The organism is Acinetobacter amyesii (assembly GCF_023499985.1).
Lineage (GTDB): Bacteria > Pseudomonadota > Gammaproteobacteria > Pseudomonadales > Moraxellaceae > Acinetobacter > Acinetobacter amyesii.
Genome location: NZ_JAMCOU010000021.1, coordinates 1 through 57671, shown reverse-complemented (window position 1 = coordinate 57671; position 57671 = coordinate 1). Strand labels below are relative to the sequence as shown.

The following is a 57671-nucleotide window of genomic DNA, read 5'->3' as shown; positions in this document are numbered from 1 at the left end:
TAAAAATATTGCAGATCAAACAAACGGTTTTTACATCCCTTGTGTTTCACTTTTTGGCCCCGGCTGTGCTAAAGAAATTGGTGCAAAGGCGCAAAATCTTGGCGCAAAGAAAGCGCTTATCGTGACCGATGCCGGTCTTTACAAATTTGGTGTGGCAGACACCATTGCCTCATATTTAACTGAAGCTGGCGTGGAAAGTCATATCTTCCCGGGCGCAGAACCCAACCCAACTGACATCAACGTGCATAGCGGTGTAGATGCCTACAATGACAATGGCTGTGACTTTATTGTCTCTCTCGGTGGCGGCTCTTCTCATGACTGTGCCAAAGGCATTGGCTTAGTGACTGCGGGCGGTGGCCATATTCGTGACTATGAAGGCATCGATAAAAGTACAGTCCCAATGACTCCACTCATTGCGATTAATACCACCGCAGGTACGGCATCAGAAATGACCCGTTTCTGTATTATTACCAATACCGACACCCACGTTAAAATGGCGATTGTCGATTGGCGTTGTACCCCTCTTATCGCCATTGATGACCCGAAGCTGATGATTGCGAAACCTGCGGCGCTCACTGCAGCAACCGGTATGGATGCGTTAACGCATGCGGTCGAAGCTTATGTTTCTACAGCAGCCAATCCTATTACCGATGCTTGTGCAGAAAAAGCCATCAGCATGATCAGTGAATGGCTCAGCCCTGCCGTAGCCAATGGCGAAAACTTAGAAGCGCGTGATGCGATGAGCTATGCACAGTACTTAGCAGGGATGGCATTTAACAATGCATCTTTAGGTTATGTCCACGCGATGGCGCACCAACTTGGCGGCTTCTACAACTTGCCACATGGCGTATGTAATGCCGTGCTGCTACCACACGTTTGCGAATTTAACCTGATCGCCTGCCCTGACCGCTATGCGCGTATCGCACAGCTCATGGGTGTGCCAACCGACGGTTTAACGGTGACTGAAGCGGCTTATGCAGCGATTGCAGCAATCCGTGAACTCTCTGCTTCGATTGGCATTCCATCGAGCCTTTCTGAACTCGGTGTGAAAGAACAAGACCTCAGCATCATGTCTGAAAATGCACAAAAAGATGCCTGTATGCTCACAAACCCACGTAAAGCGACTCATGCTCAAGTGGTTGATATTTTCAAGGCAGCGCTGAAAGCCAATGCCTCTGTGGTCGACTTCAAAGCGGCCGTTTAAGTTAAGCCCTTAAAGGTCTTCATGTTTAAGTGACCCAAGTGCCTACATTATCCTTTGAGTCTGGTAATGTAGGCTCAACTGAATCCATTTCACCTTTTATTTCAGGGAAGCGACTATAGATTGGTCGCTTTCATACTGAGGTCACTCTTTTTTAGTCGGTAAAACAGCATCGATTATTCATTTGACAAAAGCTCATGACTCATCAAGGATAAAGCATAATGTCCAATAATATTAATGAGTATAATAATGAGCCATTCACCAATTCAGTATCAGCCTGACATTTTGGGCGCAGGCTATGAACAAGCCACGCTGACCTTCCCGGATGATTATGAAGGCCCAGTGGTTGCCACACTGGTTCGCAAAAAAGCCACGGCTCCTACCTCCAAAGCGGTGCTCTATATCCATGGTTTTATCGATTATTTTTTCCAAACCGAAATGGCGGAACGCTTCAATCAGCACGGTTTCGACTTTTATGCCTTAGATTTAAGAAAATATGGTCGCTCAATCCGCCCGCATCAAAAATACTATAATGTGCATGCACTGTCTGAATACGATGCCGAAATAGATCAAGCCCTAACGATCATTGCTGATGAAGGTCATGATGCCTTGCTGCTCTGTGGTCATTCTACCGGTGGCTTAACCACCACTTTGTATGCGGCGCATCATCAAAATCATCCTTTAATTCAAGCCCTTTGGGTTAACAGCCCATTTTATGATTTCAACATGAATCCAGTGAAACGCGCACTGGGTATTCCACAGCTGAGTAAATTGGCAAAGACTTTTCCAAATTTAAAATTCCCAAGTGAACTAAATAAATGGTACACCGCCAGCTTACACCGTGAACTCAAGGGTGAATGGGACTTCAATTTAGACTGGAAAAAGACCCGCTATCCAATGGTGTATTTAAGTTTTGTACGGACAATTTATGAGGCTCAAAAGGAAATTCATCAAGGTGTGACGATTAATGTACCGGTATTAGTGATGCATTCACATCAAACTAAAAATCCCAAAAAATGGGGTAAAGCAGCGCAGACCAGTGATGTGATTTTGGGTGTAAAAGATATCCAAAAATATGCCAAAAAAATTCAAGGCGATGTCACCATTCAAAGCATTCACAATGGCTTGCATGATTTAGTACTTTCGGAAAAAACCGCGCGAGAACAAGTCTATACCCAGCTCTTTCAATGGCTGGCCAATAAAGGTCTTTAATAGCCTGAATTACATTGCAACTTACTGTTTTAATTTCAACAAGGTCTGATGTACGGGATGCGATCTCGGCATCAGCTCAATCAGGCGTTCAACCGCATCGATAGCTTCAGGAAAACGCGCGACATGCTTGAGCAGAACATCTGTTTCCTTGGCATTAAAAATCGCTTGGCTCAATCGTGACTCAAGACAATCACGCCATGCCCCTAAAAATGGGCTTTCAGTTTTAGCCAAGAAAACCCCTGAACACAGTTTTAAGGCCGAATCGATATAACCTGCATCTAAAGCTTGCTCGGCTTGCAAAAAATCGGCTTCGACTTGTGCCAATAAACGATAGGGACGTGAGCCTAGCATGCCGCCCAAAATATCGCGTAGCTGCGACATTTCCGCTTTTAAAGTCCCAACACTCACCTTGCGTTCACCATATAAGGCTTGATGCAAAGTATCTAAGGTCATGCCTTGTGGACATAGCGCCAAGATGGTCAAAATTTCTATTTGCCGCGGGGTCAGCACCATCACTTTGCCATTAAATAACACTTGCGGCACAGCAAAGGCCCGAATATACAAATGCTGTTTTTGAAAATCGAGTAAAGCCGATTGAATAATCGAAGCGCAGCGTTCAGCCGCAAGTAGCCCTAAACTATTGTGGTTTTTCCACACGGTGGATAAATCAACCACGCCCAAAATTTGCTGCGTATGTGGATCGATAATCGGTGCTGCATAGCAGACCCATTCATGTACAGATGGCATGTAATGTTCATTTGAAAACACACAACTCGACTGTTGGGTTCTTAAAGACAACGCTAATGCATTGGTGCCGACCAATTCTTCGCGCCATTGCCCACCCGCAATAAAATGCACGCTTTCCGCAGCACTTTGCATTTGCCGACTCGACGCACTCCAAATAATCGTGCTACCCACATCACCCACGGCAAGTACCATCGACGACTGTTCGGCAATGTGTTTTAAATCTTCGGCACAATGTTGCAACGCGTGATGCAATGCCGACTGCTGTTGACTCTGAGGACTTAAATTCACCAAAGGCGCAGCACTCCGGTTTTCCGGAATTTCCGCCTGCGCCGATCGCTGCCAAGAACTCGCAATGCTCTCATTCAATTGCGAAGTTTGCTGCTTTGACAGACTCATGCCCTGCCTTAACCGTTCGACATTCTGTCGTTTTTCAGATAAATCCTTCTGTATCATCATTCATTATTCTCACAACAATTCATGACTAAAAATCCGTTTCCCGGCTTTTGTTTTTAAGACTGAAAAAAAATATTGTAAACCTTCTTGTCTCCAACCTTTTTCCAACCTTATACAGGCTATGCTAATCAAATAATGTACAAAAGTACCTTATACCAAAGCTGTAGATTGCCACAGATGGGCAGCCCAACAAGATCATAATAAACAAGCAAAGGAAAATTCATATGCGTTATGTCGATCCTAATCAACCCGGTTCAAAAGTTCAGTTTAAAGCTCAGTATGAAAACCTGATTGGTGGCCAATGGGTCGCGCCAGTGAAAGGTGAATACTTTGAAAATATCTCCCCTGTAGACGGTAAAGTTTTTACCAAAGTGCCACGTTCTTCTGCTGAAGATATCGAATTGGCTTTGGATGCAGCGCATAAAGCCAAAGCCCAATGGAACGCCTCTTCCCCAACCACACGCTCAAATATTTTATTAAAAATTGCCGATCGACTTGAAGAAAACCTAGAGCTCCTTGCTGTCGCAGAAACATGGGACAACGGTAAACCGATTCGTGAAACCTTAGCCGCTGATATTCCACTCTGTATCGATCACTTCCGTTATTTTGCCGGCTGTATCCGTGCCCAAGAAGGCGGCATTTCTGAAATTGATGAAAATACCATTGCTTACCATTTCCATGAGCCACTTGGTGTGGTCGGACAAATTATTCCGTGGAATTTCCCAATCTTGATGGCGGCTTGGAAACTTGCTCCAGCATTGGCTGCGGGAAACTGCATCGTGTTGAAACCTGCGGAGCAAACGCCTGTCAGCATCTTGGTCTTGGCTGAACTCATTCAAGACCTACTCCCACCGGGCGTGCTGAATATTGTGAATGGTTATGGTGTTGAAGTCGGTCGTCCATTGGCGACCAATCCACGCATCTCAAAAATCGCCTTCACAGGTTCAACCGCTGTGGGTCAAATGATCATGCAATATGCGACTGAAAATATCATTCCTGTGACTTTAGAACTTGGTGGAAAATCACCAAATATCTTCTTTGAAGACATCATGGACAAAGACGATGAGTTCTTAGATAAAACACTCGAAGGTTTTGCCATGTTTGCGCTCAACCAAGGTGAAATTTGCACATGTCCATCACGTGCATTGGTACAAGAAAGCATTGCAGATCGATTCTTGGAAATGGCAGTAGAACGTGTCAAACGTATTAAGACGGGTCATCCACTCGATACCGACACCATGATTGGTGCACAGGCATCGCAAGAGCAGCAAGACAAAATTTTAGGCTGTATCGCTACAGGTAAAAATGAAGGTGCACAGCTCATTACTGGTGGTGACCCACGAAATGAAGTCGGTACAGGTTTCTATATTGAGCCAACGATTTTTAAAGGCACCAATGACATGAAGATTTTCCAAGAAGAAATCTTTGGCCCAGTTCTGTCTGTTGCAACATTTAAAGACTTTGATGATGCCATTAAAATTGCCAATGACACCATTTATGGTCTAGGTGCAGGTGTTTGGTCACGTTCAGCGCATACTTCTTATCGTGCAGGACGTGCGATTCAGGCGGGCCGTGTTTGGACCAACTGTTACCACATTTACCCTGCCCATGCAGCATTTGGCGGTTATAAAAAATCAGGTATTGGCCGTGAAAACCACAAAATGATGTTGGATCATTATCAACAAACCAAAAACCTCTTGGTGAGCTATGACACCAAGCCAATGGGCTTCTTCTAAGTCTTAGTATCAAAAAACAAAAAGCGAACTTCGGTTCGCTTTTTTATTAGTGCTGCTTTTAAATTGAATGAACGGTCTACCGCGCTGGGTCATTCATTTTGCAGACAAGGCATACTCAACAAAATGTAAATGATCGACACCCCAATACATTTCATCATCGACAAACCAACTTGGCGCCCCAAACACACCCCGTTCAATAGCTTCTTCGGTCACCACTTTCAGCTCAGATTTGACTTTTTCATCATCCAACCACTGTTTCACTTGTTCTGCACCTAGCCCCAGTTCTTGCATGAGTTGCATGAAGGTGGTGAGATCATTTAAATTGCGTGGCTGACCAAACATCGCGTTAAAAATACCCGTCAATACTTTCAGAAACTCTTCAGACTGAAATAACTGGACTGCGGTTATTAAACGCATCAACTGCAAAGTATTGATTGGAAAATACGGATTCATCTGTACGGGTATCTGCCATAGCTTTGCCCAACGTTGAAGATCAATCATGGAATAACGTGCCTTCGCAGGTACCGCCATCGGACTACTGTTGCCAGTAGCTTTAAACACCCCACCCAATAACATCGGTTTCCAGATAATCTCTGCCTGATATTGCTCAGCAATGTGCTGAATACGGTGAAATCCGATGTAGCTATATGGACTGCCGACATCAAAATAAAATTCAATGACTTTCATTTTTTTCGTCCTTTTTTTGCTTGTTTGTCCTAATATTTTTAAATCAGTGCTTACCAGCGTTCCATCCACGGTCGCAGATCTAATTCATGCGTCCATGCATCTCGTGGTTGCTGTGAGAGATGCCAATAATTTTCTGCAATATGTACTGGATTTAAAATACCATCTTGCTCTTTTTTAGCATAAAGATCAGGGAATGTATCTTTGATAAAATCGGTATCAATTGCACCATCAACCACCACATGCGCAACATGAATATTACGTGGACCTAGTTCCCGTGCCATACTTTGTGCCAATGCCCGCAGCGCATGTTTTGCCCCTGCAAATGCTGCAAATCCTGACGCACCACGTGTCCCAGCTGTTGCGCCAGTGAAAATAATCGTGCCTCGTTCACGTTTCACCATGCGTTTTGCCACTTCCCGGCCCGTTAAAAAAGCCGAGAAACATGCCATCTCCCATATTTTGAAATATTTACGTGCGGTTTCTTCCAAAATACTACAAGGGACGTTGGCACCAATATTAAAGACCATGACCTCAATCGGGCCTATGTTTGATTCGATATGCTCGATGAGTTCAATCACTTGCTCTTCTTTTCGAGCATCCGAACCAAAGCCAAAAGCAGTCCCTCCCTGTGTTTGAATTTCAGCAATTAAAGGCTTTAATTTGTCTGCATTTCGTCGTGTCATACAAGCAATATAACCCTCCCGGGCAAAACGTTTGGCAATTTCACCACCAGTTGCATCACCTGCACCAATCACTAAAGCGACTTTTGCTGAAGTCTTGTTGATTTGTTGCATAGTCTCACTCCATTGCTGTTTTATTTTTATTCCACGCTCATTTTATTTACGCGTCGGTTTTAAACCACACTTTATTAAATAACGATCGTTACTATAACGAATACTATGTTATGATTAATTTATCGTCAATCATAATTTTTTAGGGTCATGCACATGCGCTATAAACCCGAATACAAACAACAAAAACGACAAGAATTGCTCAACATTACGGGGCAAATTGCGAAAAAAAATGGCTTTGCTGCAACAGGTGTTGACAGCTTAATGAAAGCTGCAGGTGTAACTAGTGGCGCATTCTATTCACATTTTTCGTCAAAACAGGATTTACTCAAAGCATTGGTTGAATATGAATTGCAGCAAAGCTTTAACATGTGGCAAAGCAACCCGCATCATAATGCAGCCGACTGGATTAATTTTGAATTAGACCGTTACTTAACCCCTTCCCACCTTGAACATCCTGAACAAGGCTGTGTTTTGCCGACACTTGCGACCGAAGTAGCTCGTGCAGATGACACGATTAAACAGGCCTATGAAAAGGAATTACTGCGCGGTCATGCTTTATTTAGCGCACATTTGGCGAGTGAAGAAAAAGCTTGGGCCATAATGTCCCAACTGGTCGGTGCAATTTTAATTGCGCGTGCAGCCGCAGATCCACATTTGCAAAAAACTATTTTAAACGCCAATAAGATGATGATTCGGCAATATTTAGAGAGCCATGTGGCTGCATCAACGTGATTGATTTTTATGTGACAGTTCATGGAGTTAAAGACCGACAGTTTTCCGACAAACTGTTCATCTCTTTCATTTGAATTATTTAAAATCTGTATAAGCTTACCCATTTTTATGCTTTTCAATCGCTTAAAGATTGGACATAAATGGCACAATTCAAATAAAGTCCTCTTTTCAAGGTTCTGAGGACTGTGTATAACAATGAGCCATTAAAGGAAAATGATAAGCATAGGCAAAGAACGCAAAAAAACGTTAGACTATGCAACAATCAATGCAAGTAAATGTCATTCGAGACAAAAAAAGGTGAAGATTGATGCCGCTCAATACTGTTGAAGAGCTCGTAGCTGATATTCGTGCAGGAAAAATGGTCATCCTGATGGATGATGAAGATCGTGAAAATGAAGGCGACCTTGTTATCGCTGCGACCCACGTACGCCCTGAAGATATCAACTTCATGATTACGCATGCGCGTGGTCTTGTGTGCTTAACGCTCAGCAAAGAGCGTTGCCAACAGTTAAATTTACCACTCATGGTTGATGCCAATGGTGCGCAGCACGGTACAAACTTTACCTTGTCTATTGAAGCAGCAAATGGCATTTCAACAGGCATCTCACCTGCTGAACGTGCGCACACCATTCAAACAGCGGTGGCTGCACATGCTAAACCGGCTGATATCGTACAGCCAGGCCATATTTTCCCGCTGATGGCACAGCCTGGTGGTGTCCTTCACCGTGCCGGTCATACTGAAGCAGGCTGTGATTTATCGCGTTTAGCAGGTCTTGAGCCAGCTTCGGTGATTTGTGAAATCATCAATGAAGACGGCACCATGGCACGTCGCCCTGATCTTGAAGTCTTTGCTGAAAAGCATGGCTTAAAAATGGGAACCATTGCAGATCTGATTCACTACCGCATGACCAATGAACAAACGGTTGAACGTCTAGACCAGCAAACACTAGATACAGAATACGGTACATTTGAATTGTTCCGTTACCGTGAAATTGGTAATCCAGACATTCATTTAGCCCTTGTGAAAGGCGAACCAAAGCAAGGCGTGACCACTGTACGTGTACACGGTTTCAGCCCAGTTCGTGACTTATTAAAACTGAATAAACAAGATGGCGCTCCAGCGTGGAATCTCGATAAAGCACTCAAAGAAATCGCATCCAGCGATCGTGGTGTTTTAGTGTGGATTGGTCAGCGTCATTTACAGGACTTAGGCCCTGCTTTAGAAAATTTAACTGCACCGAAAAATGTTAAATCCAATGCAGCACTGTCACAGCAGTACCAAACCATTGGTGTCGGCGCACAAATTTTACGTGATTTAGGCGTGGAAAAAATGAAGCTTCTTAGCTCGCCATTACGCTTTAATGCACTATCAGGTTTTAACTTAGAAGTGGTGGAATACATCACCGCAAATCAAACATCAGAGAAATAATCGAGGTTGCTATGGCAGTTCGCCGTATTGAAGGTATGTTACATCTCGCGAACGAAGACCGTTATGCGATTTTAGTTGGTCGTTTTAATAGCTTTGTTGTTGAACATTTGCTAGAAGGTGCCGTTGATACATTGAAACGTCATGGCGTATCAGAGGATAATATCACTATTGTTCATGCACCGGGTGCTTGGGAACTTCCAGTGGTTGCAAAGAAACTTGCAGCTTCAGATCGTTTCGATGCCATCATCGCGCTTGGCGCAGTGATTCGTGGTAGCACGCCTCACTTCGATTTTGTTGCTGGCGAATGTGCCAAAGGTTTAGGCGTTGTTGGTCTAGACACTGGCTTACCAGTAATTAATGGTGTATTGACTACGGATAGTATTGAACAAGCGATTGAACGCTCAGGTACAAAAGCAGGCAATAAAGGTAGTGAAGCTGCCTTGACTGCTATTGAAATGGTTAACTTGTTAAAGGCTATTTAACGCTATGTCGCAAACACTTCAAGCAACTTATGCAGCAAAACGTAAAGCACGTCGCTTTGCTGTACAAGGAATTTATGAATGGCAAATGAGCCGCAATCCTGTGCATGAGATTGAAGCACGTACGCGTGTGGAAAATGCCATGCACAAGGTCGATCTCGGCTATTACCACGAGTTATTGACCGAGGTTGTTGCCAATCATGAAGCATTGGATGCGCTTTTAATCCCTGTACTCGATCGCGAAGTTGAAGCCTTAGATGGCGTTGAACTTGCAACCCTTCGTTTAGGCTCGTATGAACTCAAAGAACACCTTGAGATTCCTTACCGTGTCGTACTCGATGAAGCGATCGAGTTAGCTAAACATTTTGGCGGTGCAGACAGCCATAAGTACATCAATGGTGTATTGGATCGTTTAGCGACTACATTGCGTGCAGCAGAAAAGCAACAAGCTAATTAATTTATTAAGTAGTACGTTGTATGGCTGAGTTCTCTATCATTGATACCTATTTTAATCGTCACAGCAGTAGTGCTGTCGATTTAGGAGTCGGTGATGACTCAGCCTTGCTCACCCCTCCTCCACAGCAACAATTGGTCATCTGTACCGATACTCTCGTTGCTGGACGTCATTTTCCTCTCGACACCAACCCACATGCTATTGGCTGGAAATCTGTAGCCGTCAACCTTTCTGACATTGCTGCAATGGGCGCCAAACCGCATAGTATTTTACTGGCATTAAGCCTACCCCAAATTGATCATGAATGGCTCAAAGGCTTTAGTCATGGTTTATATGATTGTTGCGATCAATTTGGTGTGAGTTTAATTGGTGGTGATACCACACAAAGTCCTCATCTGACGATTTCAGTCACAGCATTAGGCTGGGTCGATATAGGCAAAGCAGTAACCCGATCAGGCGCTCAAGTTGGTGATTTCATTTGTGTCAGCGGTCAAGTTGGCGATGCTGCGTATGGATTACAGCATTTAGGACACCCACTGCAAAAGCGTTTAGATTATCCAACACCACGTTGCCAACTTGGTCAACAGCTCAAAGGCTTAGCTCATAGCATGATCGATGTCTCTGACGGCTTGGCTCAGGACTTAGGACATATTTTGCATGCCTCTAAAGTGGGTGCAGAAATCGAGTTAGATCAACTTCCTATCGACGACCATGTAAAACAATTACAACAAGAAAAGCAGTGGCAATACGCCCTCGCGGGTGGTGATGACTATGAGTTATGCTTTACAATAAGCCCGCAGAATTATCAAAAACTTCTGCAACTAAAATTAGATGTAAACATTAGTAAAATCGGTCAAATCACCCCAAATTTGGGAATCCGTTATAACAACCACGGTGTGGACCAAGTCATAAAATTTAAGGGATACCAGCATTTTGCATAAGCCAGCCATTAACTTTAAATCCATGTCTTGGTTTAACCGAGTCATCGCCTTTTGTGGCGTGGGATTTGGCTCGGGTCTTGCACCTAAAGCACCGGGCACCTTTGGCTCTGCTTTTGCTTTGTTGTTTATTCCAGGTTGGCTTGCAATCGGCTTTTTCAACTCCATTATAGTCATGATCATCATGTCGATTATTGGGATCTATATTTGCGGTCAAACCGCCAAAGTCATGGGCGTGCATGATGATGGCCGCATCGTATGGGATGAATTTGCCGGTCAGTCCATTACCTTCCTCCCAATTTTATATCTTGGGCAAATGAACTGGACTTGGGCATTGATTGGTTTTGCTTTATTCCGTTTATTTGATGTCTGGAAACCGTGGCCTATTCGTGTCATTGACCGTCAAGTCGGTGGTGGCTTTGGCATCATGTTCGACGACATTATTGCAGGTCTTTGGGCCGCGCTTTGCATCTGTATTTATTTTTATATTTTGTCTATGTAATAGAAACACCTAGGATTAAACATGTCTACTAGCGTTATTATTCTTGCTGCAGGTAAAGGGACACGTATGCGTTCTCGTTTACCCAAAGTATTACAACCACTCGCAGGACAACCTCTACTCGGCCATGTCATCAACACTGCGAAAAAACTAAATGCAGAAGAAATAATTACCATCTATGGGCATGGCGGTGAATTGGTTCAAAACGCGTTTGCACATGAAAATGTCAAATGGGTTGAACAAGCAGAACAATTGGGTACAGGCCATGCAGTCAAAGTGACTCTGCCTGTCTTAGCAAAAACCGGGATTTCTTTGATTCTCTCGGGTGATGTGCCTTGCATCACTGAAGCAACATTACAAAAACTATTAGATGCATCTGCTCAAACAGGTATTGGCTTAGTAACCCTAACGGTTAATGATGCGACAGGTTATGGTCGTATTGTACGTGAAAATGGCAAAATTCAAGCCATTGTTGAACACAAAGATGCCTCTGAAGAACAACGTAAAATCAAAGAATTTAATACCGGTATTTATGCCGTAAGTAATGCTAAATTGCACGAATGGTTGCCCCAATTAAGTAACAACAATGCGCAAGGTGAATATTACCTGACCGATATCGTTGCCATGGCAATTGCTGACGGTCTCGAAGTGGCATCTGTTGAACCTGAACGTGCGTTCGAAGTGGAAGGTGTCAATGACCGCGTACAATTGGCTGCCCTTGAACGTGAATTTCAAGCATTCCAAGCTAAACAACTGATGCAACAAGGCGTTCACCTGATTGATCCTGCACGTTTCGACTTACGTGGCACTTTGACTGTTGGTCAAGATGTCCGTATCGATATTAATGTGATTATTGAAGGTGATGTTGAACTCGGTGATAACGTTGAAATTGGTGCAGGCTGTATCATTAAAAACACCAAGATTGCGGCAGGTACTAAAGTTCAACCGTATAGTGTTTTTGACAGTTCCATTGTTGGTGAAGACGCTCAAATCGGTCCATTTGCACGATTACGCCCTGGCGCAAAATTGGCCAATGAAGTGCATATTGGTAACTTTGTTGAAGTTAAAAATACCACTGTCGGGTTAGGCTCAAAAGCCAACCACTTTACCTATTTAGGTGATGCAGAAGTCGGTGCAGGTTCAAACATTGGCGCAGGCACCATTACCTGCAACTATGATGGCGCAAACAAATTTAAAACCATTATCGGTGACTCAGCCTTCATCGGCTCAAATAGCTCATTAGTCGCTCCTGTCACTATTGGTCATGGTGCAACAGTGGGTGCTGGCTCAACCATTACACGTGACGTGGCAGACAATAGCCTTGCGGTAGAACGTTCGAAGCAATTTGCCAAAGAAAACTATCAACGTCCCCAAAAATTGAAGAAATAAGAGGATTAAATTATGTGCGGTATTGTCGGTGGCGTTGCAGAACGTAGTATTACCAATATTTTAATTGAAGGCTTAAAGCGTCTTGAATATCGTGGCTATGACTCTGCGGGTTTAGCGCTGATTAATAAAGGCCATGTTCTACGTGAACGTCGCGTAGGTAAAGTTGCAAATCTTGAACAAGCCGTTGAAGAAGCAGATATCGCAGGTTCGGTCGGTATTGCACATACGCGCTGGGCAACCCATGGTAAACCGACTGAAAATAATGCCCATCCGCATATTTCAGGCAATGTGGCTGTTGTTCATAACGGTATTATTGAAAACTATCAAGAGCTTAAAGATGATCTTGAAGCGCTTGGTTATATCTTTACATCACAAACCGATACAGAAGTTGTTGCACATTTAGTCAATGACGCTTTACAAAGCACCCCGAGTCTTTTAGAAGCGGTTAAAAGTGTGGTGCCTCAACTCAAAGGTGCTTATGCACTGGGTATCGTACATACCGACCATCCTGATGAATTAATCACGGTGCGTGAAGGTTCACCTCTCGTGATTGGTGTCGGTATTGGCGAGAACTTTATTAGCTCGGATCAATTGGCACTTTTACCAATTACCAACCGTTTTATCTACCTTGAAGAAGGTGATATTGCACGTTTAACTCGTAATACTATTGAAGTATTCGTCGATGGTAAATTAGTGAATCGTCCAATCAAAGAGCTTGATGCGACTGTCAGCAATGCTTCAAAAGGTGAATATAAACACTATATGCTCAAAGAAATTTATGAGCAGCCTGAAGCGATTAAACAAACGATTTCTCAAGCCTTAAATGGTAATGCGCTTCGTGATGATTTCCTTGCCAATGCAGCTCAAGATTTCAGCCAAATTCAACAAGTGCAAATCATCGCTTGTGGTACTAGCTACCATGCCGGCATGATTGCCAAATATTGGTTTGAACAACTGATTGACGTGCCTTGCCAAGTCGAAATTGCCAGTGAATTCCGTTATCGCTCGCCTGTGATTGTGAATAACACACTGTATGTTTGTATTTCTCAATCAGGTGAAACAGCCGATACTTTAGCTGCACTGCGTGATACGCAAAAGCGTGCAGCAGCGAAAAGCTTGAATATCACCACCATGACCATTTGCAACGTGGCAACCTCGTCGATGGTACGTGAAACCAACTACAGTTTGTTGACGCTCGCAGGCCCTGAAATTGGTGTTGCTTCGACCAAAGCATTTACCACACAGCTTGCGGCATTAATGCTATTGGTATTGAAAATTGGTCAAATTAAGCAAAGCATTTCAACTGACCGTGTTTCTGAAATTATTGCAGCGCTTTGGCATACACCGAAAGTGATTTTAGATACTTTACAAAATAATGCTGAGATTCTACGTCTATCGGAATTATTTGTTGAAAAAAATCACTGTCTATTCTTGGGTCGTGGAACTGAGTTCCCTATCGCTCTTGAAGGTGCTTTGAAACTTAAAGAGATTTCATATATCCACGCAGAAGGCTATGCGGCTGGTGAATTAAAACATGGTCCATTGGCACTGGTTGATAATGATATGCCTGTGGTGATTCTAGCTCCACAAGATGACATGTTGGACAAACTCAAATCGAACATGGAAGAAGTGCAAGCACGTGGTGGTGAGTTATTTGTCTTTGCAGATGAAAATAGCGGGATCAAAGCGAAAGATCGTCAACACGTGGTTTATGTGCCAAGTGTGAATGAAATCTTGGCACCAATTGTGTATAGCATTCCAGTACAACTGCTCTCATATCATGTTGCAGTGCTGCGTGGAACAGATGTCGATCAGCCACGTAACTTGGCGAAGTCTGTGACGGTGGAATAATTTAAGGGTATTAAAAAGGGCGCTTAAGCGCCCTTTTTATTCAGTTTTATTTTTCAAAGAATAATGATATTAGTTCACTTTTATTTCTTTGCCACGGATATAACCATCAACATAGAACTCCAATTGCTCCAATGCCCAATTAACATCGGCTTCAATTGCAGTTAAGTTATAAATTCGCTCAAAAATAGGCAGTAATTCCTCAAGCGGATAATGCTTTTCAAATGAGCGAAGAATACGACTATGATCCGTCACTTGAGTATCTTCCTGATCAATCAATAACTCTTCATACAATTTCTCACCAGGCCGTAATCCAGAATAATGAATTGCTATATCACCGATATCCGTTCCTTCTTCACGAACTTTTAAACCGCTTAAAGCGATCATTTGACGTGCTAAATCCTGAATTCGAACAGGATCTCCCATATCTAACAAAAATACATCACCACCTGTGCCGAGAGCTCCAGCCTGAATAACCAATTGTGATGCTTCGGGTATTGTCATGAAGTAACGAGTGACATCAGGATGTGTAACGGTAATCGGGCCACCTTTGGCAATTTGCTGTTTAAATAAAGGTACGACCGAACCTGAAGAACCTAGAACATTACCAAAACGCACAATACTAATTTGTGTTTGATTTTGCGCCTCAGCCATTGCTTGGCAATATAGCTCTGCCATTCGCTTCGAAGCACCCATCACATTGGTTGGGCGGACTGCTTTATCAGTTGAAATCAATACAAAGGTTTCCACGCCTTTTTTAACCGCTGCATTTACACTAAAAGCTGTACCCACAGAGTTATTTTTTAATCCTGCTAAAGGATTACATTCAACTAAGGGGACATGTTTATAAGCTGCTGCATGATAAACGGTTTGCACGTGGTATTGTTCAATGACTCGCTCAAGTTTAGCTTCATCTAATACTGTTCCTAAAATTGGAATAATTTCAATATTACAATTCAGACGTAGCTCTTTATCAATGCTATATAGTGCAAACTCAGTGAGTTCAAATATTACTAATTTTTGCGGGTGGTTTTTAATAATTTGCCGACACAACTCCGACCCAATTGAGCCTCCTGCTCCAGTCACCATGACCACTTTATTATGAATATTTTTAGCGAGCAGCTCAGGAATTGGTGGTACTGGATCGCGACCTAATAAATCAATAATATCGACTTCACGAATATCTGAAATTTGGATATCACCATCTACAAGCTTAGTTAAGCCAGGAATTTCAGTAATTTTGATATGAGCAGGTTCTAAAAATTGAACAATTTCACTTTTACGAGTACGTCCAACTGAAGGAAGCGCAATTAATATCTCATCTATTTTTTCATTATTAAGATGTTTAAGCCCTTGATCAGCACTATAAACTTTTAATCCACCAATAATTTGCCCTGTAAGTGACTCATCATCATCGATAAAAAATAATGGAAAATGCTCATCAGAACGATTTAGCATCGCCGCAATTTGTTGACCTGCGTAACCTGCACCATAAATCACAATTTTTCTTTTGGGCATATTCGTTTGTAAACTCGCTCTCACGATAAAACGAATTGCGCTACGACTAAACCACACCCAAGCAAACATTAAAAAACCAAACATCAATGGAATTGAAGTGGGTATAAATGCATGACTACAATACGCTAAAGCATATAAACCTAAGATTGTTAATCCTGTAGCAATTGCTAAACGAGTAAAAAAAACTTCGTTAAATGTACGAACAATAAAATGATAAAGTCCACAAATGAGTGACATAGCTACAGCAAGAGTACTTACCCAAAGTGAGCCGTATGCGATATTAGGAACAACTTCAGCCCCTAAATTAAATTCACGTAACGCATAACAAAACCAGATGAGAACTGGAAACGCTAAAAAATCTAAAATTACTAAAAATAATTGTTTGGCGTATCGAGGAGAATTCACCAAGGGCATAATGACTGATTTCACAGGATTAGTCTTCTCTATGCTATTTATATAATTGAACTAAAAATGTTTTTAGTCGATCTAGCATTTTTAAACAAATGTAAAAATGTAAGCGAGTTCAATTATTGAGACTCGCCACACAGAAAATGAATTAAATTTTTGAAAGTACACTTTGAATTGCGTGAATTGTTGTACTTAAACTACTTTCACTTAAGGTTGGATGCACAATAAACATCAGACTAGTTTCTCCAAGTTTTTGTGCATTTGGTAAACGCTGTTCAGGGCGCCAAGGCGTTCCATCAAAAGCATGTTCTAAATAAACCTCAGAGCATGAACCACTAAAGCATGGGACACCTTGTGCCGTGATTTCATTCATAATGCGATCACGTGACCAACCTTCAGGTAAATGCTCTGGATTCACTTGAACATAACATTTATATGCTGCATGTACATATTCCTCACTTGGCTGTGAGACAGTTATATATGGTGTTTCAGCAAAGGCTGCATAGATTTTCTGCATGTTTTCATTACGGACCTTGGTCCATTCAGCCATTTTTTTCAACTGAATACGCCCAATGACTGCTTGCATTTCCATCATGCGCCAGTTGGTGCCAAACGAATCATGTAACCAGCGGAAACCTGGCGGGTGCTGCTTGTTATAAATGCTGTCAAAGTTTTTACCATGGTCTTTGTATGACCACATTTTTTTCCATAAGGCTTCGTCATTAGTGGTAACCATGCCGCCTTCACCGCCAGTGGTCATGATCTTATCCTGACAGAAAGACCATGCACCAATATGACCAATAGAACCCGCAGATTTCCCTTTGTATTTTGCGCCGTGTGCCTGTGCACAGTCTTCAATAACATAAATGCCTTTATCGTGCGCTAGCTGCATGATTGGATCCATATCACACATCCAACCCGCCAAATGTACACAGATAATTGCTTTAGTATTTGGTGTTAAAACAGCTTCGATTGTACGTGCAGATATATTTTGCGAATCTAACTCTACATCTGCAAATATAGGGTTTGCACCAGCGGTCACAATAGAGCTTGCAGATGCTAAGAACGTACGTGAAGTCACAATCACGTCATCTCCTGCCCCAATACCCAAAGCTTTTAATGCGACATCTAGTGCCACCGTACCGTTTGCCAAAGCGACGGCATATTGAGTTTCTGCAAAAGCGGCAAATTCTTTTTCAAATTCACGGCATTCTTGACCCGTCCAATAGTTTACTTTATTTGACAGTAATACTTTGGATACAGCATCTGCCTCTTCTTGCGTAAAGCTTGGCCACGGTTCAAATGCAGTATTTAACATATCTATTTCCTAAATTGATTTTTTAAAAATCTTTATTTCTTCTCTAAAATTCGGGCTGGATTACCTACAACAGTAACACCTGCGGGAACACTTTTGGTCACGACTGCGCCCATACCAACCACAGCACCTTTACCAATCACTAATGGTTTATCTGGGGTACCTTGTTTGATCACCGCACCAGTACCAATATAGGCATGATCTTCAATGTGAATATTGCCATTACATTTTACACCTGGGGCAAAAGTAACATAGTCACCAATAACGCAATCATGCGCAACATAGCTATAAATGTTGGCATGGAAGAATTTACCAATTTTAATATTTGAAGTAATACATGTAAAAGGACACAGTAGATTGCCTTCACCTATTTCCACTTCATCTAGAATAACCGTATTCGCCGCTTGAATTTCTAAATGTTGAACATTGTCCTGATTTAAACGAGCCACCAATTTTTCACGTACTAGGCTATTTGCGATTGCAATTGTCACATGTTTATCGGTTTTAGAATCATTGATAAAATCAGTGTAGCTTAGTACTTTATATCCGTTTAAATCTGTATTTGCTTGACCGTCATCAATAAATACAAAATGTTCTTTATTTAATTCAGTAAATTGCGCACGTACTAGAGGCATAACCTCTTTACCAAAGCCGCTTGCACCGTAAACACCAATCAATTTATTCGACATTATTTTTCATCCTTATGTTTCGATCCTGTAAAGCGAGTCATGGTTGCCTCACCTTCTGCACTAATGTCATCTTTAGCAATGACCTTTTGCACAGTTTTCAACATGATTTTAAAGTCCAATACGGTTGACTGGTTTTCGACATACCATGTGTCTAATTTGAATTTTTCTTCCCAGCTAATGGCATTACGTCCATTCACTTGTGCATGACCCGTCATACCTGGACGCACATTATGGCGCTTTGCTTGTTCTTCATTATATAAAGGCAAATATTCCATAAGTAATGGACGTGGGCCAACCACACTCATATCACCTTTTATGACATTCCAAAGCTCTGGCATTTCATCCAAGCTCGTTGAACGCAGCATTTTACCAAATGAGGTCAAGCGCTCACTGTCTGGCAACGGATTACCTTGTTCGTCTACTGCATCTTTCATGGTACGGAATTTAATCATTTCAAATGGCTTACCATTGAGCCCTGGACGAACTTGACGAAACAACACCGGCGAACCTAGATTTTTTTTCACTTTATATGCAACGTATGCATATAAGGGGGAGAGGAGAATAAGTGCAATAGAGGCTATAATAATATCGAGTAAGCGTTTTAACATAAGAATTACCATATTCTAAATAAAGCAAACTTGCTTCTTAACTTTAAAATTACTCACATTCCCACCTTTTATTAACTAAACTTCCTGGATTATTAAAACTTAGTAGTTTGGCATAGTTACCTGCTGCAGTGGCATTTTCAGGAATATCTTTAGTGACCACGCTGCCAGCACCTATGGTGGCATTGCTACCAATTTTGACATGTTCAATGATGCAAACATTTGGTCCAATATAAACATTGTCACCAATTTCCGCTGCTTTACGCCCACTATTGGCACCAATGGTGGTAAATTGCGATAAATTCACATTATTGCCAATCACAGTTGTCGGATTGACGACCAACGGCCCGCCATGACCGATATAGAGACCATAACCAATTTTAGTGCTGGTATGAATATCAATTCCGTACTGCTTTTTTTTATAATAATAAATAGGATAAGCCAGTTTTGCCCACGCGCTTTGAGCGCTGGCTAAACGCAGCCAAAATGAAAAATTAAAACCACGATTGAAAAAATAAGTTTTCAAAAATGTTTTTAAACTGACTTGACCGGTATAACGGTATAAATCACTTTTTATATATTTTAAGGTCATCTGGATCGCCTCTTAAATTGGGTGAATCGCCTTTAATGGATACCCATTTCAGCCAGCATATGCTTATTCACTTGATGCACATCATATTTATTCAGCGCAATTTCCCGCGAACGCTGTCCCATATACTCAATCAGGCTCAAGTCTTCAATAAAGTACTGCATGCTTTGCACCAGCTCATCAACTGATTTCACCGCAACCAAATAACCATTTACACCATTGGTAACGGTTTCACGGCAGCCCGGCGCATCGGTGGTAATCACAGCACGGCCCATTGCCATGGCTTCTAAAACTGTACGCGGCGTACCTTCACGATAGGATGGCAGCACATATACCGAACTGGCAGCAATTGCTGGTCGCACATCTCTCAGTTTACCCCAATATTTGAGGCGACCATCGGCTATCCATTCATCAAGTTCTGTTTGGGTAATAGCCGAAGGATTATCATCAATCCAACCCACCAAATGAAACTCTGTTGATGGGTATTTTGCTTTGATGATCCGTGCAGCTTCGGCATATTCACGTACACCTTTATCACCGAGCAAACGTGCGATCAGCAAGAATGAAGCTTTGACCACGCCAGCATCATCTTTCGGTAAAGGAATGACATCAAAGTCTTGTAAATTCACACCTGAACCATTCACGACTACAGTGGGTTTATCAGCATCAAGCAAATGCATCTCTTGGAACAGTTTGAGGTCATCAGGATTTTGAAAAAAGACTTTGTCACTACGTTTTAATGCTTGCGCATATAAGCCATGCACTAGTTTTTGAAACAGGCTGCGCTTGCCCGATTCGATATTTTGAAAGGCATAACCCAGACCAGTAATTAAAGCAAAACGATGCGGCACTTTCGCCAACCAAGATGCCAACGTACCATAAATGACCGGTTTAATGGTATAGGACAGCACATAGTCAGGCTGAATTTGACGGATCTGCTGATAAAGATGTTTTAACAGTTTTAAATCCGCCAGCGGATTAGTGCCTGTGCGCTGCATGGGAATTTCATGCAGCCGATAGCCAAGCGCTTGCAGCTTTTGCTGTTCTTCAGGGAATAATGCGAACTCAGGCGCCATAATATGAATTTCATAGCCTTGTGCATGAATGGCTTCCAGCAGTTTCCCGCGGAAATTTAAAACAGAAGGCAGAAAACTGCTGATCATTAGAAATTTCAACGGCTTTGCTCCCAAACTTGCATATATTGTTGACTCACTTTCTCAATACTGAAATGTGCTTCTACACGCTCACGCACGGCTTGTTTCAACTGCAATTTTTCATCATTGCTTTGCTGTACATAATTTAAAATTGCTTGCGCCAATGCAGCCGAATTACGAGGCGGTACAATTTCGCCAAGCTCTTGCACAATATATTGCGCATCACCTACATCGGTGCTGATACAGGGCAAACCCGATGCCATTGCTTCTACCAAGACATTCGGAAAACCTTCAGTAATTGAAGTCATGAGAAATGCATCAATGGATTGATAAAAAGCCGGCATATCTGAGATTTGATCCAGTAAATGGACTTTTTCAGCGTCTAATTGATACTGATCAAATAGAGCTTTTACTTCCGCATTATCTAAACTCGCCCCATTGCCGGCAATTTTAAACACGATATTTTGATCTTTCAGCAAACCCATGGTTTCAAATAAATACGGATAACCTTTTGCCGTATGATAACGTCCTGCAAAACCAATTACAGTTGGCTGATGTAATTCAGGATTCGGCTGAAATTTATCGAGGAATACCCCATTGGCGATCACTTTGCTATTTGGGTTTTGAAAGCCAAACGCTTGGTGCTGTTGCAATGAAGAATGCGCACAATAAATCACGCTGTTCGGTTGTTTTGATAAAATTTTACTTAAACCTAAAGCAATCTTGGTACTGATCGATTCATCTTTCGGTGAAGCAAGCGAGTGATGAATGCCCCACACGATTTTCGGTTTTTTAGCTAAGCCAATGCCGCTCAAACTGGTTAAGGCATTGGCATGGTACATCCAGCATTGCACGGTTTGCGGTTGTAACTGTTTCAGCAATTTACGTAATTTTTGAATGGTACTCAAGGTATTGATGCCATTCCAGCCTAAGGCATAATGTGACTGACAACGATCGAGCGTGCTTTGATAGATGCTCGATGTTTTCATCAAACTGATGATCACATGCTGATACTGATCTTCAGTACATTGAATCAGGCGTGCCAGCATCATCTCTGCACCGCCGACCCCTGCAAAGTTGGTGATTACATGTACCATCAACGGTTTGCTCATGTTGCAGACTCCATCATGTTTAAGTACTGCTTTAATACCGTTGCTTTGTGGAATTGCTGAATATGCGCTTCAAAATCAGCTTCTGAATAATGTACATAATCGGCAAAAATTGCCTGTTGCATGGCTTGCGTCAAACCTGCCTGGTCATTGCATTCGACCAATAAGCCAAATTTAGCATGGTCTAAAATTTCCATAGGACCACTTGGGCAATCTGTACTGACCACCTTCACCTTAGAAGCAAGTGCCTGAATCAGTACACCCGGTAAACCTTCCCAATTTGAGCTTAAAACAAATAGAGACGCATATTTAAAATAGGCATACGGGTTTGAATCAAAGCCCGGTAAATCTACGACATCTTTTAAGCCTAAGTCCGATACCAAAGCTTCAAATTCAGCACGCAGTTCACCCTCACCTAAAATAATTAGACGGGTTTCAGAATGCTGATCATATAAGGCTTTAAAAGAATGGATCAGAAAGCCAAAGTTTTTCGCTTCAGTCAGGCGACCTACCGCTAAAATCACTTTATTGTCATTATTAAAAAAGCGATGCGTGACGGGCACTTTCAGTTTTTCAAAATAGGCATCATCTAGCACAGGGTTATAAATGGTGCTCAGATTATTTTTTTTATAGCTGTAGTATTCACGAAAATCTGCTTCAACCCCTTTGGAGACACAGACCACTTGCTGTGCCATGGGATAAGTCCAATTCACCAACGTTTTTAAAATAAATTTACTAACACCTTGCAATTTCAAATTTTTAGATGGTGTCGACACTTCACGGAAAATTAATGCTGTTTTAACACCTGCCAATTTTTTAGCAATACCTGCAACAATATTGGTATGGGTTTGTGTTGCCACCAAACAATCATACTGTTCAGCTTTCAGCTTCATTTTTAACGGTGTGATGCTATTCATCACTCGACCGCAATTAAAATTCACCAATTCAATTTTCGGGCTGACTTCAAGTAAAAGTTTGGATTTTTCACCAGTAACATCACACACGCCTAAATGAATATTTAAGCCCTGCTCGGCAAAGCTATTGGCGAGTTGAATGACTGTACGTTCTGCACCGCCACCGCCCAAACTTGGCAAAAAGAATATGACTTTATTCAACATAATCAGACCTAAAATTTAAAATGGGAGAATACTAATGCAGAGTTTTTGAAGCTTGAATCTTTATCGCACGTTCAACCCGCTCACAGTAATCTGTGATACCTGCGAGCTCACTATCACTAGCACAGGTGCTTTGAATTTTGGATTGATAGTCTGTAAAACTTGAAACCACTTTGGCTGGCACTCCAATAGCCACACTATTGTCTGGAATATCTTTTGTGACCACAGAACCTGCACCAATGACCACATTGGAACCAATGCTCACTCCAGGCATGACAATTGTATTTACACCAATAAATACATGAGAACCAACTTGAATCGGGGCAAACCGTTGATAGCGTTTGCCTTGCGAATCTTTCACCAAACAGGTGCTGCCATCATGGGTGATAAATTTCACGCCTGAAGTTACAGTAACATGATCACCAATGGAAATTAAAAAAGGTTCAGAGCCCCAGTTTTTAATATAAATTCTACAATTCTCCCCAAGTTTTACTCCTTTGTATCTTGCAAAAGCAATACTCCCTTTAAATATAAAATATATTAAATCAAATAAAAAAGTTAGCATATAAAATTAATCCCTTATACTCAGTGTTTTATATTTTATTAAATGAAAAATATAAAACAATATTGGAATATATATAAATGGAAGCACAATAGATGCTTGCCTAAATCCGACTCCAACCTCTGTACTATATATAAAAACATATAATAGTATAAAAAAAATCATAGGAACTACTGGAACAAAAAGTGTAAATTTACTTCTTATTAAGACAAAAATATTTATACACATTGCAAATATACAGACAAAGAAAGACACCTTAAACCAAAATATTAAATAAGCAGGCAACATAGGGTCAATTGAAAATGGTAAAGGAGAAAAAAATAAAACCAAAGTTTCATTAATAAAATTAGAAAAATTAGAAAAATTAATTCTACCTAAATTTCTAAATATTATTCCAAAAGCAATATAATCAAAAAAAACAATGATTGCAAAGGATGCAAAAATATATTTAAAAATAGAAAGAATATTTTTTCCTTTCAATTGATCAATCAAAATATATAAAAGCATACACAAAACTACATTCACACGATACACAGACAAGATTAGTAAAAATAATAATAATAAATAGTAGTTATTTTTTTTATATAAATATAGAACAATTGATAGTAGGGAGAATATTGAAATATCTCTCATTAGAGAAAAGTTAAGATAATAAAAAACAGGGTATAAAAAAACTAAAACAGAAGCAAATTTAATACTTTTTATGCTTATAAACTTATATTCCAAGCTCAAATATTTTGAAAAAAAGTATACACCAATACAAAAAATAAAATTGTGATACATAGACCAAAAAAACATTGAGTCATTAGAAAGAAACCTGATAAATGCAAGCACAAAGTAATGCCCAAAATGTACACTTTGAGAATAGTTATAATAGTTTTCAAAAACATATATCAAGCCATATGCCTTGAAATCCATTATTATCCGGTTTGTCGCTTCCAAAAAACGCAATTCATCATAAGGTGTTACTAGAAAATCACCAACTAAACCTGTTCCATATAAATAGAAAGACCAAGTTGAATAAATAATAAAAAAACCCATGCAAAGAAAAGCATTTTTATTAATTTTCATTTTAAAGTAAGCCCCGAATTATTTAATTTTCTTAACAGGAACACCAACATAAATTCCTTTTTGATCAATATTTTTAGATACCAAAGAACAAGCACCGATTATTGTATCATCCACTATATTTACGCCATCAAGAACCGTAACCCTAGCACCTAACCAAACATTTTCACCAATTACGACACCCAACTTGGTAATTGCATCTTTAATTAAAACATTTGGATCATCAAATTTATGATTACTCGCAATAATTATAGATTGAGTACCTATTCGAGTATTATCATCAATTTTTAAACCACCACACCCATTTAGAAAAGATTTTGAATTAATACTAACATCTTTGCCAATTTTAATTTTCCCACCAAAACACTTGATGTAACTGTTTTCACCAATAAAACTATTATCGCCTATCTCTAAAACTGCATTTGACTCAACAATTAAATTGACATGATCACCAATATAAACATTCTTTCCGATCTTGACCTGACCACTTATTTCAATACTACAATTTTTTCCAAAGTAGCGAAATTTAGTGCGAAAAGCTATATTATAAAATTGCTTTCGACATTGTGCAGTTATCCAATTCATCAGTTTTAACAATTTAAAAAACATCAGTTTTTTATTCTCCACACAACCATTAAAATGGCAAAGTTATAAAAAATCAGCGCTATCGGCACTGCTAATAACATATAAATTTTATTATCCAAGCACAGATATAGCCCAACGAATAACGCAAATTTAATGAGCAATTCTACGATTTGTAGTTTAAATAAAACTTGGCTATTTCGCTTTGCGATTAAATAGGCTGAAATTGGTGGGTTACAAAACACAGCCCAATATCCCAAAGCTAATATTTGGAAATAAGTCGAAATGCCAACCCATTCTGATCCAAAAACCCATAAATAAAGTGGTTCTGGCAAGATAAAGAAAATTGCAAATAATGGCAGTGACACAAAACTCAATAAGACGCTACTTTTCAGTGCAGCTTGATTGGATTTTGTATCTTTAAATTTACGAATAAAATATTGACGTAAAGTTTGTGAAATCAAATTGATAGGCACACGTAGTGTTCGTTCAACAATGGCATAGAAACCTATTGCCTGCACACCCACAAAATGCGACACCACATAGTACGGCAAATTATGTGAAAAACTATTCAGTAATGCATGTGGCGTATTGGAATAAATAAAATCTTGATAATTTTTAAATGCCTGCCAACTGACCTGATAGAGCTGATATTTCAATATGTAGATCAGCATTGCCACAATCATTAGGATTGAACTAATATTATAGCTATTAACCAAACTAATATGTATAAATAGCGGTAAACTTAACTGCACCACTACAACAATCGCGCTCCTAAAAATATTTAAGCCTGCACAAAAGTATTCTTTATGTGCTGCGAATTTATAATTATAAATACTTTGAAGTAAAGTGTTAGCAAGTACACCTGAAGCTACAGCAAATGCCATTTCAACATTTAGAATCAAACTAATGACAATACCACTGATGATTGCAATAGCCGTTGAAAAAACTGCACCCTCAAAAATCAGGCTTTTTTTATCCGAGTCATCTGCCACTAAAATCGCTTGATCCAAACGTAAATTAGCAATGGTTGATAATACACTGACTATCGCCAAGGCAACTCCGTATGCACCAAAGTCGGCAACCGAATAGAGGCGTGTTAAAACAGGAAGGGCGATAAAAGTAATTATCGCACCTGCCAGTAAACTCAACGTAATCAGTCCAATTGACTGATATTTTGCGAACAATTTCGCAATCATCTGGTTAAAATCATTTTAAATTATTGACGTACCAACGCATGGATAATTGTATGCCTTCGGCAATTTTAAACTGCGGTAGATAACCTAAACCATGTTCAATTTTTGCAATACTGGCTTGTGAATGACGTACATCACCTGCTCGGAACTCACGGTATATAGGGTCACGCTCAAAGTTGACATCATTAGTTGCAAGCGCCACCTGAATGGCACGATACAAATCATTTAAGGTAGTACGATCACCCACAGCCACGTTATACACTTGATTTTTGGCTTCATCTGATGCAGTCGCTGCCAAGATATTGGCTTGGACAGTATTATCAATAAAGCAGAAATCACGGCTTGTTTCACCGTCACCGTTAATGTACACATCCTCACCAGCGATCATCGAGGCTGTCCATTTTGGAATAACTGCTGCATAGGCACCATTCGGATCTTGACGCTTGCCGAAAACATTGAAGTAACGCAGGCCAATGGTTTTAAAACCATAAGTCCGTGCAAATACTTCAGCATACAGCTCATTAACATATTTGGTCACAGCATAAGGCGACAATGGATTACCAATGTTTTCCTCAACTTTTGGCAACCCAGGATGATCACCATACGTCGAACTACTGGCTGCATACGTAAAACTAGACACATGAGCATCGCGTGCAGCAGTCAACATATTCAAAAAACCGCTAATATTGGTGTCATTGGTGGTAATTGGATCAGCAATCGAACGTGGTACAGAGCCTAAAGCAGCTTCATGCAGCACATAATCCACACCTACACAGGCTTTTTGGCAGTCTTCAAATTTGCGAATATCACCTTCAATGAATCTGAATTTCGCCCATTGCTCCGCAGTGACCAAGCTTTGCACTTCATCAAGGTTATGCTGATGACCCGTGGCAAAGTTATCCAAACCCACCACAGTTTGGTTGAGCTTAAGTAAAGTCTCTAAAAGGTTTGAGCCAATAAAACCAGCCACACCAGTTACAAGCCATGTTTTAGGCGCTGTTTTTAGGTTTTCACATACCTGTTGATATTGATTCATGATGGTATGCTCCTTACAAACGTAGATCAGATTCAGCTTGAGATAACACGTACTTCAAGTCATAGAGCACATGATCTTCTTTACCCAACGCACGGATCGTCTCTACACCCATGTCTTTAAATTGTTCATGCGCGACTGCCAAAATCACAGCATCATATTCACCTTGTGCAGGTGCTTGTACAGGCCGAATTCCATATTCATGTTCAGCTTCAGCGGCATCTACCCAAGGGTCATATACATCAACATTGACATGATATTCCTGCAGTTCTTTCACAATATCAATGATGCGGGTATTACGGATATCAGGGCAATTTTCTTTAAAACTTAAGCCTAAAATTAAGACTTTGGCCTCTTCTACTTGAATGCGTTTTTTCAGCATGGCTTTAACCAGCTGAGTAACCACATAAGCACCCATACCATCATTTAAGCGGCGGCCCGCTAAAATAATTTCAGGGTTATAGCCAATTGCTTGCGCCTTATGAGTCAAGTAGTACGGGTCAACACCGATACAGTGACCACCAACTAAACCCGGACGGAATGGAAGGAAGTTCCATTTGGTACCTGCTGCTTGTAATACCGCTTCAGTATCAATGCCCATTTTATTGAAAATCAATGCCAATTCATTAATTAAGGCAATATTCACATCACGCTGGGTGTTTTCAATCACCTTCGCTGCTTCTGCAACCTTAATGCTGGCTGCTTTATGCGTGCCTGCTTCAATAATCAGGTTATAGACTTGATCAACATAATCAGCGACTTCAGGTGTTGAACCTGAGGTGATTTTTAAAATATTGGTGACGCGGTGTAGTTTATCGCCCGGGTTAATACGCTCAGGGCTATAGCCTGCAAAGAAATCTTGATTGAATATTAAGCCTGAGTTTTTCTCTAAAACAGGAATACAGACTTCTTCAGTTGCACCTGGATATACCGTTGATTCGTACACCACGATATCACCCTTTTTCAACACTTTTGCAATGCTTTCTGAAGCTTTAACCAATGGAGTTAAATCCGGCTGCTTAAATTCATCAATTGGCGTTGGAACGGTAACAATAAAGAAGTTACAACTTTTTAAAGTATCCAAATCAGCTGAAAATTGTAAATATTCTGCTTTTTTTAATTCTTCAGGTGAAACTTCTAAAGTGTGATCTTGACCACTTCTTAATTCATCGATTCTTTTTTGATGGATATCAAAACCAATAACTGGGTTTTTTTTACCAAATTCAACAGCTAAAGGTAAACCTACATAGCCCAACCCAATAACTGCTATTTTTAGTTCCGAGAGTTGCAACATTCCAGAGCCTTATAATTTATGATTTAATCATGTGAAAAACGCCTCATAATATAGCAGAAATTGCCCTTATATTTTTCTGGAATTATTATTTTTCGTAATCAAAAATTATAACTGCAAAATTCAACGTTTATTTTTTATCCAATATATTAATATTTGATTTTTAACACCAATTTCCTAAATGAATTTATTATTTATTGATTAACAAATATGTGTTTTATTTCACACAATAATCATTACACTGTAGCAACACATTTTGACAGCAAATCCTAGGATGTTTACTTTACATAGTATAAAATGCTGCGTTATATATTTTAAAAATCAGGCGATTGCCTTTTTTACAATTCAATTATTTTTATAAGTAGGATTTCGAGTGAGTTACTATCGTTATAGCTTCTTGTTAGCACTCAGTTTAGGTATGACGGGTTGTGCAATCACATCAGGTCTTCAAACATATGATTTACCAAAAGAAGGTGTTTTCCAAACAGATCTAGGTTCAACTGTAAATGTCATCAAATTATCACAAGACAATTTAGCAGCCGTTCAACCCGCACAGATTAATCAACAAAATTTTGCTCACCTTTTCAATCAACAACAACAACAATATCGATTAAATTCTGGTGATATTTTATCCATTTATTTATGGGCATATCCGGAAATAACGCCACCTACAAATACCATTAGTAATGAAGAGGCGATAAAATCAAACGGTTACCAAATCGACCAAAATGGTTATATTCAATTCCCTATTATTGGCCGATATAAAGCTGCCGGAAAATCCCTAACAAAAGTTAATCAGGAGTTACGTAGCCAACTTGCCCGCTATTTAAAAACCCCAGATGTGATTGTTCGCGTTCTTTCCTACCAAGGCCAGCGTTATTCTGTCCAAGGTAATGTAATGAAAGGTGGTCAATTTAATCTCACCGACCAACCTACAAGCGTATATACTGCACTTGGTCTTGCTGGCGGTGTGAATACGCAATTTGGCGATAATACGTCTATTACCTTGGTACGCCAAGGACAAACTTACAACTTAAATAGCATTCAGTTAGAAAAGGCTGGCTATTCACTACATAATCTACTCATACAGCCTAACGATACAATTTATGTCAATTCACGCGAAAATCAGAAAATTTATGTAATGGGTGAATCTGGTAAAAATCAATCCCTACCAATGCGTGATCAAGGAATGAGTTTAAGTGATGTCTTGGGCGAAAGTCTTGGGGTAAACTCGCTTTCTGCAAGTCGAGGTAAAATCTACGTAGTACGTAGTGATATGAATAGTCCGATGACCGAAATTTATCATTTGGATTTAACCAGTATTGGTGACTTTGGACTCGCAAACCAGTTCAGAATGCGTAGCAACGATATTGTATATGTTGATGCATCTGGCTTGGCACGTTGGCAGCGCGTGATCAATCAGGTGATTCCTTTCTCAAATATGATCTATAACATCGACAGAATGGGTCAATAATGTTATTTAAAAATATTCTGGTGGTGTGTGTAGGTAATATTTGCCGAAGTCCTATGGCAGAATATCTTCTGAAAAAGAATCATCCCGATCTGAATATTTATTCAGCGGGAATCTCAGGCATGGTTGGACATCCAGCAGATGAAAAAGCTCAACACTGTATGCAAAAAATTGGCATCGATATGAGTGGACACATTGCGCAAAAATTAAATGCTGAACTGATCAAGAAATCAGATTTAATTTTAGTCATGAGTTCAAATCAACAAAAGCATATTGAACAAACATGGCCATTTGCAAAAGGAAAGACTTTTCGTTTAGGCCATTGGCAAGGTAAAAATGTGCCTGACCCATATCAGCACGATCAAGCTTTTTTTGACCAGACCTCAGAACTGATCCAATCTTGCATTGCAGATTGGACTAAACAAATTTAACTTTTGATGTACGATTATGAGCCAAAATACCAATACAGAAGATACAATTGATTTAAAGGAATTATTTTTCTCTCTGATTGCACAGTGGAAGTTAATTGCTCTATGTGTAATTTTAAGTCTTGTTTGTGCTTTACTTTATTTAAGAACCACCCCCGACACTTATGCAGTCAATGCTTTAGTACAGGTCGAAGAGAATAAAGGGGCTTCTGCTGCCTTATTAGGTGATCTTTCTAATATGATTGATCAAAAACAACCAGCGCAAGCAGAAATTGAAATTCTTAAATCACGTTTAGTTCTAGGCACCGTGATTCAAAACTTACATCTAGATTTAAAAATTTCGGGTACTGAAAACTCTTTCACTGATCGCTTATTTTCACCGCATGAATATGCCACCGAATATAAAAATAAATCTGTCATTTTCAAAGATAATGAGAAAAGTTTTGAAATACGCCAATTTGATATTCCTGCACAATATCGTGACAAGAACCTTGGTCTCCAATTTCAAGATAATAAATTTTCTTTAATTGACCTCCAGACTGAACAAACAATTTTAACAGCACCATTGAACCAAAAAAGCTCTTTGCGTACAGCAGAAGGTCTTTGGGAAATCTCAATTTATAGCAAAGATCAATTCAAAGATGACTATTTAATTCAAAAACAGTCTTTACCTGCTGCAGTTGACAGTATTTTGGCAAATTATTCTGTTGCTGAAAAAGGTAAAATGACGGGCGTGCTTGGCCTTAACTATCAAGGCCAAGATAAAGAACATATTACAAAAGTTTTAAATGCCATTTTAGCAGCCTACAGCCATCAAAATATTGAAAGACGTTCGGCTGAAAGTGCACAAACATTAAAATTCCTAGACGAACAACTCCCTGAATTAAAACAGCAGCTTGATGTCGCAGAACGTGAATTTAACAAATTCCGTCAAGAGTTTAATACCGTCGATGTAACCAAAGAATCTGAACTATATTTAACTCAAAGCGTCACTCTTGAAACTCAAAAAGCTGAATTAGAGCAAAAAGTTGCTGAAGCTTCTGCGAAGTACACTAGTGAACATCCAGTGATGCAGCAAATGAATGCCCAATTAGGTGCAATCAATAGCAAAATTGGTGAACTAAATACCACCTTAAAAAAATTACCAGACTTACAACGTCGTTATTTACAGCTCTATCGTGAAGTTGAAGTGAAACAACAACTTTATACAGCGTTGTTGAATTCTTACCAACAGCTTCGTATTGCCAAAGCTGGTGAAATTGGTAATGTCCGTATTGTGGATACTGCTGTAGAACCAATTCAACCGATTGCACCAAAAAAACTACAAATCTTGATACTTTCAATTTTTCTCGGTGGTTTCCTCGGTACATTACTTGCACTACTACGTAACATGCTACGCTCAGGAATCAAAGATTCTTCAGAAATTGAGAACACCCTTGATCTTCCGGTTTATGCCACTGTGCCACGTTCCCCTGTTCAAGAAAGCCGTATTAAACTCTTGAAGAAGAAGAAAACAATTCCAGTTCTTGCAGTTAAAAATAGCGATGATATTGCAATTGAAAGCCTGCGCAGTATGCGTACTGCCATTCACTTTGCACTGACATCTGCAAAAAATAATCTGATCATGATTTCAGGGCCTGCACCAGAAGTCGGTAAATCTTTTGTTTCAACGAACTTAGCGACTATTTTGGCGCAGAGTGATAAGCGCGTACTGATTGTTGATGCCGATATGCGTCGTGGTTACTTAAATAAATACTTCAATCAAGACAATCAACCTGGTCTTGCAGAGTTTTTAAATGGGCAAAGTGGCATTGACAGTATTGTTAAAACAACAGAAATTCCAAATTTAAGTGTCGTAACTCGGGGTAAGAGCCCTTCTAATCCATCTGAACTTTTAAGCTCTGGGAAATTCAAAGAATTCTTAGATTTAATTTCACCGATGTTTGATCATGTGATCATTGATACCCCTCCTGTACTTGCGGTGACAGACGGTATCATTATTTCGCAATTTGCTGGCGTGAATTTGGTGATTGCTCGTTATGCGAAAACGCAGTTGAAAGAGTTAGAGTTAACCGTTAACCGCTTTGAACAAGTGGGTGTGAAGGTCAATGGTATTATTCTAAACGACATTCAACGTAGCTCAGCAGGCTATGGTTATGGCTATAACTATTCCTATGGTTATAAAGCTTCAAAAGACCAAGACTGATTCAGCGCGTTGTAAAAAAAGCCACCGAATACGGTGGCTTTTTTATGTGCGAAATTTATGTTGCATGCCTCTTTCTGTATAAAAAATGTTTTATATATTCATACCGTTATAGTATAAAAATAAGAACATGACTATGATGATCTTTCCTGCACCTTACCTGATCGTAGAGATAGGTAAGCGCTGAACAGGAAAAGTCTGCTAGAATTTCAGCAACTTTTTACATATAAAATAATTGTGGGAAAATATATGAGTAAGGCCCTACCTATCGCTGTCGCTGTATTACTCGGCGGTGCCGCACTTGTTCCTGTTTACTATGCAACTAAAACACCTGCTACGCAATCAGCAACATCAACTCAACCAGCTGCAAATGCTTCTGCTGTCGCTAAAATCAGTTATGCACTTGGTTATGAAGTTGCCCATCAAACGCCTCCAGAATTAGATATTGATAGCTTTGTCACAGGCGTTCGTGCAGGCCATGCTCGTGCAAAACCTGCATATACTGAAGAAGAATTACAAAAAGCATATGCTGAATTCCAGCAAGAAATGCAAAACAAACAACTTAAAAGCAATAAGCAAGCACAAAGTAGCAGCGATAATTTCTTAACAGAAAACAAAAGCAAAGCTGGGGTTAAAACTACAGCTTCTGGTTTACAGTACCTAACAACGAAAGAAGGTACAGGTAAACAACCGCAAGCCACATCAGTTGTTAAAGTCCACTACACAGGTAAGTTAGTAGATGGCACAGTATTTGATAGTTCAGTACAGCGCGGCGAGCCAATTGAATTTCCGTTGAACCAAGTAATTCCGGGTTGGACTGAAGGTCTGCAGTTAATGAAGGAAGGTGGCAAAGCTACTTTATATATTCCCTCAAACCTAGGTTATGGTGCTCAAGGTGTTCCAGGAACAATCCCACCGAACAGTACTTTAATTTTTGATGTAGAACTCATTGAAGTTAAATAATAAAACCGGTACAGGAGAGCTTTTCGCTCTCCTGCTTTATTTTGAGACTCGGTCATGAAATTACAGATCAGTATGTTGTGTTTGACACTCTGCTCAAGCACTGTATTTGCCAAAGATGTCAGTAATAAAAGTAGTGCTGCAGAACAAGTGGGTTATAGTTTTGGTTATTTAATGGGACGCAGTAATGCTGAATCCATTAAGGATTTGGATATTGATGCATTTGTTGCAGGTTTAAAAGCAGCTTCTAAAGGTCAAGCTTCGTCATTAACAGATGAAGAAATGACCCGTGCCTTAACCCAATATAAAAAGCAAACCGAAGCGAAACAACTGATTGAACTGAAGCAAAAAGCGGATGCGAATGCCACCATTGGTGCCGCTTTCCTTGCTGAAAATGCAAAAAAAACGAGCATTCAGGTCACGAAATCTGGCCTGCAGTATCAAGTCATTCAAGCCGGCAAAGGTAAGTCACCCAAAGCCAATTCAAATGTGAAAGTTCACTATGAAGGGCGCTTAATTGATGGCACTGTTTTTGATAGTTCAATTGCACGCAACCAACCTGCGATGTTCCAAGTGAGCCAAGTCATTCAGGGTTGGACAGAAGGTCTACAGTTGATGAAAGAAGGTGCAAAATATCGCTTCTTCATTCCTGCCAATTTGGGCTATGGGCAAATTGGTTCAGCAGACGTCATTGAGCCAAACAGCACACTGATTTTTGATGTAGAGCTCATTGAAGTTCTCCCGAAATAACAATACTCCCTTCAGGAGCATCGACAAATCTCGGTGCTCCTCAATATTTCTTCGTACCATTATTTTCTTTTACAATTTTTTTGATTGATTTGACTTAAAATTCACATTGATATCTTATATTTATTTCACAAAAACTCATTTCCCTTTATTTTAAATCTTCATTAACTGCGTAGCCGCACATAAGGATTTGACCATGACCGTTAAAATTAAGACGCGCGAAATTCAATATACAGCAGCAGATGGAACTCAACTTTTTGGCTATTTTGCTGCTCCAGAGTTAGACACTGCGATCGCAGGTGTGTTAGTTGCCCCTGAATGGTGGGGACGCAATGAATATACCGAACAACGTGCGCGTGAATTGGCAAAACAAGGCTATGCTGCTTTCGCTTTGGATATGTATGGTGACAAAAAAGTCACCACAGATGCCAAGCAAGCTTATGAATGGATGATGCAGACTTTTGATCATGCCGATACCATTGTGACCCGTGCGTCTGCTGCATTAAACACTTTGGCACAGCAAAAAGAAGTAAATGCAGATAAACTCGCAGCCATAGGCTTTTGCTATGGTGGAAAAGTCGTGCTGGATTTAGCTCGTTCAGGTGCTGCATTAAAAGCTGTGGTGACCTTCCATGCAACACTTGCTACAGCGACTCCTGCACAAACAGGACAAGTTCAAGCAGAGATTTTAGTGCAACATGGTGAGCTCGACTCGATGGTGAGCTTAGAAGATGTTGCGACCTTTAGAAATGAAATGGATGCTGCCCAAGTGAAGTATCAAATCAATATTTTTGAAGGTGCAAAACATGGCTTTAGCAACCCGATGGCGGATGAACGCGCCAAAGCCAACGGCGTAGATTTAGCTTATAACGCTACTGCAGAACAACAAAGCTTAGCGGCCATGTATGCCTTGTTAGCACGCCAGCTTGGTTCTTAAAGCGCTAAGAACCAATACCAATATTTAATTTATAAAAATGAGGAGAGCACAATGACAGATCTCAATTGTCCATATTGCAATTTTGACGAATATGACGTTATTGCAAAAAATGATTTTGGAGTTGTACTTCCTGAACCACACACACTGTCTAAAGGACATGCTGTCATTGTCCCGCTACGTCACGTTGGTTCTTTTTTTGAAATTACTGATAAAGAACGTAAAAGTTTAATGTCCTTACTTGAACAAGCACGTAATGAATTAAATTTACGTTATCAACCTACTGGCTTTCATATTGGGTTTAATGATGGACAAGTTTTTGGCGAAGCTACTGAACATGTGCACATTCACATTATTCCACGTTATGAAAACCAAACGTTGGCGCTTGATTCCCGCTGGGGCTTTAAAAGCTAAAATTTAAAAATTGACCCTCACTAAGGAGCTTCGGCTCCTTTTTTGATAGCCACTATTTTTGCATTTCCCCTGATATACAGATTTCGTTTTGAACAAAAAAGAATGCCTATAGAAAGATGTATACTAGGCAGGTTTTTTCAATTTTGACTGTATTGCATGTTTAACTTTTCTGATGCCCTTCTCGACTGGTTTGATGTCCATGGTCGTCATGACTTACCGTGGCAAGTGAAGGATGACCCTTACAAAGTGTGGGTTTCAGAAATTATGCTGCAACAAACCCAAGTCAAAACTGTCCTACAATATTTTGATCGATTTATTCAACGGTTTCCGACTGTTGAAGATTTAGGCCATGCCTCTTGGGATGATGTGGCGCCCTATTGGGCTGGCTTAGGCTACTATGCACGGGCTCGGAACTTACACAAAGCCGCGGGTATTGTTGCACATCAGGGACATTTTCCAAGCAATCTTGAGCAGTGGATGGAACTACCGGGCATCGGCCCGTCTACCGCGGGTGCACTGATGTCTTTAGGTTTAAGACAATATGGCGTGATTATGGACGGCAACGTCAAGCGAGTATTGTCTCGTTTCTTTGCTATAGAAGATGATTTATCGAAACCTGTACATGAACGGGCCATGTGGCAACTGGCGACAGAGCTCTGCCCCACTGAACGCAACCACGATTATACCCAAGCGATTATGGATTTGGGTGCAACGGTATGCACGCCGAAAAAACCACTCTGTTTATATTGTCCCATGCAACAGCACTGCAAAGCACATGCTCAGGGTTTAGAAACTGAATTACCTTATAAAAAGCCTAAAAAGCCTGTTCCAGTGAGAGAGGCTCAAGTCATGCTGATTCAATCTGCAGGAGAATGGCTGTGGATACAACGTCCGAATAGCGGTCTATGGGGCGGTCTGTGGTGTTTACCTATTTTTGATCAACCCCATGAGTTTCAATCCCACACTCAGCAACTTGGACTGAAACCTACCACCACTCAAGTGCAGATATCACATAGCTTTACCCACTTCACTTGGCTTTTAGAAGCTACTGTATTTACCGTTGCTGCCGATCAAAAAGAGCATTTAGCGATTGAATGCAACGGACAGTGGTTTAGCCCGATACAAGCCACTGCACTCGGTATTCCAACCGCCATGAAAAAACTCATTTCTACGCTAGAACTCGAAAGCCATTCTATGCCATAGTTTTTAACTGCTCATCAATTGAATAGGGACAAATGTGACTCAAGAGTTTTTGCTTCGCAGAGGGTTGTTCGGCGGTATTGGTTTTATGTTGCTTTTACTCAGCGCCTGTACATCAACTCCCCCCAAACCATCTGGTAGTACATTGCCTGCACATGAAGTGAAAAAATTACAAAACATGCGTTTACCCAATCAATTGCCTGTTCCTGTTCATCAAGTCAAACGAAGTGCGCTCAAGGATACTTGGGGCGCAGCGCGTAGCCAAGGGCGGAGCCACGAAGGCATTGATATTATTGTTCCACGTGGAACAAAAGTCCTCAGTGCTACAGAAGGTTTAGTTGCTGACTTACGTAATAACAATTTGGGTGGTAAAGTGATATGGATTATGGGGCCCGCAGGCTCTTGGCATTATTATGCGCATCTTGATGGTCATAAGCGTGGCTTAAACGTCGGCGACTATGTCAAAAAAGGTGATGTCATTGGCTATGTAGGTAATACTGGCAATGCTCGACATACTGCACCACATTTGCATTATGGCATTTACTTGGGTGGTAAAGGTCGCAATGCCGTTAACCCCTATCCGTATTTACGTTAATTTTAGGAAACATACATGTCAGAAGCGTTGATCAATCGTCTGGTGGAATTTGCAGAATCTGGTAATCAACAAAAAATCAGCCTCAATGGACAGTCTTATCAGGGCTGGATCATGGAGATCACTGAAGAAGCATTACTCATCAGCACCGGCTACGCAGACAAATCAGGTAAAGATGTATGGATTCAATTTGCCGATCTCGATCAAGCGGAACTGTTGTATTGGGACAATAAAAACGATCAATGGACTGTCTTTAAAATTTAAGTCAAAAGGAGCATTCAACATGACGATACAACGCTGTGCTTGGTGCTCCGAAGATCCTTTATATATTGCCTACCACGACACTGAGTGGGCTAAACCTAGTTTTGATGAGCAGCATCTCTTTGAAATGCTATGTCTTGAAGGACAACAAGCGGGGCTGTCTTGGATCACTGTGCTGAAAAAGCGGGCCTGTTATCAGCAGCATTTTTTTCAATATCCCATTGCCGAAATCGCAGCGTTGAATGACCTACAATTACAAGAAAAATTACAAGATTCAGGTTTGATTCGCCATATCGGCAAACTCACTGCCATTCGTGATAATGCAAAAGCATGGCAACAGTTAAAAGCCCAAGGGATTCATCCTGTAGAATTTCTTTGGAGTTTTGTCGAAGGTCAAATTGCCAATAATGATGTCGTTGAATATCGTAGCGCCCCTGCACAAACCGCTCAAAGTCAGGCAATGTCCAACGCATTAAAAAAGCATGGTTTTAAATTTGTCGGCCCGACGACTTGCTATGCTCTGATGCAAGCTATCGGCATGGTCAATGATCATGAAAATCACTGTGACTTTAAATACACGCACGAAGAATGACCTCAAAAGCAGAAAGGATAGAATAATGAGTGACAATACAATCCACGCCTATGCAGCAATGAACAGTGGTGAAGCCCTTGTTCCCTACCAATTTGATGCAGGTGAATTACAAGCCCATCAGGTTGAAGTCAAAGTCGAGTATTGCGGTCTTTGTCACTCAGATATTTCTATTATCCAAAATGATTGGAAATCTTCGGTTTATCCTGTGGTCCCAGGGCATGAAGTAATTGGAACCATTACCCAACTCGGCAGCGAAGCCAAAGGACTCAAAGTCGGACAACGTGTAGGCATTGGCTGGACAGCAGAAAGTTGTCAACACTGTGACCCGTGTATCGATGGTCGCCAAGTGCAATGTACCGGAACCAAGACAGCGACGATCGTCGGTCATGCAGGTGGCTTTGCCGACAAAGTCCGTGCTGGCTGGCAATGGGTTATTCCCCTTCCAGATGATCTCGACCCAACCAGTGCTGGCCCTCTGCTCTGCGGTGGGATTACGGTATTTGATCCCATATTACAGCACCAAATTCAGGCCATTCACCATGTTGCCGTGATCGGCATTGGTGGTTTAGGTCATATGGCGATTAAACTGCTCAAAGCTTGGGGCTGTGAAATTACTGCGTTCAGTTCAAACTTAGATAAAACCGATGAACTTAAAGCCATGGGGGCTGACCATGTGGTGAATAGTCGTGATCTTGCTGCAATTAAAGCACAACGTGGTAAGTTCAATTTGATTTTAAGCACGGTCAATGTGACGTTGGATTGGCAAGCCTATCTTTCGACTTTGGCACCGAATGGAAGCGTTCACATGCTTGGCCTAGCACTTGAGCCGATGCAAATCCCCGCAGGTATGCTGATCAGCGGTGCTAAATCGGTTACTGGCTCATCAACAGGCTCTCCTGCAGCACTGCGTGAATTACTTCGATTCGCCGCACGTCAAAATATTGCACCTCAAATTGAAATGTATCCAATGTCTCAGGTGAATGAAGCGATTGAACGTTTGCATTCAGGAAACGTGCGTTATCGTATCGTGTTGAAAGCTGATTTTTAACGGCAAAAATCTAAGCCCCAAAAGCCTGCTGCATGCAGGCTTTTTTTGTATGCTTTATGGACTCATTAATCTAGATGACATTTGTGTTTCTACATTCCTTACGCACCCAATCTGCAAGCAACAAAATGGCCTGCTGAATATCTACAGACAACTCATGCCCGGCATTTAGACGAATACAGTTGTTATAACGATTGTCCTCACCAAAAATTAAACCTGGCACAATATTGATGCCATGTTTTTGCGCATGGTAATACAGCGCCAAACTGTCTATTTGTTCAGGCATCTGCAACCACAGTGCATAACTGCCTTGAGGCCGATTTAGACGGATATCAACCCCTTGAAAAGCATCGTAAATATACTGACGATACTGCTCTACTTGCACCATTAATTTAGGACGCAATTCAGCAAGATGTTGGCGATACGCACGACTAAAAATCAAATCTGCAAGTCCTAACTGCAAAGGCGTATTCACCGAATCATTTTGCAAAAGTAATTTCGGACGCAAATGTTGCAAATGTGGTGGAAGACAAAACCACCCCACCCGATAAGAAGGCGATAAAGATTTTGAAATCGACGCACAATAGATCACGTAGCCCGCCCGATCCCAATATTTGATAGGCAATGGTCGCTTTGCATTGAAACTACACTCAGCATAAATATCATCTTCAATCACATAACATTGATATTTTTCAGCCAGTTGTGCAATTCGTTCCTTATCTTCATTACTTAAACAAAAACCCAAAGGATTTTGAAAATTTGCAGTCAATAAGCATACTTTCGCGCCTGAATCCCGCATCGCCTGCTCTAAACGATCTAAATCAAAACCTTCCGTATTGGCAGGAATTTCAACAATTTTCCGCTTCAATAAAGCCAATAATTGCAATTGCCCGTTATAGTTCGGCGTTGGAACAATGACACTCTCCCCTTCCGCACTTAGATTTTGCAACATCACTGACAAAGCAGGCATACAACCATTGCTGATGTAAATATCATCCTTAGGCATGTAAAAACCATCTTCAGCCCAATGTGCCGACAAAGCTTCACGCAATTGTGGATGACCTTGCCGATTGTTATATAAAAAATCTTCTGGTTTACAATGCTTTAATGCCCTTTGGATTGAACGTCTGATTGCTTCAACAGGAACAAAATTGGGGGACAACTGAATTGAACCCAAATGAATCAGGCGACTATTTGCAGATGCTTCATGGATCTGAATTTGCAATTCTAAATTCGAAATTTCACGAGGTCGGGAATCAAAATCAGGATGATTCGGCACGGCAATTTGCTGGGCTTTCTGTGAGGATTGTACAAAATAACCAGACTTTTCTTTGACATAAATGAGGCCTTTGGCTTCAAGTAATTCATAGCAGCGTTTCGCGGTATTTAAACTGATCTGATGCTGCTGTGAAAATTGACGTAGCGCATAAAGACGCTGCCCTGCGGCCAATTCACCACTATAAATTTTCTGTGCCAACTGCTGCGCAAGCTGCTGATATTGAAAAGCCATCTGTACCCCTTTTTTAATCATTCTTGTATCTGTACCCATTAAGTTAACAGATTTAAGCTGAATGCATCAGGTTGATATCTCAAAAATAACGATAGGGGGAAAATTAAATGAATGACTTCACGCAGCTTCGAGCGGGTCTAATCATCATCAGTACACTCACGCTTATGGCGTGCCAACCCAAACAGCACACTCAAGCCCAAAGCCAGCAAAATTTTATCTGTAAATCTTTAATTCAAGGCTTTTTAAGTGCCCAAAAACTGACGCAATATGAACTTGAACAGATCCAACCGATCACCAGCGGTGGGTTACATCAAAAGCTATATATCTATAAAGCCAAGTCTGAAAACGGCATGAATATCATGCCGCAGCAAGCCAAACTTCGCTTTGCCTGTGAACAAATGACCGCGCGGCAATTTCAAATCAAGTTACATCCGCATCAATTTCCAGAACAGACCTTACTCAGCATCGAACTCCCTGAGGCACAGCACATGCAGCAGTTGACTGCATTTCGTCTGCCTGAGCAGCGAAGTCATTGATCGTTCATATTGAACTGAATCATTACTGGTGCTTATTTTAAAATTTCGGGAAAGGTCGCAACAGTTTTGCTTTTACCCAACTGCACTTTCATTTTTTGTAGCATTTGATAAGGCTGTTGCTGCACGAACATATTCACGAAACTGAGCGGAATGGAACCTTCCGGATTGGCATAGCCATAGGTTGACACTTTGACTTTTTGATTGCCTAAACGCTGGAAGGTCCAATCGCCCTCATAGTCGGTGAGGCGTACATAATTGGGATTGATCGGATAACCTTTTTTCACCGCTTTATTTTGGATGCTAATGATGCCTTGTGCATCTTTACGCATTTTGCCTTGTACCACCAAATCACGGTCTTTCAAAGGAAAAGGAAAATCCAGCACCATATATAAGCTGAATTCGCCTTTTTGGTCATCACGGGATAAGACTTTGACACTGCCCATATAAGGGACCCAATTCACTGCATTTTCCACATCTAAAATCAGGGAAACCGCTTTTTCAATGGGCACATCAAAACTGGTTTCAGCTTTGTATTGAAAGACAGGATTTTGAGCATTTTGGTAGGTCCAAACTTTAATATTATTTTTATTAATCGTGAGTTTAGCATTATCCATAGTTTTCGCTTGTACTGCCGCAGTGAATGCGACAGCACAGGCCATAAAGATGACTTTTTTCATTCCATTGATCGTCTTATTTTAATTTTATGCTGTTGTTATAACGGATTTTAACGCACTTTTATACGTCAATATCGTTAAAACCCAGTACATCTTTCATATCGTACTTACGTGCTTCACGACCAACTACCCATGCAGCTGCACGTACTGCACCAGAGGCAAAGTTCATACGGTTGGTCGCTTTATGGGTAATTTCAACACGTTCGCCATCCGCAATAAACATCGCAGTATGTTCACCGACAATGTCACCACCGCGAATCGTTTGGAAGCCAATGGTTTGACGTTCACGTGGACCCGTATGACCTTCACGGCAATACACAGCATCTTGTTTTAAGTCACGTCCTAAAGCACCGGCAATGGCTTCGCCCCACATTAGCGCTGTACCTGATGGTGCATCAACTTTATGGCGATGATGGGCTTCAATCACTTCAATATCCACAGTATCGCCAAACACTTTTGATGCCAATTCAAGAAGTTTGATTGAAACGTTTACACCGACAGAATAGTTCGCTGCATAGACCACAGGGGTTTCTGTTGCTGTTTCATCGAGATAAGCTTTTTGCTCATCATTCATACCTGTGGTACCAATGACAATCGCAACGCCTGCTTCACGGCAAAGTTTAAGATGCTGTGCTGTTGCTGCAGGTGCAGTAAAATCGATCACGACATCACAATCTTTTAAAACCTCAGCTAGGTTACCAACAACCTTTACGCCAACCGCGCCAATCCCTGCAAGTTCACCGGCATCCGCACCGACCAAGCTACTTTCAGGACGTTCTACCGCAGCAGCTAATTGATAACCAGCTTGCTGAACCGCCTGAATTAAGATGCGTCCCATACGACCGCCTGCGCCCAAGATACCAATACGTGGAGCTGCTGACATAACATTTTCCTAATGTTGATTCGAAATTGGTCTTACTATATCAAAACTCCATGCGCAGGCTAAGTTGCAAACAAAAAAATCCTGCATTTTCCGAAGGACTTTTGCAAATCAACTTCTACCACAGACGCTGACTATTCCCTCACCAAGTTTGGGTATTTTCACGGTATGATAGGCACGTTCTATTGATCTTGAATATTCATGAAAACCCTATTGTATCTTTGTGCGGCAGTCTGTATTGCACTGGCATGGCTGATTCCGATTCATTACCGACCTTGGGCCACGTATACCGGTGAGCTTTATACCTTCTTTGCTCTGTTTGCCTTAGCGGCAACCTTCTTTAAAGAAAAGCTCATGGTGGCAAAAATTTCCTTGCCCCTGTTGCTCTTAGCGCTGATTCCCTTCATCCAACTGGCTTTTGGGCAGGTGTATTATTTTAGTATTGCCTTACTCTGTATGCTGTTTGTGTTCAGCTTCTGGCTGTGTATCAATCTAGGTTTTAGTCTCTCGCAAGGTACAGAAAAACGCGAAAAAACCTTCCTATACCTAAGCTATACCTTTGTTGCTTCTGGGGTCATGACCGGACTCATCGCAATATGTCAGTGGTTAGATTTCGACTCGTTTCTTCCTTTTGTGATGAAAATTAGTGGAACTACGCGCCCATTTGCAAACTTTGCTCAGCCGAATAACATGGCCACGTTTCTGCTCATGTCTTTGTTAGCCTGCCTATATGTTTATGAACAGCAAAAAGTTAAAACGCGCTATTTGGTCGCTTGTGCAATTCCTATTTTAATTGGGGTCGCGCTCAGCCAATCTCGCACCTCTTGGGTAGCAAGTATCTGTGTCCTAGTCTATTTGGCTTATGCACAGTACAAAGATTATATCCGTCTCCGCTGGTTTTACAGCTTGGCATGGTTTATCGGCTTTGTGGCACTGATTGTATTGATGCCAAAATTAAGTCAAATCATGAGCCAAATATCCGACATGAATATTCAAGAAAGTCGTGACGTAGTCAAACGTGCTGGTGGAGATATGTCTCGTTTAGCCATTTGGCAACAAATGGCGCATGCCGTAGCTGCACAGCCTTGGTTTGGCTATGGTTGGCATCAGACTAGTAGTGCTTTTGTCTCGATCTCTGACACGGTGCAAGGGCCTGTATGGATTCGTAGCTCACACAATTTTATTTTGGATTTCTTATTGTGGAATGGCGCCATTATTGGTGTGCCGTTCTTGGCCTATTTCGCCTATTGGGGCATTCAATTACAGAAGTTAGCCAAGTCTGCATTATCTGTCATTGGCCTATTGATGGTCGGTGTCTTCGTTATTCATGCCATGTTGGAGTTTCCGCAAAACTACGCATATTTCTTACTGCCTGCGGGTTTTATTATCGGGATTCTTCAAGCTGCGAAATCACAGACGGCTACATTGAGTCTGTCTCCGTGGTTTATCCGCATTGTTTTCGTGATTGGTGCCGTGCTGATTACGGTGATTTATCGTGATTATGCCAATGCAGCAATTCAGCTGGGTCAGGCATCAAAATATGAAAAAACGCCGGAGAAAATCACTAATCATGAGCCGATCTATTTACTCACAGAATTTAGACATCGGGTAGCGATTATTCGTTTAAATCCATATTCCATCGTTTCTGAACAAATCATTCAGGATACTGAAAAATTGGTTCGCAGCTACCCAGCGAAATACCACATCATTAAATATGCACGTTTATTGGCATTTAATGGTCGTGAGGCTGAAGCACGTCATCAGCTACAGCGTCTTAAAAATATCTATAGGCTGGACATGAGCTATGAGAGTTTATTAGCGCCTATATCACAGCCGAAACCTTAAAACGCTCATTAAAAAAGCCTGCAATTATGCAGGCTTTTTTATAGCTAAGTTCACATCACAGCGAACTCAAGCAAATCATATCAATTAATCAAATAAACGGTCGAAGAATGATTTTTTCTTCGGAGATGATTTATTGTCATCGCCATCCATCGTGTCTTGTAACTCTTTTAACAACTCACGTTGACGAGCCGTTAAGTTCACAGGCGTTTCCACCACAATACGGCAGAGTAAGTCACCGGTCATGCTGGTACGTACAGGTTTCACACCTTTACCACGTAAGCGGAACAATTTACCGGTTTGAGTCCCTTCAGGCACTTTCAAGCTCACACGGCCATCGAGTGTCGGAATTTGAATTTCTTTACCCAATGCAGCATCCGCAATGCTTACAGGCACATCCATATATAGGTCAGCGCCATCACGTTGGAAGATTTCGTGTTCACGTACCACCACTTCTACATATAAGTCGCCTGCTTGGCCATCACGGATCGCCTCGCCTTTGCCACTTAAACGTACGCGGTCGCCATTGTCCACACCTGCAGGAATGGTCACTTCTAAAGTTTGCTGACGGTCAGAAACCCCTGAACCATGACATTTATTACATGGGTTCTTAATGATTTTACCTTGACCACGACAGGTGCTACAGGTTTGCTGCACAGAGAAGAAGCCCTGTTGCATACGCACTTGACCTGCACCATGACAGGTTTTACAGGTTTCAACGTCGTTTGGATTTTTAGATCCTTTACCATTACAGGCATCACATGGCGCTGGCGCAGTAAAGGTAATAGTTTTTTTCACGCCTTTTACAGCTTCCTCAAGGGTAAGCTCCATAACATAGCGTAAGTCTGAACCACGGCGTGCACGTTGCTGACCACCACGGCCACCACCGCCAAATGCGCCACCGAATATGTCACCAAACTGACTAAAAATATCTTCTGCACTAAAACCACCACCGAAGCCGCCGCCGCCGCCCATGCCGCCTTCAAAAGCTTGATGTCCCATACGGTCATACATACTACGTTTTTCGCTGTCCGATAAAACTTCATATGCTTCTGCAGCTTCTTTGAATTTTTCTTCAGCTTCTGGGTTATCTGGATTACGGTCAGGGTGATACTTCATCGCCAACTTACGGTAGGCTTTTTTAATTTCATCATCACTTGCGGTTTTAGATACACCTAAAACCTCATAATAATCACGTTTAGCCATGTCTGGCGATGCTCCTCACGGAATTTAATTTAATACTTAACTGTGGTCTGAAATTGGGGAATCAAACCATTTTTTCAAGGGGTAGGCAGGAAAAAAATAAATCGACTTAGAAAACAGCCTTATTTTTAACGAATTTGGATAGACCTTGGATCCATGCATTTAATAAATACAAAAAGGCAATCGCAGCAAAGACCACACCAATTACCGTGCATGCAGTCACCCAAAGATAGGTGTCCCAATAATAGAAAAATAAAGGAATAAACCACAGTGCGGCAAAAATGGCCATCATGGAATAAATCACGACGGTGCGCATGACCCAAAGCGCTTGGGCTTGGAGCCAAACTTCTGCAGAATCGATTTGAGTGACTTTGCGTGCAAAGCCGTAGGCAAATACACCACTAATCAGGGTAAATAAAGCGAAAAACATGAAGACATAAGAAATCGCAACATAACGGCGATACTTAGCTAAACTCTCTGCTGTCATCTGTGATTCAACCCCGTACACCACAATATGCCGCGCTGCACTTGTGGTTGTTTTACTTTTTAAAAATGTCTTTGTAGATCAGGTGCTACTATAGAGAAAAATTCAATATTTCGCACCCAATATTATGACACTTTTAAGGATTCTGCTGAGTTTTTTTCACTTTAAACCACTGTGCATATAGCGCAGGTAAAAAGAACAAGGTCAGCAGGGTCGCCACGATCAATCCACCCATAATCGCCACGGCCATTGGACCGAAGAAAATACTGCGAGAAAGTGGAATCATCGCCAATACAGCGGCCAATGCAGTCAGCACAATTGGACGGCAACGACGTACCGTCGCATTGATAATCGCATCCCAAGCCGACTCCCCAGACTGAATATCTTGTTCAATCTGATCAATCAAAATCAGTGAATTGCGCATAATCATTCCAGACAGTGCAATCGTGCCGAGCATCGCCACAAAACCAAAGGGTTTATTAAACAATAACAGGAATAACACCACGCCAATAATGCCCAAAGGTGCTGTTAAAAATACGATCATCGCCCGTGACATGCTGCGTAATTGAATCATCAACAAAGTCATGACAACTGCGAGAAATAATGGCATGCCTGCATTTACAGAAGTTTGGCCTCGTGCTGACTCTTCCACAGTGCCGCCTACTTCGAGTAGATAACCATTCGGCATCTCTGCACGTAACTGATCAAATGAATCTTTTAACTCACCCACCACCGTTGCAGGTTGCAATTTACTGCGAATATCCGCGCGCACAGTAATGGTCGGTAAACGGTTACGATGCCAAATCAAACCTTCTTCAAAGCTATACTCAATTTTCGCAATCTGCGCCAATGGCACTGAACCACCATTGCTGGTCGGTACTGCCAAACTGCTGAGCGAACCGACATCCAATCGCTCCGCTTGATCACCACGCATCCGAATTTCAATCAGCTCTCGTTTCTCACGATACTGATTAATCACCGCACCACTGATTGAACTATTCAGGAAATTGGACAGATCTAAGCTGGAAACTCCCATTTGACGTGCGCGATCTTGGTCGATGTCCAGTTTAATAACTTTGCTTGGCTCACCCCAATCCAAATGCACATTGGTGGTGTTCGGGTTTTCACTGACTTTTGCAGACACACGTTGTGCCCACTCACGCACTAAGCTTAGATCTTCACCCGACACGCGGAACTGCAATGGATAACCCACAGGTGGCCCATTTTCTAAAAGTGAAACCCGTGTACGTACTTCAGGTAAGAGCTTACGAATTTCTTCTGCTAATGACTGGCGGATCTCATTACGATCATCTAAAGATGAAGCCAATACCACAAACTGAGCAAAACTGGCTTGGGGTAACTGCTGATCTAGAGGTAAATAAAACCGCGGCGAACCGGTACCCACATAAGCCACAAAATTATCAATGCCTTGTTTTTTCGACAAGAACGCTTCGACTTTTTTTACTGCCGCTTCTGTGGCTTTCAGCGACGCACCTTCCTCAAGCTTTAAATCCACTAAAATTTCAGCACGGTTTGACGGTGGGAAGAACTGCTGTGGTACGGTTTTAAACATTAAAATCGATAACACAAAAATGCCCACCGTCGCTGCAATCACCGTCTTGCGATAAGTCACACAAGTGTCAACCCAACCACGGAAACGTTGATAAAACGGAGACTGATAAGGATCATGATGTTCGCCGGCATGATGCACCATCGGCTGAGGTTCAGGTTGTTTGCGCAAACGTGCCCACAGGCGCTGATACCACGGGGCTTTTTGTACCAAATCTTTGTTGAAATCGGGCAGTAATTTATCCCCCAAATAGGGAACAAACAGCACTGCTGCAAACCATGACACCACCAATGCGATAGTGACCACTTGGAAAATCGAGCGAGTGTATTCCCCTGTGCTCGATGCGGCTGTGGCAATCGGCAAAAATCCTGCAGCCGTAATTAGCGTGCCTGTTAGCATTGGAAATGCAGTCGTCCGCCATGCATGTCCGGCGGCTTGTAACCGGCTATAGCCCTGCTCCATTTTGATCGCCATCATTTCGACAGCAATAATCGCATCATCCACCAATAAGCCGAGTGCGAGAATCAATGCTCCCAAAGAAATCTTGTGCAAACCGACATCAAACATCTGCATACCGGCAAAGGTCATTGCCAAGACCAATGGAATGGAAAATGCAACGACAAGACCTGTACGGAAACCCAAGGAGAAGAAGCTCACCAATAGGACGATAATCACCGCCTCAGCGAGGACTTTCATAAACTCATTGACACTGCGCTTCACGGCTACAGGCTGATCCGACACTTTTTTTAGTTCCATGCCCAAGGGCAAGGTTTTTTGCAAGCGGGCAAATTCTGTTTCTAGGTTTTTACCCAAAGCCAGAATGTCGCCACCTTTACGCATCGACACGGCAATGCCTAAACCATTTTCACCCATAAAACGCATACGAGGCTGCGGTGGATCACTAAAGCCACGATGTACATCTGCCACATCACCCAATTGAATCGTTCGTCCATTCACCAATAAGGGCATCTGACGCAGTTCATCAATGTTTTGTAAATTACCACTGACACGCACTTGAATCCGGTCTGAATTGGTTTCAAAAAAGCCGGCACTCGCAACCGTGTTTTGCTGCTGCAAGGCTTGTTGAATCGCCGTCACGGGTATGCCCATTTGCGTGGCTTTGGTGTTGGAAATTTCAATCCAAACTTTTTGATCTTGCAGACCAATCAAATCCACTTTCGCAACGTCTTTCACTCGTTGTAACTGGAGCTGTAAACGGTCGGCATATTCCTTCATGGTGGCATAGTCAAAGTCTTTGCCGGTCAGCACATAGATATTACCGAAGGTGTCACCAAACTCATCATTAAAGAAAGGACCTTGCACCCCAGATGGCAATTGATGGCGAATATCATTGACCTTTTTACGTACGGTGTACCAAACATCGGGGACTTGCTGCGAACGTAGACTGTCCTTGGCCACAAAGGTCACCATGGATTCACCCGGACGTGAATAAGCCATGATGCGTTCATACTGCCCCGTAGTCATCAGTTCTTTTTCAATCCGATCGGTGACTTGTAGCGAAACTTCTTTGGCTGTTGCACCAGGCCAATAGGTTTGAATCACCATGACTTTAAAGGTAAATGGCGGGTCTTCACTCTGCGACAATTTGGAATAAGAAAATATCCCAACGATGCCCAGCAGAATCATAAAATAAAGGATTAAGCCTTTATTTTTCAGTGCCCACTCAGACAAGTTAAAATTCATTATTTAACTCCTGCCTGAATGTGTACCGCTCGATTTTCACGATCAACGGGTTGTATTTTTTGTTTTTCGCGGAGCAAATGCACGCCGCCAACCACAACAAAATCCCCTGCTTGCAGACCACTGAGTACGGGCACGCTGTCACGTCCGTATTCGCCTAAACTTACTGGAACTTTACGTACCGTATTATCTGCATTGACCACCATCACATATGCCTGCTGACCACTCGCAGACACACTCGATAACGGCACATGCAAAACATTCTGCTGTGCTTTGGTTAAAAATACCCGTGCACTTTGCCCCAGTTGAATGGCACTATTGCCTTCACGCAGTGCCACCTTGACACTATAAGTACGAGACTGATCGGCAGCAGGACTAATTTCACGCACATAGCCTGCAAATTTTTCCTGTGGTTTAGACCACAAGGTGACCCATGCATCCTGCCCTGTTTTAATTTCAGTAACCGCTTGTTCAGGCACACCAATGACCACGTCACGTTCACCAGCTATCGCCAATTGAAATGCCGGTTGTCCTGCTGCAATCACTTGACCAATCTCAATATTGCGCTCAGTAATGACCCCAGTTTTATTGGCAATTAATTGGTTATAACCGGTCTGATTACGACTCACATCATAATTTGATTGAGCTTGCTTTAAGTTCGACTGTGCTGCTTTATATTGGTTTTCCACCGCATCGTACTGCGAGCGACTCACGGCATTGACTGGCAATAATTGCTTAAAGCGTTTTAGTTCATCTTCAGCAATTTGTGCAGCGGAACGCGCACTTTCAAGCTGCGCTTGTGCTGCATTCAGTTGCAACTGTGCATCTTTGACGTCTAATTTTGCCAAGACTTGCCCGACTCGGACTTGGTCTCCAACATCGACATAGCGCTCAGTGATTTGGCCGCCAACCCGAAAAGCTAAAGCTGTTTGCTGGCGGGCTTGTACATCACCCGCATAACTTTTTTGTTCAAAATGTGTGGCGCCCGGCTGAGTCACCATCACAAATGGCACTTCCTGTTCCGTTTGGGCTTTATCCTTGCTGCATCCCCATAAGGTCACACTGCAAACGATAATCATGCTGACAACTGTGGTCTTAATCGTACTCATGAAGTTCGCTCTTAATAAAAAGTCTTTTTTAGGGCAGAATATTATTCAATTAATTTGGTTATTTTTTAATTAATAAACCATGCGGTACATTAATTAGATTAATTATCCTAAATCAATGACCTTTTCGCCTTTTTTGGAATTTTTTCAGCAAATGAATGTCGGCCGCCCAAAAGACTTAGAAAAACGACAACGGATTTTAGAGTCTGCAAAACAATTATTTTTAGAAATGGGCTATCACGGTTGCAGCATGAATCAGATTGCGCAACATGCAGGGGTCACCAAACTGACGGTCTATAACCATTTTCAGGACAAAGCCACTTTATTTACCAGTGCAATTGAAGACACCTGTGAAAATATTTTGAATACCCGCCCGCGACATCTGCACAGCGAAAGTCATTTTATGCAGGCTTTCGTTGAAATTTGTGAGTTGGGGCTGAACATCATGAATTTGCCAGAAGCCATTAAACTGGACTTATTACTTTTGGAGTTGGCTGCCGAACACAGTCCCTTGGTCGAACAGTTTTTCCGTGCCTCACATTTGAAAATGCGCCAAGTCTGGGAGAATTTCTTTCAAGACGCAGCAGCTTTAAATTTCATTCAGCAGGATAATCCTGCCCGACAAACTGAACTGATTGTGTCGCTACTGATGGGCCTACGCCATCAAGAAGTCTTATTGGGCATGCGCCCAGTACCTGAAGCAGCAGAGCGACAGGCCATTATTCACTCTGCTATCGACATCTTTATGCTGAAATATCAACTCAGCGCACAGAGCTAAGCATTTTCTGAAATATTTCAACGCTAAACTGAAACAAATGGCATAGCTATTGCTCATTTACCTAGAAAAGTCATCCGACTTTTGTCTGTACCCCCTTTTGCCACAGCACTTTCGGGGTATAGTCGAGACAGGAATACGCGGAGAAATAACAAATGATTCAACAAATTGATGCTCCATTACGTGAAGACGTGCGCTTACTGGGCAATTTATTGGGTGAAACCCTAAAGCAGCATGCAGGACAAGATTTGTTTAATCAAGTAGAGCAAATTCGTGCTTTGTCTAAAGGCGCGCGCGATGGACAAGTTGAAGCTGAAAAACAGTTAGAACAATTATTTTTAAATTTAAAAGATGAAGAAATTTTGCCACTGACCCGTGCATTTACGCACTTTCTCAACTTTGCCAATATTGCCGAACAGTACAATGTGGTGCGCAGCCGTCGCCAAAGTGAGTTTGATGAGCAAGCACCTTCACCGAATCCACTCGATCATTTATTTGAAAAATTTAAAAGCAATAACATCAGTGCGGAACAACTGTTCCAACAAATTTGTGAATTAAAAATTGAACTGGTCCTGACTGCACATCCAACTGAAGTCAGCCGTCGAACCTTGATCCAAAAATATGATGGTATTAATGATTGCCTGTTTAAAATGGATCAACAAAAACTTACGCCACGCGAACGCAAAGCCGTACTGGATGATTTAAAACAACTGATTTGCTCGGCATGGCAAACGGATGAAATTCGTCAACATCGCCCGACGCCTGTCGACGAAGCTAAATGGGGCTTCACGACCATTGAACAGACCTTGTGGAATGCTGTACCCAAATTCATGCGTGAATTGGATGGCATGGTTCAAGATCATTGTGGCAAGACGTTGCCTTTAAATGTTGCCCCTGTGCGCTTTGCGTCATGGATGGGCGGTGACCGTGATGGTAACCCAAACGTCACCCATAATATTACTCAAGAGGTGCTGTGGCTTTCACGTTGGAAAGCTGCCGACCTGTATTTACGCGATATCGAAGACCTGCGTTGGGAACTTTCGATTCAGGAGTGCAGTAAAGAACTCAGTGATGCCTTGGGTCATTTCCACCCTGAACCGTATCGTGAATATCTACGTGATGCGCGGGAACGCCTCAAAGCCACTCGTCACTGGTTGGCACTAAAACTCCGTGGCGAAGATGCTGACGATAGCCAAGTCATTAAAAGCCGCCATGAGCTGCTCGATCCACTATTGGTTTGCTACCGTTCACTGATTGACAGCGGTTTACCTGAAATTGCCAATGGTCAGTTACTCGACTTTATTCATCGAGTGAATTGCTTCGGTATCGAATTACTCAAACTCGATATTCGTCAGGAATCCACGCGTCATCGCCAAGCGATTTCTGCCATTACGGAATATTTAGGTTTAGGCAATTTTGAAACATGGACGGAGCAAGCCCGTCAAAACTTCTTGATTCAGGAACTCCAAAGCAAACGTCCACTGTTACCGAAGTTTTTAAATGAGCCGAAACAAAGTCTGATTGAACATCCAGATGTACAAGAAGTCTTTGCGACCATGCGCACTTTGGCAGAACAGCCACCTGAAAGTTTAGGGGCTTATATTATTTCCATGGCCGAACATCCGAGTGATGTCTTGGCTGTATTGTTACTGCAAAAAGAAGCCGGCATCAAACAAGCGCTACGTGTCGTGCCACTGTTTGAAACCTTAAAAGATTTGGATGGTGCAGCCCGTACCATGAATACCCTATTCAATATGCATTGGTATAAGCAGCATATTCAGGGTAAACACGAGGTGATGATTGGCTATTCAGACTCAGCCAAAGATGCGGGCTTTATGTCGGCAAACTGGGCGCAGTATCGTGCACAGGAAGAATTAACCGCAGTTGCGAAAAAACATGATGTACAACTGACATTATTCCATGGCCGTGGCGGTTCAATCAGCCGTGGTGGTGCGCCGACACAGCAAGCCCTATTTTCACAGCCACCGGGTTCGATTTCAGGAGCGATCCGTGTCACAGAACAAGGGGAAATGATTCGCTTCAAGTTTGGATTAGAAGGCATTGCCTTACAAAACTTAGAAATTTACACCGCAGCGACCTTAGAAGCGACCTTATTACCACCGCCTGAACCGAAACAGGAATGGCGTCAGCTCATGCACAGCATGACGGATCTGTCTGTACAGGTATATCGTCAAACCGTGCGTGAAAATCCGCATTTTGTAAAATACCTACGGACTGTAACGCCAGAACTGGAACTACAAATGTTACCGCTCGGCTCACGCCCAGCCAAACGTAAAGTTAGCGGTGGGATTGAGTCATTACGTGCGATTCCGTGGGTGTTCGCATGGACGCAAATCCGTTTGATGCTTCCTGCTTGGCTAGGTACTGGTGCTGCGATTAATCAAGTGATTGATCAAGGTCAAAAGCAGACACTCGAAGAAATGTTAGAGCAATGGCCGTATTTCCAAACGTTAATTGATATGTTGGAAATGGTCTTGTCTAAGGCTGATGGTCATGTGGCGCTGTATTATGAGTCTCATCTGACGGATGACTCAGACCTCAAACAGTTGGGTGAAGAGTTACGTCAGCGTTTACGTGATGCGGTACAAACGCTATTAGCACTCAAAGGTGAATCGAAATTACTCAGCAGTAACGATGTGCTCGACCAATCCATGAAGGTGCGTAAGCCTTATTTATTGCCGCTACATTTACTACAAGCCGAACTGATGAAACGCCGCCGTGCATACCTTGCCGAGCGTCAAGCTGAAAATACCCCAGTCGACCATGCGTTGATGGTTAGCATCGCGGGTATTGCGGCAGGTTTGCGTAACACTGGCTAAATCTTCCAAGTTTTCAAAAAGCACACAGAACTGTGTGCTTTTTTTTTGACCAGTCATATTGGTTTTAATTTATTTTGGAATATATAAAATAAGAAAAATTTATGAAGAATTGGCTCTTATCCTATTTGATTAATTGCATGATTTAATGCCTTTTTTACACCCTTAAAACTTTTACCATTTGGTAAATTTACATGTAAAGTCATGTAATTAGTTTGAACAAAATATTTTTAAAAGAGATTAAATCTTCTAAAAAACAAGAGTATGATGTGCACAATTTATCTATTGAGTGCTCATTTTATGTCCAATTGGTTTCCCAAATGGCGCCCGTACGAAGGCAATATTGATGCACGTCCTGTAGGTACAAATGAGTACCTACCTCCGGTGCAAAGTGTTGTATTGGGGATACAACATGCCTTTGCAATGTTTGGTGCAACTGTCCTTGCGCCATTTTTGATGGGCTTTGATGCCAACCTTGCGATTTTAATGTCGGGGATCTGTACCATCCTGTTCTTCTTTATGACAGGTGGTCGTGTACCAAGTTATTTAGGCTCTAGTTTTGCCTTTATTGGTGTGGTCATTGCCGCAACAGGTTATGCAGCGTCAGGTACTGGCGCAGCAAATGCCAATATCGCATTGGCTGCTGGCGGGATTATGGCCTGCGGTATTTTATATGCCATTTTTGGTTTTATCGTGATGGCAACGGGTACCCGTTGGATTGAAAAACTCATGCCGCCTGTCGTTACAGGTGCAGTGGTGATGATCATTGGTCTCAACCTTGCCCCAGTGACCATTAAAGGGGTTGCCGGTAATAACTTTAATATGTGGATGGCTTTAGTAACCGTACTATGTATGGGTTCAATTGCTGTGTTCACCAAAGGTTTATTACAACGTCTATTACTCTTAGTTGGCCTTCTACTCGCTTACTTGGTGTATTACATCATTTCCAATGTCATGGGTCATGGCACACCAATCAACTTCATTCCAGTACAAGAAGCCGCTTGGTTTGGTGTTCCTCAATTCCATTCGCCTGTTTTTGATTTCAATGCCATGCTGATCATTGCACCGATTGCTTTGATTTTGGTGGCTGAAAACTTAGGTCACATTAAAGCTGTGGGCGCGATGACAGGTGAAAATCTGGATCCGCACATTGGTAAAGCTTTTGTTGCTGATGGTGTTGCAACCACGCTTTCAGGCGGTGTCGGCGGCCCAGGTATGACCACTTATGGTGAAAACATTGGTGTGATGGCAGTGACTCGCGTTTACTCAACCATCGTCTTTGTCTTTGCAGGTGTCTTTGCCATTTTCCTTGGTCTTTCTCCAAAGTTTGGTGCGATTATTCATACCATTCCGCAAGCCATTTTGACAGGTGCATCGATTGTTGTATTTGGTCTAATTACCATTGCAGGTGCGAAAATTTGGATTGAAAACAAAGTCGATTTCTCAAAAAATAAAAACCTGATGGTGGCAGCAGTCACGATTATTTTAGGTACAGGTGACTTTGCACTTCAATTCGGTAACTTCAACTTAGGTGGTATTGGTACTGCTACATTTGCAGCGCTGATTTTGAACAGGTTCTTTAGCTTGGGCGACAAATCAGAATAAGCCCCAAGACATTTAAAAAAGAATACAACATTCATTTGAAAAGCGGCCGAAAGGTCGCTTTTTTTTATAGCTACACTTTCGGTAAGATAAGGCATTAGCCAAGGAATACACCCTATGCGACTGGATTTGTTCGACCTTCAATTGGTGCTGCACATTGTAGACAGCGGCAGTCTGACCAAAGGCGCTGCTCGTTCTGCCATCTCGCTACAAGCAGCCAGTGAACGGATTAAAAAACTCGAACAGCATTACCGCACAGCCCTGTTCACTCGCCAAGCCAAAGGGGTCAAACTGACTCTTGCCGGTCAAACCTTAGTTGTACATGCACAGCGCATCTTAGGTGAGGGGCAACAATTAGAACACGCGATGCTGCCCTTTGCCCATGGGCTAAGTTCCAATATGACCTTATGGTGTAATTCATCTGCACAAAGTGAATATTTGCCGGTCTTGCTGCCACGTTATTTACTGGAAAATCCCAATATACAAATTGAGCTGCATGAAGCAGAGTCTAAAGACATCATTGCAGCGATAGAGCAAGGTAATGCACAACTGGGCTTAATTTCAGGTTTCTTTAAATCTGCACAGTTACCAACACTTGAGTTTGCAAATGATCCTTTGGTACTGATTTGTCCTATAACTCATGAATTGGCCTCGATATCTAGCGTCAAACCCGCAGAGATTTTAAATTATCCCTTTGTCGGTTTGATGCAATATCATTCCTTACAACAATCGATCGAGGCTCAAGCCAAATTATTCGGCTGTGAAATTCAGTATCGGTTACGTTTGCCGAACTTTGCCGCGATCGCGCAAGTGGTGGCGAATGGTGTGGGCATTGCCATCATGCCAAAACGTGCGGCCCAACGATTACTCAGTTTGTATGCCTTTGCACAAGTTGAGCTCAGCGGTGAATGGGCCAATCGAAAACTGCTCCTTACCGCACGTAATTTTGATGATTTACCCTTAAATTATCAGCATTTCAGTCAGTTTCTACTGTCACAAAAATCTACTTTAGATGGCCAAGTCTAGGCTTTAAATCACGCCAAACTGGTGCAACATCATATAGCCACCGAGGGCAATCAACCCGATAAAAAACACCTTACGGAATTTTTGTTCTGGAATGCGGTAACGAATTTTTTTCCCTGCCCACATCCCAATGAGCGCTGGAATCAGTGCTATGGCTGACATGGCATAATCAATCGGGAGATCTTCCACTGGATTTTGCTGTAAGAACACTGCCAAACAAATGGTTGATGTGGTAAAGGCTAAACCGAG

Annotated in this window: 54 protein-coding genes (1 of these 54 running past the window's edge); 29 read left to right on the top strand and 25 right to left on the bottom strand. The window is 41.7% G+C overall.

Translation table 11 applies throughout. The annotated features are described in order from the left end of the window. Together mdh and M5F03_RS04845 are read left to right on the top strand one after the other, a co-directional pair. Positions 1-1204 carry the 3' portion of an iron-dependent methanol dehydrogenase gene (mdh, locus tag M5F03_RS04850; RefSeq protein ID WP_180116324.1) on the top strand. 8 nt of this gene lie to the left of the window's left edge, so only the last 1204 of its 1212 coding nucleotides appear in the window; its start codon lies off the left edge, out of view; the stop codon is at positions 1202-1204. 246 nt (positions 1205-1450) lie between these two features. After that, positions 1451-2413 carry an alpha/beta hydrolase gene (locus tag M5F03_RS04845; protein ID WP_249707101.1) on the top strand — a complete coding sequence of 321 codons (963 nt, stop codon included), beginning with the start codon at positions 1451-1453 and terminating at the stop codon, positions 2411-2413. Between the two features lie 21 nt (positions 2414-2434). Here M5F03_RS04845 and M5F03_RS04840 read toward each other — a convergent pair whose 3' ends face one another. Further along, on the bottom strand, positions 2435-3616 hold the full coding sequence (locus M5F03_RS04840; protein WP_249707099.1) for a helix-turn-helix domain-containing protein: 1182 nt from the start codon (positions 3614-3616) through the stop codon (positions 2435-2437). Positions 3617-3837: 221 nt separating this feature from the next. On the opposite strand from M5F03_RS04840, the gene exaC reads away from it, so the two are divergent. Continuing rightward, the gene (gene exaC, locus M5F03_RS04835; RefSeq protein WP_078194071.1) at positions 3838-5349 is read left to right on the top strand and encodes an acetaldehyde dehydrogenase ExaC; all 1512 of its coding nucleotides are present in this window, start codon (positions 3838-3840) and stop codon (positions 5347-5349) included. 93 nt (positions 5350-5442) lie between these two features. Here the strand turns inward: exaC and M5F03_RS04830 are convergent, their stop codons facing one another. Both M5F03_RS04830 and M5F03_RS04825 read right to left on the bottom strand, forming a co-directional pair. Beyond that, positions 5443-6036, bottom strand: a complete 594-nt coding sequence (locus tag M5F03_RS04830; RefSeq protein WP_249707096.1) for a 2-hydroxychromene-2-carboxylate isomerase — start codon at positions 6034-6036, stop codon at positions 5443-5445. A gap of 50 nt (positions 6037-6086) precedes the next feature. After that, entirely contained in the window at positions 6087-6830 is a 744-nt protein-coding gene (locus M5F03_RS04825) for an SDR family oxidoreductase (protein WP_249707093.1), read from the bottom strand. A 153-nt stretch (positions 6831-6983) separates the two neighbouring features. Between M5F03_RS04825 and M5F03_RS04820 the strand changes: the two genes are divergently transcribed. The 8 genes from M5F03_RS04820 (at position 6984) to glmS (ending at position 14601) form a co-directional block, all read left to right on the top strand. Further along, the gene (locus M5F03_RS04820; protein WP_249707078.1) at positions 6984-7562 is read left to right on the top strand and encodes a TetR/AcrR family transcriptional regulator; all 579 of its coding nucleotides are present in this window, start codon (positions 6984-6986) and stop codon (positions 7560-7562) included. Between the two features lie 307 nt (positions 7563-7869). Beyond that, positions 7870-8991, top strand: a complete 1122-nt coding sequence (gene ribBA / locus M5F03_RS04815; protein WP_067765588.1) for a bifunctional 3,4-dihydroxy-2-butanone-4-phosphate synthase/GTP cyclohydrolase II — start codon at positions 7870-7872, stop codon at positions 8989-8991. Positions 8992-9002: 11 nt separating this feature from the next. Then, on the top strand, positions 9003-9473 hold the full coding sequence (ribH, locus tag M5F03_RS04810) for a 6,7-dimethyl-8-ribityllumazine synthase (protein ID WP_111885509.1): 471 nt from the start codon (positions 9003-9005) through the stop codon (positions 9471-9473). A gap of 4 nt (positions 9474-9477) precedes the next feature. Continuing rightward, positions 9478-9927 (top strand): transcription antitermination factor NusB, encoded by a 450-nt coding sequence (gene nusB, locus M5F03_RS04805; protein ID WP_180024787.1) that lies wholly within the window; start codon positions 9478-9480, stop codon positions 9925-9927. Positions 9928-9947: 20 nt separating this feature from the next. Then, positions 9948-10865, top strand: coding sequence for a thiamine-phosphate kinase (thiL, locus tag M5F03_RS04800; protein ID WP_249707075.1), 918 nt, complete (start codon positions 9948-9950; stop codon positions 10863-10865). 22 nt (positions 10866-10887) lie between these two features. Further along, positions 10888-11364, top strand: a complete 477-nt coding sequence (locus tag M5F03_RS04795) for a phosphatidylglycerophosphatase A family protein (protein ID WP_249707241.1) — start codon at positions 10888-10890, stop codon at positions 11362-11364. Between the two features lie 21 nt (positions 11365-11385). Beyond that, positions 11386-12750, top strand: a complete 1365-nt coding sequence (gene glmU, locus M5F03_RS04790) for a bifunctional UDP-N-acetylglucosamine diphosphorylase/glucosamine-1-phosphate N-acetyltransferase GlmU (RefSeq protein ID WP_249707072.1) — start codon at positions 11386-11388, stop codon at positions 12748-12750. A gap of 12 nt (positions 12751-12762) precedes the next feature. Then, positions 12763-14601: a glutamine--fructose-6-phosphate transaminase (isomerizing) gene (gene glmS, locus M5F03_RS04785; RefSeq protein WP_249707070.1), complete on the top strand. Its 1839-nt coding sequence runs from the start codon at positions 12763-12765 to the stop codon at positions 14599-14601. Between the two features lie 69 nt (positions 14602-14670). Here the strand turns inward: glmS and M5F03_RS04780 are convergent, their stop codons facing one another. From M5F03_RS04780 to tviB, 14 genes are all read right to left on the bottom strand, one after another. Next, positions 14671-16545, bottom strand: coding sequence for a polysaccharide biosynthesis protein (locus M5F03_RS04780; RefSeq protein WP_249707068.1), 1875 nt, complete (start codon positions 16543-16545; stop codon positions 14671-14673). Between the two features lie 127 nt (positions 16546-16672). Next, entirely contained in the window at positions 16673-17842 is a 1170-nt protein-coding gene (locus tag M5F03_RS04775) for a DegT/DnrJ/EryC1/StrS family aminotransferase (RefSeq protein WP_078194080.1), read from the bottom strand. 32 nt (positions 17843-17874) lie between these two features. Then, positions 17875-18528 carry an acetyltransferase gene (locus M5F03_RS04770; protein ID WP_249707066.1) on the bottom strand — a complete coding sequence of 218 codons (654 nt, stop codon included), beginning with the start codon at positions 18526-18528 and terminating at the stop codon, positions 17875-17877. Beyond that, positions 18528-19136, bottom strand: a complete 609-nt coding sequence (locus M5F03_RS04765) for a sugar transferase (protein WP_283773853.1) — start codon at positions 19134-19136, stop codon at positions 18528-18530. Before M5F03_RS04765 ends, M5F03_RS04770 begins: the two co-directional genes overlap by 1 nt. 49 nt (positions 19137-19185) lie before the next feature. Continuing rightward, positions 19186-19725, bottom strand: a complete 540-nt coding sequence (locus M5F03_RS04760; protein WP_249707053.1) for a serine O-acetyltransferase — start codon at positions 19723-19725, stop codon at positions 19186-19188. Positions 19726-19757: 32 nt separating this feature from the next. Then, positions 19758-20897, bottom strand: coding sequence for a glycosyltransferase family 4 protein (locus tag M5F03_RS04755; RefSeq protein WP_249707039.1), 1140 nt, complete (start codon positions 20895-20897; stop codon positions 19758-19760). After that, a complete protein-coding gene (locus tag M5F03_RS04750) occupies positions 20894-21988 on the bottom strand; it encodes a glycosyltransferase (RefSeq protein WP_249707036.1) in 1095 nt (364 codons plus the stop codon). Before M5F03_RS04750 ends, M5F03_RS04755 begins: the two co-directional genes overlap by 4 nt. After that, a complete protein-coding gene (locus M5F03_RS04745) occupies positions 21985-23103 on the bottom strand; it encodes a glycosyltransferase (protein WP_249707034.1) in 1119 nt (372 codons plus the stop codon). Before M5F03_RS04745 ends, M5F03_RS04750 begins: the two co-directional genes overlap by 4 nt. A gap of 31 nt (positions 23104-23134) precedes the next feature. Next, complete coding sequence (locus M5F03_RS04740) at positions 23135-23665, bottom strand: acyltransferase (protein WP_249707031.1); 531 nt, start codon at positions 23663-23665, stop codon at positions 23135-23137. A gap of 6 nt (positions 23666-23671) precedes the next feature. Beyond that, a complete protein-coding gene (locus M5F03_RS04735; protein WP_249707028.1) occupies positions 23672-24733 on the bottom strand; it encodes a hypothetical protein in 1062 nt (353 codons plus the stop codon). A gap of 18 nt (positions 24734-24751) precedes the next feature. After that, the gene (locus M5F03_RS04730) at positions 24752-25315 is read right to left on the bottom strand and encodes an acyltransferase (RefSeq protein ID WP_249707025.1); all 564 of its coding nucleotides are present in this window, start codon (positions 25313-25315) and stop codon (positions 24752-24754) included. A gap of 23 nt (positions 25316-25338) precedes the next feature. Then, the gene (locus tag M5F03_RS04725) at positions 25339-26511 is read right to left on the bottom strand and encodes an oligosaccharide flippase family protein (RefSeq protein ID WP_249707021.1); all 1173 of its coding nucleotides are present in this window, start codon (positions 26509-26511) and stop codon (positions 25339-25341) included. A gap of 10 nt (positions 26512-26521) precedes the next feature. Further along, the gene (locus tag M5F03_RS04720) at positions 26522-27544 is read right to left on the bottom strand and encodes an NAD-dependent epimerase/dehydratase family protein (RefSeq protein WP_249707019.1); all 1023 of its coding nucleotides are present in this window, start codon (positions 27542-27544) and stop codon (positions 26522-26524) included. Between the two features lie 13 nt (positions 27545-27557). Next, a complete protein-coding gene (gene tviB, locus M5F03_RS04715; protein ID WP_249707013.1) occupies positions 27558-28835 on the bottom strand; it encodes a Vi polysaccharide biosynthesis UDP-N-acetylglucosamine C-6 dehydrogenase TviB in 1278 nt (425 codons plus the stop codon). Between the two features lie 415 nt (positions 28836-29250). Between tviB and M5F03_RS04710 the strand changes: the two genes are divergently transcribed. The 12 genes from M5F03_RS04710 (at position 29251) to ahr (ending at position 39682) form a co-directional block, all read left to right on the top strand. Continuing rightward, positions 29251-30306, top strand: coding sequence for a polysaccharide biosynthesis/export family protein (locus M5F03_RS04710; RefSeq protein WP_180022948.1), 1056 nt, complete (start codon positions 29251-29253; stop codon positions 30304-30306). Continuing rightward, positions 30306-30734, top strand: coding sequence for a low molecular weight protein-tyrosine-phosphatase (locus tag M5F03_RS04705; protein ID WP_078194091.1), 429 nt, complete (start codon positions 30306-30308; stop codon positions 30732-30734). The genes M5F03_RS04710 and M5F03_RS04705 overlap by 1 nt, the downstream gene beginning before the upstream one ends. A gap of 16 nt (positions 30735-30750) precedes the next feature. Continuing rightward, complete coding sequence (locus M5F03_RS04700; RefSeq protein ID WP_249706997.1) at positions 30751-32937, top strand: polysaccharide biosynthesis tyrosine autokinase; 2187 nt, start codon at positions 30751-30753, stop codon at positions 32935-32937. Positions 32938-33183: 246 nt separating this feature from the next. Then, positions 33184-33897 (top strand): BamJ family beta-barrel-assembly machinery protein, encoded by a 714-nt coding sequence (gene bamJ / locus M5F03_RS04695; protein WP_249706994.1) that lies wholly within the window; start codon positions 33184-33186, stop codon positions 33895-33897. Between the two features lie 54 nt (positions 33898-33951). After that, complete coding sequence (bamJ, locus tag M5F03_RS04690) at positions 33952-34644, top strand: BamJ family beta-barrel-assembly machinery protein (RefSeq protein WP_249706991.1); 693 nt, start codon at positions 33952-33954, stop codon at positions 34642-34644. A 193-nt stretch (positions 34645-34837) separates the two neighbouring features. Beyond that, entirely contained in the window at positions 34838-35578 is a 741-nt protein-coding gene (locus M5F03_RS04685; protein WP_249706989.1) for a dienelactone hydrolase family protein, read from the top strand. Between the two features lie 51 nt (positions 35579-35629). Beyond that, positions 35630-35989: an HIT family protein gene (locus tag M5F03_RS04680; RefSeq protein WP_078194095.1), complete on the top strand. Its 360-nt coding sequence runs from the start codon at positions 35630-35632 to the stop codon at positions 35987-35989. A 156-nt stretch (positions 35990-36145) separates the two neighbouring features. Continuing rightward, positions 36146-37192, top strand: a complete 1047-nt coding sequence (gene mutY, locus M5F03_RS04675; RefSeq protein ID WP_249706987.1) for an A/G-specific adenine glycosylase — start codon at positions 36146-36148, stop codon at positions 37190-37192. A gap of 85 nt (positions 37193-37277) precedes the next feature. Beyond that, on the top strand, positions 37278-37784 hold the full coding sequence (locus tag M5F03_RS04670; protein ID WP_180085982.1) for a M23 family metallopeptidase: 507 nt from the start codon (positions 37278-37280) through the stop codon (positions 37782-37784). Between the two features lie 15 nt (positions 37785-37799). Then, a complete protein-coding gene (locus tag M5F03_RS04665; RefSeq protein WP_078191630.1) occupies positions 37800-38045 on the top strand; it encodes a hypothetical protein in 246 nt (81 codons plus the stop codon). A 19-nt stretch (positions 38046-38064) separates the two neighbouring features. After that, the gene (locus M5F03_RS04660) at positions 38065-38634 is read left to right on the top strand and encodes a DNA-3-methyladenine glycosylase I (protein ID WP_249706985.1); all 570 of its coding nucleotides are present in this window, start codon (positions 38065-38067) and stop codon (positions 38632-38634) included. 25 nt (positions 38635-38659) lie between these two features. Beyond that, positions 38660-39682 carry an NADPH-dependent aldehyde reductase Ahr gene (ahr, locus tag M5F03_RS04655; RefSeq protein WP_180042054.1) on the top strand — a complete coding sequence of 341 codons (1023 nt, stop codon included), beginning with the start codon at positions 38660-38662 and terminating at the stop codon, positions 39680-39682. Positions 39683-39752: 70 nt separating this feature from the next. Here the strand turns inward: ahr and M5F03_RS04650 are convergent, their stop codons facing one another. Next, positions 39753-41189: an aminotransferase-like domain-containing protein gene (locus M5F03_RS04650; RefSeq protein WP_180116256.1), complete on the bottom strand. Its 1437-nt coding sequence runs from the start codon at positions 41187-41189 to the stop codon at positions 39753-39755. 107 nt (positions 41190-41296) lie between these two features. Between M5F03_RS04650 and M5F03_RS04645 the strand changes: the two genes are divergently transcribed. Next, on the top strand, positions 41297-41725 hold the full coding sequence (locus tag M5F03_RS04645) for a hypothetical protein (protein ID WP_249706982.1): 429 nt from the start codon (positions 41297-41299) through the stop codon (positions 41723-41725). 32 nt (positions 41726-41757) lie between these two features. Here M5F03_RS04645 and M5F03_RS04640 read toward each other — a convergent pair whose 3' ends face one another. After that, the gene (locus M5F03_RS04640; protein ID WP_180066868.1) at positions 41758-42402 is read right to left on the bottom strand and encodes an START domain-containing protein; all 645 of its coding nucleotides are present in this window, start codon (positions 42400-42402) and stop codon (positions 41758-41760) included. Positions 42403-42460: 58 nt separating this feature from the next. Further along, complete coding sequence (dapB, locus tag M5F03_RS04635; protein WP_078194102.1) at positions 42461-43282, bottom strand: 4-hydroxy-tetrahydrodipicolinate reductase; 822 nt, start codon at positions 43280-43282, stop codon at positions 42461-42463. Positions 43283-43480: 198 nt separating this feature from the next. On the opposite strand from dapB, the gene M5F03_RS04630 reads away from it, so the two are divergent. Then, positions 43481-45124, top strand: a complete 1644-nt coding sequence (locus M5F03_RS04630) for a PglL family O-oligosaccharyltransferase (RefSeq protein WP_249706980.1) — start codon at positions 43481-43483, stop codon at positions 45122-45124. 84 nt (positions 45125-45208) lie between these two features. On the opposite strand, the gene dnaJ is transcribed toward M5F03_RS04630, so the two are convergent. The 4 genes from dnaJ to M5F03_RS04610 all read right to left on the bottom strand — a co-directional run bounded on the left by dnaJ (position 45209) and on the right by M5F03_RS04610 (position 51188). Then, positions 45209-46327: a molecular chaperone DnaJ gene (gene dnaJ, locus M5F03_RS04625; RefSeq protein ID WP_078194104.1), complete on the bottom strand. Its 1119-nt coding sequence runs from the start codon at positions 46325-46327 to the stop codon at positions 45209-45211. A 106-nt stretch (positions 46328-46433) separates the two neighbouring features. Next, positions 46434-46811, bottom strand: coding sequence for a hypothetical protein (locus tag M5F03_RS04620; RefSeq protein ID WP_078194105.1), 378 nt, complete (start codon positions 46809-46811; stop codon positions 46434-46436). A 133-nt stretch (positions 46812-46944) separates the two neighbouring features. After that, the gene (locus M5F03_RS04615) at positions 46945-50082 is read right to left on the bottom strand and encodes an efflux RND transporter permease subunit (RefSeq protein ID WP_078194106.1); all 3138 of its coding nucleotides are present in this window, start codon (positions 50080-50082) and stop codon (positions 46945-46947) included. Further along, the gene (locus M5F03_RS04610; protein WP_180026215.1) at positions 50082-51188 is read right to left on the bottom strand and encodes an efflux RND transporter periplasmic adaptor subunit; all 1107 of its coding nucleotides are present in this window, start codon (positions 51186-51188) and stop codon (positions 50082-50084) included. The genes M5F03_RS04615 and M5F03_RS04610 overlap by 1 nt, the downstream gene beginning before the upstream one ends. A gap of 151 nt (positions 51189-51339) precedes the next feature. On the opposite strand from M5F03_RS04610, the gene M5F03_RS04605 reads away from it, so the two are divergent. The 4 genes from M5F03_RS04605 to M5F03_RS04590 all read left to right on the top strand — a co-directional run bounded on the left by M5F03_RS04605 (position 51340) and on the right by M5F03_RS04590 (position 57425). Continuing rightward, positions 51340-51963, top strand: coding sequence for a TetR/AcrR family transcriptional regulator (locus M5F03_RS04605; protein ID WP_249706978.1), 624 nt, complete (start codon positions 51340-51342; stop codon positions 51961-51963). 152 nt (positions 51964-52115) lie between these two features. Next, positions 52116-54800: a phosphoenolpyruvate carboxylase gene (ppc, locus tag M5F03_RS04600; protein ID WP_180116242.1), complete on the top strand. Its 2685-nt coding sequence runs from the start codon at positions 52116-52118 to the stop codon at positions 54798-54800. A gap of 297 nt (positions 54801-55097) precedes the next feature. Next, positions 55098-56402 (top strand): solute carrier family 23 protein, encoded by a 1305-nt coding sequence (locus tag M5F03_RS04595; protein ID WP_249706974.1) that lies wholly within the window; start codon positions 55098-55100, stop codon positions 56400-56402. Between the two features lie 114 nt (positions 56403-56516). Beyond that, entirely contained in the window at positions 56517-57425 is a 909-nt protein-coding gene (locus M5F03_RS04590; protein WP_249706972.1) for a LysR family transcriptional regulator, read from the top strand. 3 nt (positions 57426-57428) lie between these two features. On the opposite strand, the gene M5F03_RS04585 is transcribed toward M5F03_RS04590, so the two are convergent. Further along, positions 57429-57671, bottom strand: a 243-nt coding sequence (locus M5F03_RS04585) for a TSUP family transporter (RefSeq protein ID WP_249706968.1), incomplete at its 5' end; no start/stop codon positions are given.

Excerpts from the sequence above, each read along its gene's own strand:
- M5F03_RS04845 (WP_249707101.1), top strand. The coding sequence starts at position 1,451 with ATGAGCCATTCACCAATTCAGTATCAGCCTGACATTTTGGGCGCAGGC.
- M5F03_RS04840 (WP_249707099.1), bottom strand. The coding sequence starts at position 3,616 with ATGATGATACAGAAGGATTTATCTGAAAAACGACAGAATGTCGAACGG.
- exaC (WP_078194071.1), top strand. The coding sequence starts at position 3,838 with ATGCGTTATGTCGATCCTAATCAACCCGGTTCAAAAGTTCAGTTTAAA.
- M5F03_RS04830 (WP_249707096.1), bottom strand. The coding sequence starts at position 6,036 with ATGAAAGTCATTGAATTTTATTTTGATGTCGGCAGTCCATATAGCTAC.
- M5F03_RS04825 (WP_249707093.1), bottom strand. The coding sequence starts at position 6,830 with ATGCAACAAATCAACAAGACTTCAGCAAAAGTCGCTTTAGTGATTGGT.
- M5F03_RS04820 (WP_249707078.1), top strand. The coding sequence starts at position 6,984 with ATGCGCTATAAACCCGAATACAAACAACAAAAACGACAAGAATTGCTC.
- ribBA (WP_067765588.1), top strand. The coding sequence starts at position 7,870 with ATGCCGCTCAATACTGTTGAAGAGCTCGTAGCTGATATTCGTGCAGGA.
- ribH (WP_111885509.1), top strand. The coding sequence starts at position 9,003 with ATGGCAGTTCGCCGTATTGAAGGTATGTTACATCTCGCGAACGAAGAC.
- nusB (WP_180024787.1), top strand. The coding sequence starts at position 9,478 with ATGTCGCAAACACTTCAAGCAACTTATGCAGCAAAACGTAAAGCACGT.
- thiL (WP_249707075.1), top strand. The coding sequence starts at position 9,948 with ATGGCTGAGTTCTCTATCATTGATACCTATTTTAATCGTCACAGCAGT.
- M5F03_RS04795 (WP_249707241.1), top strand. The coding sequence starts at position 10,888 with ATGTCTTGGTTTAACCGAGTCATCGCCTTTTGTGGCGTGGGATTTGGC.
- glmU (WP_249707072.1), top strand. The coding sequence starts at position 11,386 with ATGTCTACTAGCGTTATTATTCTTGCTGCAGGTAAAGGGACACGTATG.
- glmS (WP_249707070.1), top strand. The coding sequence starts at position 12,763 with ATGTGCGGTATTGTCGGTGGCGTTGCAGAACGTAGTATTACCAATATT.
- M5F03_RS04775 (WP_078194080.1), bottom strand. The coding sequence starts at position 17,842 with ATGTTAAATACTGCATTTGAACCGTGGCCAAGCTTTACGCAAGAAGAG.
- M5F03_RS04770 (WP_249707066.1), bottom strand. The coding sequence starts at position 18,528 with ATGTCGAATAAATTGATTGGTGTTTACGGTGCAAGCGGCTTTGGTAAA.
- M5F03_RS04765 (WP_283773853.1), bottom strand. The coding sequence starts at position 19,136 with ATGTTAAAACGCTTACTCGATATTATTATAGCCTCTATTGCACTTATT.
- M5F03_RS04760 (WP_249707053.1), bottom strand. The coding sequence starts at position 19,725 with ATGACCTTAAAATATATAAAAAGTGATTTATACCGTTATACCGGTCAA.
- M5F03_RS04750 (WP_249707036.1), bottom strand. The coding sequence starts at position 21,988 with ATGAGCAAACCGTTGATGGTACATGTAATCACCAACTTTGCAGGGGTC.
- M5F03_RS04745 (WP_249707034.1), bottom strand. The coding sequence starts at position 23,103 with ATGTTGAATAAAGTCATATTCTTTTTGCCAAGTTTGGGCGGTGGCGGT.
- M5F03_RS04740 (WP_249707031.1), bottom strand. The coding sequence starts at position 23,665 with ATGCTAACTTTTTTATTTGATTTAATATATTTTATATTTAAAGGGAGT.
- M5F03_RS04735 (WP_249707028.1), bottom strand. The coding sequence starts at position 24,733 with ATGAAAATTAATAAAAATGCTTTTCTTTGCATGGGTTTTTTTATTATT.
- M5F03_RS04730 (WP_249707025.1), bottom strand. The coding sequence starts at position 25,315 with ATGAATTGGATAACTGCACAATGTCGAAAGCAATTTTATAATATAGCT.
- M5F03_RS04725 (WP_249707021.1), bottom strand. The coding sequence starts at position 26,511 with ATGATTGCGAAATTGTTCGCAAAATATCAGTCAATTGGACTGATTACG.
- M5F03_RS04720 (WP_249707019.1), bottom strand. The coding sequence starts at position 27,544 with ATGAATCAATATCAACAGGTATGTGAAAACCTAAAAACAGCGCCTAAA.
- tviB (WP_249707013.1), bottom strand. The coding sequence starts at position 28,835 with ATGTTGCAACTCTCGGAACTAAAAATAGCAGTTATTGGGTTGGGCTAT.
- M5F03_RS04710 (WP_180022948.1), top strand. The coding sequence starts at position 29,251 with ATGACGGGTTGTGCAATCACATCAGGTCTTCAAACATATGATTTACCA.
- M5F03_RS04705 (WP_078194091.1), top strand. The coding sequence starts at position 30,306 with ATGTTATTTAAAAATATTCTGGTGGTGTGTGTAGGTAATATTTGCCGA.
- M5F03_RS04700 (WP_249706997.1), top strand. The coding sequence starts at position 30,751 with ATGAGCCAAAATACCAATACAGAAGATACAATTGATTTAAAGGAATTA.
- bamJ (WP_249706994.1), top strand. The coding sequence starts at position 33,184 with ATGAGTAAGGCCCTACCTATCGCTGTCGCTGTATTACTCGGCGGTGCC.
- bamJ (WP_249706991.1), top strand. The coding sequence starts at position 33,952 with ATGAAATTACAGATCAGTATGTTGTGTTTGACACTCTGCTCAAGCACT.
- M5F03_RS04685 (WP_249706989.1), top strand. The coding sequence starts at position 34,838 with ATGACCGTTAAAATTAAGACGCGCGAAATTCAATATACAGCAGCAGAT.
- M5F03_RS04680 (WP_078194095.1), top strand. The coding sequence starts at position 35,630 with ATGACAGATCTCAATTGTCCATATTGCAATTTTGACGAATATGACGTT.
- mutY (WP_249706987.1), top strand. The coding sequence starts at position 36,146 with ATGTTTAACTTTTCTGATGCCCTTCTCGACTGGTTTGATGTCCATGGT.
- M5F03_RS04670 (WP_180085982.1), top strand. The coding sequence starts at position 37,278 with ATGTTGCTTTTACTCAGCGCCTGTACATCAACTCCCCCCAAACCATCT.
- M5F03_RS04665 (WP_078191630.1), top strand. The coding sequence starts at position 37,800 with ATGTCAGAAGCGTTGATCAATCGTCTGGTGGAATTTGCAGAATCTGGT.
- M5F03_RS04660 (WP_249706985.1), top strand. The coding sequence starts at position 38,065 with ATGACGATACAACGCTGTGCTTGGTGCTCCGAAGATCCTTTATATATT.
- ahr (WP_180042054.1), top strand. The coding sequence starts at position 38,660 with ATGAGTGACAATACAATCCACGCCTATGCAGCAATGAACAGTGGTGAA.
- M5F03_RS04650 (WP_180116256.1), bottom strand. The coding sequence starts at position 41,189 with ATGGCTTTTCAATATCAGCAGCTTGCGCAGCAGTTGGCACAGAAAATT.
- M5F03_RS04645 (WP_249706982.1), top strand. The coding sequence starts at position 41,297 with ATGAATGACTTCACGCAGCTTCGAGCGGGTCTAATCATCATCAGTACA.
- M5F03_RS04640 (WP_180066868.1), bottom strand. The coding sequence starts at position 42,402 with ATGAAAAAAGTCATCTTTATGGCCTGTGCTGTCGCATTCACTGCGGCA.
- dapB (WP_078194102.1), bottom strand. The coding sequence starts at position 43,282 with ATGTCAGCAGCTCCACGTATTGGTATCTTGGGCGCAGGCGGTCGTATG.
- M5F03_RS04630 (WP_249706980.1), top strand. The coding sequence starts at position 43,481 with ATGAAAACCCTATTGTATCTTTGTGCGGCAGTCTGTATTGCACTGGCA.
- dnaJ (WP_078194104.1), bottom strand. The coding sequence starts at position 46,327 with ATGGCTAAACGTGATTATTATGAGGTTTTAGGTGTATCTAAAACCGCA.
- M5F03_RS04620 (WP_078194105.1), bottom strand. The coding sequence starts at position 46,811 with ATGACAGCAGAGAGTTTAGCTAAGTATCGCCGTTATGTTGCGATTTCT.
- M5F03_RS04615 (WP_078194106.1), bottom strand. The coding sequence starts at position 50,082 with ATGAATTTTAACTTGTCTGAGTGGGCACTGAAAAATAAAGGCTTAATC.
- M5F03_RS04610 (WP_180026215.1), bottom strand. The coding sequence starts at position 51,188 with ATGAGTACGATTAAGACCACAGTTGTCAGCATGATTATCGTTTGCAGT.
- M5F03_RS04605 (WP_249706978.1), top strand. The coding sequence starts at position 51,340 with ATGAATGTCGGCCGCCCAAAAGACTTAGAAAAACGACAACGGATTTTA.
- ppc (WP_180116242.1), top strand. The coding sequence starts at position 52,116 with ATGATTCAACAAATTGATGCTCCATTACGTGAAGACGTGCGCTTACTG.
- M5F03_RS04595 (WP_249706974.1), top strand. The coding sequence starts at position 55,098 with ATGTCCAATTGGTTTCCCAAATGGCGCCCGTACGAAGGCAATATTGAT.
- M5F03_RS04590 (WP_249706972.1), top strand. The coding sequence starts at position 56,517 with ATGCGACTGGATTTGTTCGACCTTCAATTGGTGCTGCACATTGTAGAC.